The sequence below is a fragment of the Methylibium rhizosphaerae genome (assembly GCF_006386545.1).
Classification (GTDB): Bacteria; Pseudomonadota; Gammaproteobacteria; order Burkholderiales; family Burkholderiaceae_C; genus Pseudorivibacter; species Pseudorivibacter rhizosphaerae.
Window position 1 is genome coordinate 1 of sequence record NZ_SWAR01000045.1, and the last position, 41,345, is coordinate 41,345.

Here is a 41,345-nt window from a genome sequence, read left to right on the forward strand (position 1 = left end):
CCCGAACAGGACAGTGAAACGCCTCAGCGCCGATGATAGTGCGGATTCCCGTGTGAAAGTAGGACATCGTCAGGCTATTAACTCGCAAAACGCCCGACCAGCTGGTCGGGCGTTTTTGCTTTGCGCGGCACATTTTATTGCGCGCCGCTCCAAAAGGCAGCCGCCCGGCTGCCTCGCCGCCAGCCTTATCGAGTTCAAACTGCCAGCCCGCAACTGGGCTCCAAGAACAGCGGCTCTCAGCGCTGCCCGGGAGGGCGGACGGGCGCGATCCATCGTGCCAATGTGGAGAACATCTCGGCCACATTCAACGGCTTGCCGATGTAGTCGTTCATGCCGGCAGCCAGGGCCTTGTCACGGTCACCGACCATCGCATTGGCTGTCATCGCGATGATCGGTAGCTCGCGCAGCCTGGGTTCGCGTCGCAGGATGGCCGTTGCGGCATAGCCGTCCAGCACGGGCATCTGGCAGTCCATCAGGACGACGTCGAAGGTCTCCCGGCCCAGGATGTCGATCGCCTGCCGGCCGTCATCGGCCACCGCGACCTCGATGCCGGCCTCGGCCAACAGGGTGCAGGCCAGTTCCTGGTTGATGGGGTTGTCCTCGACCAGCAGGATGCGAGCGCCGCGCAGGGCTGCCTGCGAGGTTTGCAGCCCCTCGTCGCGCACCTGTGCACGGACCTTGGATGGTTCGGGACGAGCGAGCGCTGCGCAACAGGCGTTCAGCAGGCTCGCGGGCGTGACCGGCTTGCACAGCAGCGTGGAAACGTCGAGGCGGGTTTCGTCCAGTCGCCGCCGCAGGTCGTCCAGACCGAAGGCGCTGACCATCAGCACCGCGGGTGCGGCTCGCCGCCACGGTGCGTGCTGGATCGCGCGCGCGCAATCCACCCCGTCCATTCCGGGCATCTTCCAGTCCAGCAGCGCCAGCGTGTAGGGGTCCCCGTGCGCGTCCTGTTCGGTCAGCTCCTTCAGGGCCTGCGCGCCGCTGGCGGCACCGTCGGCGCGCAGGCCCAATGCGCGCGCCATCGCGACGAGGATGTCGCGTGCCGTCGGGTTGTCGTCGACGATGAGCAGCCGGGTGCCCGGCAGGCTGTCGTGGGCGGACTCGGCCGTGCCCGCCCCTTCGGCCTGCAACCCCAGCCGGACGCTGAAACTGAAGCTGCTGCCCCGCCCGGGTTGGCTGTCGACACGGATGTCCCCGCCCATCATGGCCACCAAGCGGCGGCAGATCGCCAGGCCGAGCCCGGTTCCGCCATAACGGCGGCTGGTCGACATGTCTGCCTGGGTGAAGGGCTGGAAGAGTTGCCGCTGCTGCTCGGGGCTCATGCCGATGCCCGAATCGCGCACCTCGAAATGGAGCCGTGCCGTCGTCTCGTCCCGCTCGAGCAGGCCGACGCCGATGACGATCTCCCCACGCTCGGTGAATTTGACGGCGTTGTTGCCGAGATTGAGCAGGATCTGTCCCAGTCGTGACGGGTCACCCACCAGCCGGGTCGGCACGCTCGGCGACGGATCGAAGATCAGCTCCAGGCCCTTCTCCTCCGCCTTCATGCCGATCAGGCTGGAGACGTTGTCCATGACGTCCGCGAGATCGAAGTCGATGTTCTCCATGTCGAGCTTGCCGGCTTCGATCTTGGAGAAGTCCAGGATGTCGTTGATGATCGCCAGCAGCGATTCGGCGGAGCGGTGCACCGTCTGGATATAGCGCTCTTGCCGCGCGTCCAGCGGGCCCTGCAGCGCGAGGTAGGACATGCCGATGATCGCGTTCATCGGCGTGCGGATCTCGTGGCTCATGCTGGCCAGGAACTCACCCTTTGCCCGCGAGGCCGCCTCGGCCGCCTCGCGGGCCTGGCGCTCCAGGCCCGCGCGCTTGCGCTCCGTCAGGTCGCGGCCGACCATCAGCACGCTGGTCAACTCGCCCCCGGCGCCGAACTCCGGCGTCAGGCTGACCAGGCTGCACACGGGCTGGCCGCGGGCATCGGTCCATTCCAGTTCGAAGTCGAGCGCCTTGCCCTCATGCACGACGCTGGCCAGGCGCTCGCGCAGCGCGCTGCCCGCCGCTTCGCCGAGCATGCCCACCGGGTCGAGCGCGACCCGGTTCGCCGCCTCCCCGGTGGCGTGCGCAGCCAGCGCCGGATTGGCGTACAGGCACTGCATTGCAGGGTCGAATCGGGCGATCACGTCCGGCGAGTTCTCCACCAGGGTGCGGAACTGCCGTTCCTTCTGCTCCAGCGCGGCCTGCAGCTCCAGGCGCGCCGTCACGTCTCGCGAGACGGAAATCAGGTGCGCGGGCTGTCCTTCCCCCATGGACATCTTCGAGACCGACAGCTCGAACCAGCGGCGCCCCACCGGCGTGTCGATCGAGATGATGTTGCCGAGCGACAGTCCGGTCTCGTCGGCCTCGCGCAAGCCGGCCTTGCCGATGGCGGCACTCTCCGGGGACATCACCTCGTCCACCGTGCGCCCGATCAGGTTCTCCCGAGACGCCGCGAGGAGTTCAGGGTTCTTGGTCCAGGCGTTCAGGTAGCGGCCGTCGACGGTGGTCTCGAACAGCAGGTCCGGAAACGCGTCGATGATGCCCTGGGCGAATGCCAGGGTTCGCTTGAGCTCCTGTTCGACCGCCTTGCGCGACGTGATGTCACGCGCATAGTGGATCGTGATGCCTTCCCGGTCCTGCGCCTGCAGCGGTGCGCTCCAGGTCTCGAGCCAGCGTGTTTCACCGCGGCTGTCGATGTAGGCAACCTCGTTCAGCGCGCCCGTGCCCGCGGTGAGCGTCGAGCCGTCGCGCGCGGCGGGAAGGGCACGCGGTGTTCCGTCAGGCGCGCGCGGTGCATCGTCGCGCAGCCATCGACTGAAGGGTTCGTTGCCGATCAGCAGCCGGCCTTGTTCGTCCTCGAGCCAGACCGGAAACGGCAGGGCGTCGAGCAGCGCTCGCTGTATCGACGGGGACTGCGCGCCAGGCTCGTCAGGTGTTGTCTGGTTCGGCATGTCGTTGAATTCGGCGCCAGAGCCGTCGCGATCAGGAGGGCAATTGTCCCTCGACACCCTTGACGTAGAAAGACATGCGGCGCAGGAAGGCGTCGTCGGCCAGCTGTCGCGGGTCCAGGACCTGTCGGCCCCGGTTGTCCGTCAGCGGCCCCCGCCAGATGTCGAAGCTGCCCGTGCGCAGGCCATGGCGCACCTCGTCGACGCGCATGCGCAAGGCCGCCGGAACACTTGCGGGCACGCCGACCAGATCGACCGCGCCTTCCCTCATGCCCCACCAGGACTGGCCCGTGCTCCAGCGTTGCTCGAGCACATCGCGCACGGCCTTTGTGCAGTAGGGCGCCCAGTGGTAGACGATCGAGCCCAGATGCGCCTTGCGTGCGAAGTTGCCCATGTCGCTGGCCAGGCCGAAGCCCAGCTTGCCGCTGCGCTCGGCCACTTCCAGCGCTGCGGGCGAGTCCGTGGTCTGCATCAGGATGTCGGCCCCCAGGTTGATCAGGCTCTGCGCGGCTTCGGTTTCGCGCGGCGGGTTGAACCATTCGTTGACCCAGACGACGCGGGTGCGCGCCGCCGGGTTGACCGACAGGGCGCCCAGCGTGAAGGCATTGATGCTGAGCAAGACCGCCGGCAACGGCAGCGCGCCGACCACGCCGAGCACGCCGCTGCGCGTGAGGCCGCCGGCCACCATGCCGGCCAGATAGGCCGGCTCGTAGGCGCGCGCGTCGTAGGTGCGCAGGTTGGGCGCGGTCTTGTAGCCTGTAGCGTGTTCGAAGCGCACCTGGGGGTGCTCGGCAGCGACGCGAAGCAGCGCATCCATGTAGCCGAACGAGGTCGCAAAGACCAGCTGGTTGCCTTGCTCCACCAGGTCGCGCAGTACGCGCTCGGCGTCGCCGCCTTCGCGCACCGACGCCACCGTCGTGACGCGGATTCGATTGCCGAAGCTGGCTTCGAGTGTCTGGCGCGCGCTGTCGTGCGCGAAGGTCCAGCCCGCCTCACCAACAGGGCCGACATAGACGAAGGCGACCTGCAAGGGCTTTTGAGCTGCAGATGGCAGGGGCCAGGCCGCGCAGCAGAAGGCGGCCAGCAGCCGGCGGCGGTGGATCAGCAGGTCAGCGTCCATGGGTTCCGCTCCGATGCGGCCGCTGTCGGCGCTGGCACCGTACGGCGCAAGCGCCGCACGGTCCGCGAGCCAGGTCGTTGTGTAGCGGCCAGGTTGCAAGATGTCAGGCATGCGGCCGGCCCCCACTCAGCCCGGACTCCGCCCCCGTCTGAACTCTACCTCCTGCGCATGCCCGGCAGCCCTTGCGCGCCGGCCGCGTCGCTGCCTGGTGGCAGGATTCCACAAGGCGCGCCGGCACGATCGTATCGGCCTGCCGAAAACCACCGCCAGCTCCAGCGCCTGTGCCCCGTGCAATGGTGGTAGCCGCGAGTCGCCAGGGACGGCCCTTGGCCGCGTCCCCAGGCCGCTGCGGGCCATGACTGCTTTCGCCAATGCCCTCGGCGTTTCAGCCATCGGCAAGTGCGTGCCGCGTTCCTACACTGTGGCGTGTCCAAGCCAACCCTGTCGCCCTCCGCCGCGCCGCTTGCCGGTATCAAAGTGCTCGACTTCACCCGCCTGGTGCCGGGGCCGGTGTGCACGCTTCACCTGGCCGACCTCGGCGCCGACGTCGTCAAGATCGAGGACACCGGCGCCGGCGACCATGCTCCGCCTGCGTTGCGTGCCATCCTCAACCGCAACAAGCGCGGGCTGCGGCTGGACCTGAAGCAGCCCGAAGGCGTAGAGGCGCTGCTGGCGCTGGCGCGCCGTGCCGACGTGCTGGTCGAGGGCTTCCGCCCGGGCGTGATGGAACGCCTGGGGGTTGGCTATGACGCGGTGGCGCGCGTGAACCCGCGCATCGTCTACTGCAGCCTGACCGGCTACGGGCAGACCGGCCCGTACCGCGACCGCCCGGGCCACGACCTGAACTACTGCGCCGACGCCGGCGTCGCCCACCAGCTCGGCAGCGATGCCGGCACACCCGCGCTGTCGAACCTGCCCATCGCCGACCTGATGGGCGGCGCGCTGACTGCTGCGATGGGCATCCTCGCCGCGCTGTTCGACGCCGCCCGCAGCGGCCGCGGCCGCCATGTCGACATCGCGATGGCCGACGGCGCGCTGGCGCATGCGGTCATGCCGTTCGCAACGCTGTCGACGCGGGGTGCGGTGTGTCCTCCGGGAGGCGACACGCTGACCGGCGGCCTTGCCTGCTACGCGGTCTACCGCACGGCGGATGCGCGCTTCGTCGCGCTGGGTGCGCTCGAGCGCAAGTTCTGGAACGCCCTGTGCGACCTGCTCGGGCGGCCCGATCTGAAGCCGCTGCATCGCACCGGCGATGCGAGCGTCGAACAGCGCCTGCGCGCCGAACTCGGCGCCATCTTCGCCTCGCGCCCGCTTGCTCACTGGGAATCGCTCGACGGCGCTGCCGCGGCCTGCCTGACGCCCGTTCGTACGCTGGACGAGGCCGTGGCCGATCCGCACTACGCCGCGCGCCGCATGGTGCACGAGAGCGTGCATCCGGCCTATGGCCGCGTCGTGCAGCCGGCCTGCCCGGTCAAGCTGAGTGGATTCGAGTTCAGCCTGCGCCGACCGGCGCCGCTGCCCGGCCAGCACAGCGCCGAGGTGCTGGCCGAGGCGGGCATCGATCCGGAGACGATCGAGCGCTGGCTTGGGAAGCGGGTGGTCAGCTCGTCGTAGCATCGGCGGCGTGACACAGACGCACCACACGATCGCGGTCCATCACGTGCGCCAGGCGCTGCTCGGCGCCGTGCGCCTGGGGCTGGCCGACGAGCCGCTGCTGGAGCGTGCCGGCATCGCGCCCGCGCTGCTCGCGTCGCCGCAGGCGCGCGTGTCGCAGATGCAGTTCGCCAGCCTGCTGCGCATCGTGCGCCACGCCACGCGCGACGAGTTGTGGGGCCTGCTGTCGCGGCCTGTGCCGCTGGGCACGTTCACCGAGAACTGCCGCCGGCTGATCCACTGCCTGACGCTGGACGAAGCCATGCGGGCCGGCTTTCGCCACTGGCACGGCGTGCTGCCCGACTTCGTGCCGCGGCTGCGCGTGCACGACGGCGCGGCGCACGTCACACTGCCCGCGCGCGTGGCGCCGAATCCGCGCCTCGTCTTCGCGCAACGCACGTTCCTGTTCTTCAGCATCGGGCTGGCGTCGTGGCTGGTCGGGCGGATGATCCCGCTGCAAGGGGTCACCTACCGCGGCCCCCCGCCGCCGCCGGCCGGCGCCGAGATCGGACGTGCGTTCCGCGCCAGCGTGGCGTACGAAGCGCCGCACTTCGGCTACTCGTTCGAAGCCCGCTGGCTCGCGCTGCCGGTGGTGCAGAACGCGCAGAGCCTGGCCGAGTTCCTGCAACGCGCGCCGGCTGACCTGCTGGTGCGCTACCGCGACCAGTCGAACCTGACCGACCGCATCCGCCGCCTGCTGCGCGCCCACCTCAAGGGCGAGCTGCCTTCGCTCGAAGACGTGGGCCGCACGCTGGCGATGACGCCGCAGACCTTGCGCCGCCGCCTGCGCGAGGAAGGCCAGGGCTTCCAGGCGCTGAAGGACGACCTGCGGCGCGACGCGGCGATCGAGTACCTGGCGCGCCCCGACCTCACGCTGGTGGACATCGCCGAGCAGCTCGGCTTCTCGGAGGCGAGCACGTTCCACCGCGCGTTCAAGAAGTGGACCGGCGTCGCGCCGGGCGAATACAGGCACCGCCAGCGCTGATCGACAGTCAGCGCCGGCGCTGAGCGAATCGGCCAAGCCGATTGGCAGCCGCCGCCATTGGGGACACGCGCACCGCGGCGCATCCTCATGGCCATGATGAAGCGAAACATCCACGTCGTCGGGGTCGGCATGATCCCGTTCACCAAGCCCGGCGCGAGCGATCCCTATCCGGTGATGGGCGCCCGCGCCGCCCGCGCCGCGCTCGACGATGCCGGCATCGACTACGCGCGCGTGCAGCAGGCCTACGTCGGCTACGTCTACGGCGACTCCACCGCCGGCCAGGCGGCCGTGTACGGCCTGGGTCTCTCCGGCATTCCGGTGTTCAACATCAACAACAACTGCGCCACCGGATCGAGCGCGCTCTTCCTTGCCCGCCAGGCGGTCGAGAGCGGCGCCGTCGAGTGCGCACTGGCGCTCGGCTTCGAGCAGATGACCCCGGGTGCGCTGAAGAGCGCCTTCGACGACCGGCCGTCGCCGCTGGCGCGCTTCGCCGAGACGATGGGCACGCTGCAGGACTGGCAGGACGGCGCGCCGCGCGCAGCGCAGTTCTTCGGCGGCGCGGGGCGCGCCTACATGGCCGAGCACGGCATCCGGCGCGACACCTTCGCGCGCATCTCGGTGAAGGCGCGCCAGCACGCGGCGCGCAACCCGTTCGCGGTGTTCCGCAACACCGTCACGCTCGACGAGGTGCTTGCCGCGCCGGCGGTGTTCGACCCGCTGACCCGCCTGCAGTGCTGCCCGCCGACCTGCGGCGCCGCGGCGGCGGTGCTGTGCTCGGAGGCCTTCGCCAAGAAGCACGGCCTGGACCTGAGCGTGCGCATCGCCGCGCAGGCGATGACCACCGACACCGCCAGCACCTTCGACGGTGGCGACATGCGCCGCGTGGTCGGCTACGACATGGCGCGTGCCGCCGCCGACGCCATCTACGAGGCGGCCGGCATCGGCCCCGAGAGCATCGACGTCGTCGAACTGCACGACTGCTTCACCGCCAACGAACTCATCAGCTACGAAGCGCTGCGGCTCACGCCCGAAGGCACGGCCGAGAAGTTCATCGTCGACGGCGACAACACCTACGGTGGACGCGTCGTCACCAACCCTTCCGGCGGCCTGCTCTCCAAGGGCCACCCGCTCGGCGCCACCGGGCTAGCACAGTGCACGGAGCTGGTGTGGCAGCTGCGTGGCCAGGCCGAGCAGCGGCAGGTGGAAGGCGCTCGGCTCGCGCTGCAGCACAACCTGGGGCTGGGCGGCGCCTGCGTCGTCACCCTGTACGAGCGGGTGCAGTGATGGCGGCGCGCATCGATCGCCGCCACATCGGCCACGTGCTGCCGCGCTTCACGGCGGCGGTGGAGGCCGGGCGCCTGCGTTTCTTCGCCAAGGCGACCGGGCAGCGCGACCCGGTCTACGTCGACGAGGCGGCAGCGCGCGACGCCGGCCATCCCGGGCTGCCGGTGCCGCCGACCTTCCTCTTCTGCCTGGAGATGGAGCAGCCGAACCCGGCCGCGATGCGCGAGCTGCTGGGCATCGACTACCGCAGCATCCTGCACGGCGAGCAGCACTTCGAGTACCACACGATGGCCTATGCCGGCGACCGCCTGAGCTTCGAGCCGCGCATCGCCGACATCTACGACAAGAAGGGCGGCGCGCTCGAGTTCGTGTTGCGCGAAACCGCCGTGTCGAACCAGCGCGGTGAGGCCGTGGCGGCGCTGCGCACGCTGACGGTGGTGCGCCATGGCTGATCCGCGTTACGACACCGTGCAGGTCGGCGACACGCTGCCGGCGTTCGAATCCGAGCCGATCTCGCGCCTGGCGCTGGCGCTGTACTGCGGCGCCTCCGGCGACCACAACCCGATCCACGTCGACCTCGACTTCGCGCGCAGCGCCGGCCAGGAAGACGTGTTTGCCCACGGCATGCTGGGCATGGCCTACCTCGGGCACGTGCTGACCGGCTGGGTGCCGCAGCGTGCCATCCGTTCGTTCGGCACCCGCTTCGTCGCCATCACCCACGTCGGCGACCGCATCGCCTGTCGCGGCACGGTGGCGGAGAAGCTTGACGGCCGGCGCGTGCGCATCGAGCTGACGGCCGTCGACCAGAGCGGCATCGTCAAGCTCTCGGGCGAAGCGATCGTCGAGCTCGCATGAACGCCGATCCGCGCTGGATGACCCCGGAGGTCGCGCTCATGCGCGACAGTGTGCGCAAGGTGTTCGAGCGCGAGTTCGTGCCGAACGAGGCGCGCTGGCGGCGCGAGCACGTGGCCGACCGTGCGGTCTGGCGCCGGGCCGGCGAGACGGGCCTGCTGCTGGCCTCGATCCCCGAGGAATACGGCGGCGCCGGTGGCAGCTTCGCGCACGAGGCGGTCGTCGCCCACGAGCAGGCACGCGCGCTCGTCAACAGCTTCAGCATCAACGTGCACAGCGGCATCGTGGCGCACTACCTGCTGGCCTACGGCAGCGAAGAGCAGAAGCGGCGCTGGCTGCCGCCAATGGCGCGCGGCGAGCTGGTGGCCGCGATCGCGATGAGCGAACCCGGCGCCGGCACCGACCTGCAGGCCATCCGCACCAGCGCGCTGCGCGACGGCGACGACTACGTCATCAACGGCGCGAAGACCTTCATCACCAACGGCCATCACGCCGACCTCGTGGTCGTTGCCGTCAAGACCGACCCGCAGCAGCGCGCGCGCGGCGTGTCGCTTGTCGTCGCAGAGACGGCGAGCCTGCGCGGCTTCAGGCGCGGCCCGCTGCTGGAGAAGGTCGGCATGACGGGGCAGGACACCTGCGAGCTGTTCTTCGACGACGTGCGCGTGCCGGCGGCCAACCTGCTCGGCAGCGAGGAGGGGCAGGGCTTTCGGCAGCTCATGCAGCAGCTGCCGCGCGAACGGCTGCTGATCGCCATCGCCGCCGCGGCGACGATGCAGCGCGCAGTCGACGAGACGCTGGCGTACGCGGCGCAGCGCCGCATCTTCGGCGAGCCGCTGCTGGCGCTGCAGAACACGCGCTTCACGCTCGCCGAGTGCCAGACCGAGGCGGCGCTGGCGCGCGCCTTCGTCGACCAGTGCATCGAGCGCCAGCTCGAGGGCACGCTCGACGTGCCGACCGCGGCGATGGCCAAGTGGTCGATCACCGACCGGCTGTGCAAGGTGCTCGACGCCTGCCTGCAGCTGCACGGCGGCTACGGCTACATGACCGAGTACCCGATCGCCCGCATGTGGGCCGATGCGCGCGTGATGCGCATCTTCGGCGGCGCCAACGAGGTGATGAAGGAGCTGATCGCGCGCTCGATGGAGCAGCGCGCGTGACGCCCGATGTGCCCGCGCGCAGCCTCTGGCAGACGCTCGTCGCCGCGGCCGAGCGCAGGCCGGCCAAGGCGGCGGTGTTGTCCGGCGACGAGGTGCTGCGTTACGGCGACCTGCTGCGCCAGGCCGAGGCCCTGGCCGGCTGGCTGCAGACCATTCAGCGCGTGGCGCACGGTGACCGCGTGTTGCTGATGAGCCAGAACTCGCCGCAGTTCGTCGTCGCGACGTATGCGATCCTGCGCGCCGACGCAGCGGTTGTGCCGGTGAACGCGATGTGGACGCGCGACGAGATCGCCCACGTCGTTCGCGACAGCGGCGCCAAGGTCGGTTTCGCCGCCGCCGAGTTCGCCGAGCGCGTGCAAGGCCTCGTCGACATCGTGCCGTGGCGCGAGGCGCTCGCCGCCGGCCGTCGCCCGCTGCCGCACGCCGCCGGCGTGCACGACCTGGCGGTGCTGCCGTACACCTCCGGCACCACCGGCCGGCCCAAGGGCTGCATGCACACCCACGCCACCGTTCAGGCGTCGAACCTCGCTTCGGTGGCGTGGCGCGGCTTCACCGGCGAGGACGTGTTCTTCGCCGTCGCGCCGCTGTTCCACGCCATGGGCATGCAGAACGGAATGCACCTGCCGCTCATGCTCGGCGGCACCGTCGCGATGCTCCCGCGCTGGGACCGCGATGCGGCGCTCGACCTCATCGAACGCCGACGCGTCACCACCTGGGCCGCAGCGCCGTCGATGCTGATCGACTTCTTCGCCCATCCGGCGCTGACGGCCGGGAAGGTGAAGAGCCTGCGGCTCGTCACGGGCGGCAGCGCGCCGATGCCGCCGACGGTGGCCGAGGCGATGTGGGCGCGCTGCGGCATCCGCTACAACGAAGGCTACGGCATGACCGAGACGGCGTCGTTCCTGCAGGCCAACCCGGTCGATCGGCCCAAGGCCGGCACGCTCGGCGTTGCCGGGCCGGGCACCGACACGCGCATCGTCGACCCCGACACGCTGCATGAGCTGCCCCGCGGTGAAGTCGGCGAGATCGTGACCTGTGCCCCGCAGGTGATGCTCGGCTACTGGAACGACGAGGCTGCCACGCGTGAGGCCTTCTTCCATCTGGACGGCAGGCGCTTCCTGCGCACCGGCGATCTCGCGTTCATCGACCACGACGGCTACTTCGTGATGAAGGACCGCCTCAAGCGGATGATCAATGCCGCCGGCTACAAGGTGTGGCCCGCCGAGGTGGAAGCCAGGCTCTACGAGCACCCGGCGGTGCACGAGGCCTGCGTCATCGGCGCTCCTGATGCCCGGCGCGGCGAGACCGTGAAGGCCGTGGTCGTGCGCAAGCCCGGAGCGGTGCTCGACGCGGATGACTTCATCGCCTGGTGCCGCTGCGCGATGGCGGTCTACAAGGCGCCGCGCAGCGTCGAGTTCGTCGAGTCGCTGCCCAAGTCGAACACCGGAAAGATCCTGTGGCGCGAGCTGCAGCAGAAGGAGGCAGATCGGTGAACTGCATGACCTATGAAGTGAGCGGCGGCGTGGCCACGCTCACGTTGAACCGCCAGGCGCAGAAGAACGCCATCGACCTCGCGCTGCGCGACGAGCTGGCGCAGTGCGTGCAGGCCGTGGCGCGTGACCGCGACGTGCGCGCGCTGGTGCTCACCGGTGCCGGGGGCGCGTTCTGCGCCGGCGGCGACCTGCGGGCGATCCTCGGCGCCCAGCTCGATGCCGAGCGCGGCCGCGAACGCATGCGCGACACCCACGCCTGGCTGCAGACGCTGCTGACGCTCGACCGCCCGGTGGTTGCCGCCGTCGACGGCCCGGCCTTCGGCGCCGGCTTCGGGCTGGCGCTGGCGGCCGATTTCGTCGTCGCCTCGCCGCGGGCGCGCTTCTGCCTGTCGTTCCTGCGTGTCGGCCTGGTGCCCGACTACGGCATCTTCCACACGCTGCCCCGCGTGGTCGGCGTGCAGCGGGCGAAGGAGCTGATGCTGTCGGCGCGCGAGCTGCCTGCCGACGAGGCGAAGGCGCTGGGCGTCGTGGCCGAGATCGTGCCGGCCGACCAGGTGCTGGCGCGCGCGCAGGCCATCGCAGCCAGCTTCGCGAATGCCTCGCCCACCGCCGTGAGCCTGATCAAGCGCGCAATGGCGGCGGCGCCGGGTGCCGACCTGGCGACGATGCTCGATTTCGAGGCTGGCGCGCAGGGGCTGTGCTTCGCCTCTGCCGCGCACCGCGAGGCCGCGCAGCGTTTCATCGACAAGCAACCGCCGCTGTTCCAGTGGCCGAAAGGAGATTGTTCATGAGCAGCATGGTCCGCGACAAGGTCGTCATCGTCACCGGCGCCGGTGGCGGCATCGGGCGCGACATCGCGCTGGCGATGGCGCGCGAAGGGGCGAAGGTCGTTGTCAACGACATCGGCGCCTCGGTCAGCGGCGAGGGCGAGGACGCCGGCCCGGCACAGCAGGTGGTGGACGAGATCCGCGCGGCCGACGGCCAGGCCGTGGCCAGCACCGACAGCGTGTCCGACGCCAATGCCGCTGCGCGCATCGTCGGCACGGCGCTCGAAGCGTTCGGCCGCGTCGACTGCGTCGTCAACAACGCCGGCATCCTGCGCGACCGCTTCTTCCACAAGATGAGCGTGGAGGAGTTCGATGCCGTCATCAAGGTGCACCTGTACGGCAGCTACTTCGTGAGCCGCGCGGCGGCCAACCACTTCAAGGAGCAGGGCTCGGGCTCGTTCGTGCACATGACGTCGACCTCGGGCCTCATCGGCAACTTCGGCCAGGCCAACTATGCGGCGGCCAAGCTGGGGATCATGGCGCTGTCGAAGTCCATCGCGCTGGACATGCAGAAGTTCAACGTGCGCTCGAACTGCATCGCACCGTTCGCGTGGAGCCGCATGATCGGCTCGATCCCGACCGAGACCGACGCCGAAAAGGCACGCGTCGAGCGCATGAAGCAGATGACGCCGGCCAAGATCGCGCCGCTGGCGGTGGCCTTGGCCAGTGATACCTGCGCCGATGTCACGGGCCAGGTGTTCGCGGTGCGCAACAACGAGATCTTCCTGATGAGCCAGCCACGGCCGGTGCGCTCGGTGCACCGCGGCGAAGGCTGGACGCCCCAGACGGTGGCGCAACACGCGCTGCCGGCGCTGAAGGGGTCGTTCCATGCGCTGGACCGCTCGTCGGATGTCTTCACCTGGGAGCCGATCTGATGGCCGGAGTGCAAGCCACGCATCAGCAAGCGCTGGACGAAGGCCGCTTCACCATCCAGCGCTGCGGCGCCTGCGGCCGGCACGTGTATTTCCCGCGCGAGGCCTGCCCGCACTGCGGCGCCGGCGCATTGGCGTGGGTCGAGCCTTCGGGGCTGGGTACCGTGCATGCGGTGACGACGGTGCGGCGCAAGCCGGCCGACGGCGGTGACATCGACGTCTCCCTGATCGACCTCGACGAAGGCGTGCGGCTGATGAGCCGCGTCGAAGGCGTTGCCCCTGCCGACGTGAAGATCGGCCAGCGCGTGCGCGCCCGCGTCGCCGTTACCGCGGGCCGCGGCCTCGTCGTCTTCGATCTCGAAGGAGGCGCGCGATGAATGCCGCCATGAAGGCCCTGCGCGGCAGCGCCGCCATCGCCGGCATCGCCACCTTCGGCTGCGGCGAGTCGCCGGGCTACACCGACATGGAGCTGCTCGCCAACGCCGCGCGCGCCGCCGTCGCCGATGCAGGCCTCACGCTGGCCGACATCGACGGCCTGTGCACCGCCAGCGCTTCGGCGCCGATGTGGCCGATGCCGGTGGCCGAGTACCTCGGCCTGCGCCCCTCGTTCATCGAAGGCACGATGCTCGGCGGCTCGAGCTTCATCGCCCACCTGCTGCCGGCGATGCTGGCGCTGCAGGCCGGCCAGTGCAACGCGGTGCTCGTGTGCTACGGCAGCGCGCAGCGCAGCGCCGCCTTCGGCCGGCGCGAGATCGTCGCCGCACGCCGCTTCCTCGACCCTCAGCCGTACGAGATGCCGTACGAGCCGTTCCTGCCGGCGTCGGCGTACGCGCTCGCCGCGTCGCGCCACATGCACGCCTTCGGCACCACGCGGCGCCAGCTCGCCGAGGTGGCGGTGGCCGCGCGTGCCTGGGCGCAGAAGAACCCCGAGGCGTTCACGCGCGATCCGCTGTCCATCGACGACGTGCTCGGTGCGCGCATGGTCTCGGACCCGCTCACCGTGCGCGACTGCTGCCTCGTCACCGACGGTGCGGGTGCCTTCGTGCTGGTGCGCTCAGAACGCGCGCGCGACCTGCCGCGCCAGCCGGTCTACGTGCTCGGCAACGCCACCGCGGTGTGGAACCGCCAGGTCTCGTCGATGCCCGAGCTCACGGTCACGGCGGCGAAGGAATCCGGCGAGCGCGCGTTCGCGATGGCGGGGCTGAAGCCGGCCGACATCGACGTGGTGCAGCTGTACGACGCCTTCACCATCAACACCATCCTCTTCCTCGAAGACCTCGGCTTCTGCGCCAAGGGCGAGGGCGGGGCCTTCGTCGAAGGCGGCGCCATCGCGCCCGGCGGCCGGCTGCCGGTCAACACCAACGGGGGCGGACTCTCGTGCGTGCATCCCGGCATGTACGGCATCTTTGCCCTCATCGAGGCGGTCAGGCAGCTGCGTGGCGAATGCGGCGCACGCCAGGTGGCCGGGGCGCGCACGGCGCTCGCCCACGGCAACGGCGGCACGCTGTCGAGCCAGGCCACGGCGCTGCTCGGCACGGCGGAGGCGCTGGCGGCTTGAGCGGCGTCCAGGAGACAACCATGAACCAGACCATCCGTCGCCTCGTCACCGCCGTCGCGGCGCTGTTCGCCACCTTCGCGCACGCGCAGACCGCGCCGACCGTGCACCTGCTGGTCGGCTACACCGCAGGTGGCCCCGTCGACACCGCCGCGCGCGTCTTCGCACCCGTGCTCGCCCGCGAGCTCGGCGCGCAGGTCATCGTCGAGAACAAGCCGGGCGCGAGCGGTGCGCTGGCTGGCGCGGCGGTCGCCAAGGCGCCGGCCGACGGCCTGACGCTCTTCTTTGCCGCCAGCCCGACGATCACCATCGCACCGCACGTGCTGAAGAAGATGAGCTTCGACCCGGCGAAGGAGCTGACGCCGGTGGCACCGGTGCTCACCTACTCGAACGTGCTCGTCGTCAACAGGGACCTGCCGTTCCGAAGCGTGAAGGAGCTCATCGCCTACGCGAGCGCCCACCCAGGCAAGGTGTTCTACGGCTCGGCCGGCGTCGGAGCGTCGAACCACCTGAGCGGCGAGCTGTTCGCCGCGCAGACGAAGACGCAGCTCGTGCACGTGCCTTACAAGGGCAACCTGCCGGCGATGACCGACGTCATCGGCGGCCAGCTGGCGATGATGTTCGACATCACCAGCACCGCGCGCAACTTCGTCAGCGGCGGCCGCGTGCGCGCGCTGGCCGTCACCTCGCGCGAGCGCAACCCATCGCTGCCCGACGTGCCGACGATGCGGGAGGCGGGGCTGCCGGACTACGAGGTGATCGGCTGGTACGGCATCTACGGCCCGGCCGGCCTGCCGGCTGCGCAGGTGGCGAAGCTCAACGACGCCGTGCGCCGCACGCTGGCCAGCGACGAACTGCGAGCGCTGTGGAACGAACAGGGTTACGACAAGTGGACCGGCGGCCCGGACGTGCTCGCCGCGCAGGCGGCCAAGGACGTTGCGATGTGGGCCGGCGTGACGAAGGGCATCACGGTCGAATGATCCGCCTGCACCACGCCTTCGACGCCTGGCTGGCGCGCGACCCGCAGCGTCCCTTCATCCACGAGCCGCAGCGGACGTGGAGCTTCGCTGCCCTCGGCGCATGGGTCGACGCCGCCGAGCGCGAGCTGCGCGCCGACGGCGTGCGGCCCGGCGACCGCGTGCTCATCGTGGCCGAGAACTGCGTCGGCCACGTGGCGCTCATCCTCGCCTGCAGCCGCGTCGGCGCCTGGTCTTGCGGCGTCAACGCGCGCATGGCCCAAGGCGAGGTTGCCGCATTCGACCGCCAGGCCGATGCCCGCGTCGTCTACTTCACGCACGGCGTGTCCGATGCGGCGGCGCACCATTCGGCGCGCTTCCAAGGCGTGCGGCCTTCGGCATTGGAAGGGCTCTCGCGCAGCGCGGTGCGCCCCGAAGCCATCGCCGAAACCGGGCCCGAGGCGCAAGGCATCGTCGCCATCATCTTCACCTCCGGCACCACGGGTACGCCCAAGGGCGTGATGGTCACGCACGCCGGGCTGCTGCACTTCGCGGGCGTCTCGGCGCGTTCACGCGACCTCGGGCCCGACGACCGCTCCTACGCCTACCTGCCGATGACCCACGTCTTCGGCCTGGCCACCGTGCTGGCCGCATCGCTGCACGCCGGTGCCCAACTGCTGCTGCGCCACGCGTTCTCGCCCGACGACCTGCTGGACGCGCTCGCCCACCACCGGCTCACCACGCTGCAGGGGCCGCCGACCTTGTTCTCGCGCCTGCTCGCTCACCTGGACGCCAAGGGCATCGCCCGGCCAGCCTGCCCGCAGCTGCGCTACCTCTACACCGGCGCCGGCCCGCTCGACCTGACGCTGAAGCAAGGCGTCGAAGCGCGTTTCGGCCAGCCGCTGCACCACGGCTACGGCCTGTCGGAATACGCCGGCTCGGTGGCGCTGACGCGGCTGGGCGAGCGGCGCGACGACACCGCGGCCGGCCACGTCGTCGAAGGCGCCGAGCTGCGCATCGTCGATGCCGAAGGCAACGACCTGCCGGCCGGCCAGCGCGGCGAGATCTGGCTGCGCGGCACCGGCCTGACGCCAGGGTACTTCCGTGACCCCGAGGCCACGCGGGCGGTGATGAAGCCCGGAGGCTGGTACGCCAGCGGCGACCTGGGCGAGCTCGGTGCCGACGGCGCGCTCTTCGTCGTCGGCCGGCTGAAGGAGATGATCGTGCGCTCGGGCTTCAACGTGTACCCGGCCGAGGTCGAGGCCGCGCTCAACGCGTGGCCGCAGATCCAGCGCTCGGCCGTCGGCGGCCGGCGCGAAGCCGACGGCAACGAGCAGGTGATCGCCTACGTCGAGCTGCGGTCCGGCATGACGCTCGACGAGGCCGGGCTGCAGGCGCACCTGCGCGAACACCTCGCCCCCTACAAGCGGCCGGCCCTCGTGCTGCCGGTGGAGCAGTTGCCGATGACGGCGAGCGGCAAGGTCCTGAAGCGCCAGCTGCTCGAACGGTTCCCCGTGGGCCAGCCTGAGGAGACGATCCGATGATCCGCGACCCCGAGGTGATGACCGGGCTGCTCGACAGCGTGCGCCGGTTCGTGCGCGAGAAGCTCGTGCCGGCTGAAGACGTGGTCGCCGAGAGCGACGAGATCCCCGCCGCCATCGTGCAGGGCCTGCGCGAGATGGGGCTGTTCGGCCTCACCATCCCGGAAGGCTTTGGCGGCCTCGGCCTCACGATGGAGGAAGAGGCCCTGGTGATGTTCGAGCTGTGCCAGACCTCGCCCGCGTTCCGCTCGCTGATCGGCACCACGGTGGGCATCGGCTCGCAGGGCATCGTGATGGACGGCACGCCGGCGCAGAAGGAGCGCTGGCTGCCGCGGCTGGCCAGCGGCGAGCTGATCGCCAGCTTCGCCCTTACCGAGCCCGAGTCCGGGTCGGACGCGGCCTCGCTGCGCACCAGCGCGCGCCGCGAAGGCGACCACTACGTCGTCAACGGCAGCAAGCGTTTCATCACCAATGCGCCGCAGGCCGGCGTGTTCACGCTGATGGCGCGCACCGACCCGGAAGACAAGCGCGCCGGCGGCATCAGCGCCTTCATCGTCGATGCGCACTCGCCCGGCATCACGCTCGGCAAGCGCGACCGCAAGATGGGGCAGAAGGGCGCGCACACCTGCGACGTGACGTTCGACGACGTGCGGGTGCCGGCCGAGAACCTCATCGGCGGCATCGAGGGGCGCGGCTTCAAGACCGCGATGAAGGTGCTGGACAAGGGCCGCATCCACATCGCGGCGGTGTGCGTCGGCGTGGCCGAGCGGCTGCTGCGCGACACGCTGCGCTACGCGATGGAGCGCCGGCAGTTCGGCCAGGCCATCGCCGAGTTCCAGCTCGTGCAGGCGATGCTTGCCGACAGCCGCACCGAGCTCTACGCGGCGCGTTCGATGGTGCTCGACGCCGCGCGCCGGCGCGACGCCGGCGACGACGTCAGCATCGAAGCCGCCTGCTGCAAGTACTACGCCTCCGAGATGGTCGGCCGCGTCGCCGACCGAGCGGTCCAGGTCCACGGCGGCGCCGGCTACGTGGCCGACCACGGCATCGAGCGCTTCTACCGCGACGTGCGGCTGTTCCGCATCTACGAAGGCACGAGCCAGATCCAACAGGTGGTGATCGCCCGCGGCATGGTGAAGGAGGCCAGTTGATGGACGCCCCGGTGAACGGCGGCTTCCAGTGGCACGTGCCCTTCAATGCCCACCTGGGCCTCGTGCGCGAACGCGCCGAGGATGGAGAGGCGGTCGTCTCGGTGGTGCTGTCGCCCGAGCTGCTGAACCACCACGGCGGCGCGCACGGCGGCGTCGTGATGACCCTGCTCGACAGCGCGATGGCCAGTGCCGCGGTGTCGCGCGTGGGCTTCGAGCGCCACGTGCTGACGGTCGACATGCACGTGTCGTTCATGCGGCTGGGCGAAGGCCGCCTCGTGGCCACCGCGCAGGCCACCGGCGGCGGGCGTTCCCTCTGCTTCTGCGAGGCCAGCGTGCACGACGAGAACGGCCACCTGGTCGCCCGTGCGATGGGGACGTTCCGTTACCGCGATCCGCGTTGACGGGCTCGGCAGGAAGGTGCGTTTTCGCCAATCGAACTTCACCGTTCTCGCCATTCGCAGCCAGGCAGGTGCTGCCTAGACTGGACCGCATACAAGCCGGCGAACAGAACCGGCCACCACAGAAGGAGACTCGATGACGTTCGGTGGACCGAGCGGGCTTGTGGCGCCGGCGGCGCTGCTCGAAGTGCGCGGCCTCACGCTGCGTTTCGGCGGCGTGGTCGCGCTCGACGACGTGTCGTTCGACGTCGCGCCCGGGCAGATCTGCGGCCTGATCGGGCCCAATGGTGCCGGCAAGACCTCGCTGTTCAACTGCCTGTCGCGCCTGGTGGCCTGCAGCGCCGGCGAGATCCGCTTCGCCAGCCAGCCGCTGCACACGCTGCCGCGCCACCGCATGGCAGCGCTCGGCATCGGCCGCACGTTCCAGAACCTGGCGCTCTTCCGATCCCTCACGGTGCGGCAGAACGTTCTGGTGGGCACGCACAGCCGGCGCCGCGCGGGCTTCGTCGCCCACGCGCTGCGCCTGCGCACGGCGCTGCGCGAAGAGGCCGACCACGCCCGGCGCGCCGACGAGCTGCTCGAGCTGCTGGCCATCGCGGATGTCGCGCAGGTGCCGGTGGCCGAGCTGCCCTTCGGCACCCAGAAGCGCGTGGAGCTGGCGCGCGCGCTCGCCGCCGAGCCGCGGCTGCTGTTGCTCGACGAGCCGGCGTGCGGTCTCAACCACGAGGAGATCGGGCGCCTGGCCGCGCTGATTCGCGAGCTGCGAGCACGCTTCTCGCTCACCGTGCTGCTGGTCGAGCACCACATGGGCCTGGTAATGGCCCTGTCGGAGAAGATCGTCGCGCTGAACTTCGGCCGCAAAATCGCCGAAGGTACGCCCGCCGAAGTACGGCGCGAGCCCGAGCTCGTGAAGGCATACCTGGGGGCGGCAGCATGAGCACCTTCCCCTCACCCCTGGCCCTCTCCCGCAAGCGGGAGAGGGTGACGATCGCATCGGCTTGCTCCCTCTCCCGCTTGCGGGAGAGGGTTGGGGTGAGGGTAGTGCAATGAGCGCTGCGCTGCTCGACGTGCGCGGCCTGCAAGCCGGCTACGGCGCGACGCGCGTGCTGCACGGCATCGACCTCCAGGTGGCCGAAGGCTCGATCACCGCGCTGCTCGGCGCCAACGGCGCCGGCAAGACGACCACGCTGCGCGCGCTGTGCGGCCTGATCCGGCGCGAGGGCGCCGTCACGCTCGCCGGCCGGCGCATCGACGCGCTCGCCACCGAGGAGATCGTTCGCCTGGGCGTCGCCCACGTTCCCGACGGACGCGGCACGTTCACCGGCCTGACGGTCGAGGAGAACCTGCGCATGGGAGCCGCCACGCGGCGCGACCGCGCGGGAGTGCGCGAGGACATCGAGCGCTGGTACGAGTACTTCCCGCGGCTGAAGGAGCGGCGCGCCCAGCAGGCAGGCACGCTGTCCGGCGGCGAGCAGCAGATGCTCGCGATCGCACGCGCGCTGATGCTGCGCCCGCGGCTGCTGCTGATGGACGAGCCGTCGTTCGGCCTCGCGCCGCTCGTCGTGCAGGACATGTTCCGCATCATGCGGCGCGTGCGCGAAGCGCAGAACGTGGCGATCCTGCTCGTCGAGCAGAACGCCGAACTCGCGCTCGAGCTGGCCGACACCGCCTACCTGCTGGAGACCGGCCGCATCGTCCTCGCCGGCCCGGCCGCGGTGGTGCGGCGCGACGAGGCGGTGCAAGATGCCTACCTCGGGGCTGCGGCATGAACGGGCTGTTGTCGCAAGTGCTGGCGGGGCTGGCCACGGGAGGCATCTACGCGAGCCTGGCCCTGTCGCTGGTGATGATCTACCGCAGCACGCACCACGTGAACTTCGCGCAGGGCGAGATGGCGATGTTCTCCACCTTCGTCGCCGCGCTGCTCGTCGAGGCCGGCTGGCCGTACTGGGCCGCCTTCTTCGCCACCGTGGCATTCGCCTTCGTGATGGGGGCGCTGATCGAGGCGACGCTGATCCGGCGCCTGCGCAACGCACCGGTGCTCTCCATCGTCGTCGTCTTCGTGGCGCTGCTGGTGACCCTGCACAGCCTGGCGGGCTGGCTCTTCGGTTATGCGATCCGGCCGTTCCCCACGCCCTTCGGCGATGCCGGCGTCGCCGGCGGCTTGCTGTCGGCGCACCAGCTCGGCGTGATCGGCGTCACGCTCCTGATGCTGGCGCTGATCTACGCGTTCTTCCGCTGGTCGCCGCTGGGCCTGCAGATGCGCGCGACGGCCGAGAACCCGACGTCCAGCCGACTCGTGGGCGTGCGCGTGAACCGGATGCTCGCGCTCGGCTGGGGCCTGGCCGGTGCCGTCGGGGCGGTCGCCGGCATGATGGTCGCGCCGGTCGTCTTCCTCGACGTGCACATGATGTCCGGCGTGCTGGTGTACGCGTTCGCGGCCGCGGTGCTCGGCGGCGTCGGCAGCGCGCCCGGGGCGGTGGCCGGCGGCTTCATCGTCGGCGTGCTCGAGAACCTGCTCGGCACCTACGTCGTCGGCTCGGAGCTCAAGCTCACGATGGCGCTGGTGCTCATCGTCGTCGTGCTCGTCGCACGGCCGGCCGGGCTGTTCGGCAAAGCCGTGGTGGTGAGGGTGTGAAGATGAAGCAGGTCGCTCTTCCGATCGCCGCGCTGGCCGCGGCGTGCGCGCTGCCTTTCGTGCTGCCGAACTACCTGGTGTTCCAGGCCACGCTGATCATCGCCAGCGCGCTGGCGCTGCTCGGCCTGAACCTGCTCACCGGCTTCAACGGCCAGATCTCGCTCGGCCACGGCGCGTTCTACGCACTCGGCGCCTACGCCGCGGCCATGCTGATGGAGCACGCGGGCTGGCCTTACTGGGCCACCTTGCCGGCGGCGGCGCTGGCCGGCGGCGTGATCGGCGTGCTGTTCGGGCTGCCGGCGCTCAAGCTCGACGGCGTGTACCTCGCGCTGGCCACGTTCGCGCTCGGCGTCGCGACCCCGCAGCTGTTGAAGTACAAAGGCCTGGAGGCGTGGACCGGCGGCTCCCAGGGGCTGGTGCTGATGAAGCCTTCGGCCCCTTTCGGCCTGCCGCTGAACGACGACCAGTGGCTGTATTTCTTCAGCCTCGTGGTCGCCTTGACGCTGTTCGCCCTTGCCCGCAACCTGCTGCGCGGCGCCGTCGGCCTGTCCCTGGTGGCGGTGCGCGACCACCCGATCGCCGCGCAGGCGATGGGTGTCGACAACGCACGCGTCAAGACCGTGACCTTCGGCATTTCCGCGGCGTACACCTCGGTGGCCGGGGCCCTGTCGGCGATCGTGGTGCAGTTCGTCGCGCCCGACGGCTTCACCGTCTTCCTGTCGATCACGCTGCTGGTCGGTGCCGTGGTTGGCGGGCTGTCGTCGCTGTCGGGCGCCCTGTACGGCGCCGTGTTCATCCAGTTCGTGCCGCAAGTGGCCGCGCAGGTGTCCAAGGCCGCTCCCTGGGCGGTGTACGGCGCCATCCTGCTCGTGCTCATGCTGGCCTGGCCCACCGGCGTCGCCGGCGCCGTCGCACGCCTGCAGCGGCGTGCCTTTTCAAGGAGCAGCTCATGAGACGTCTCGTTCTCGGTCTTGCGGCCGCGCTGGCCGTCGCTTTGTCCGTTGGCGCGGGCCCGGCCGCAGCGCAGAAGAAGTACGACCCCGGCGCCTCGGACACCGAGATCCGCATCGGCCAGACCATGCCGTACAGCGGCCCCGGCTCGATCTACGGGCAGGTGGGCAAGACCGAGGCCGCGTACTTCCAGATGATCAACGAGCAGGGCGGCATCAACGGCCGCAAGATCAGGTTCATCAGCCTGGATGATGGCTACTCGCCGCCCAAGACGGTCGAGGGCGTGCGCCAGCTCGTCGAGCGCGACGAGGTGCTGTTCCTCTACGGCCTGTTCGGCACCGCGCCCAACACCGCCATCCACCGCTACGTCAACGCGAAGAAGATCCCGCACCTGCTGCTGCTGACCGGCGCGTCGAAGTGGAACGACCCGAAGAACCACCCCTGGACGGTGAGCTTCTACCCGCACGCCCCGTCGGAAGCGAAGATCTACGCGCGCCACCTGCTCGAGACGCGGCCGAACGCGAAGGTCGCCATCCTCTACCAGAACGACGACTACGGCCGCGACTACCTCAACGGCTTCAAGGAAGGCCTGGGCGCGAAGGCGAAGCAGATGGTCGTCGCCGAAGCCTCGTACGAGCTGACCGACCCCACCGTCGATTCGCAGATCGTTCAGCTGCGCGCCTCGGGCGCCGACGTGCTGATGAGCTTCAGCACCGCCAAGGCCGCGATCCAGACCCTGCGCAAGGTGCACGACAGCGGCTGGAAGCCGGTGCACTACATGGCGCAGGGCGCCGCGCTGATCGGCGCCGTGTTCAAGCCGGCGGGGCTGGAGAAGGCCACCGGCGTGATCTCCACCGCCTACCTGAAGGACCCGACCGACCCGCAGTGGCAGAACGACCCGGCCTATCTGGAGTGGCTGGCCTTCATGAAGCGTTACCGCCCCGACGCCGACCTCACGCTCGGCTCGCACGTGTACGCGACGATGAGCGCGAAGCTGCTGGTCGAAATCCTGCGCGCCTGCGGCGACGACCTCACGCGCGCCAACGTGCTGAAGCAGGCGACGTCGATCAAGGCGACGCAGCTGCCGATGTTCCTGCCGGGCGTCATTGTGAGCAGCGCCCCGGGCGACTACCGGCTCATCAAGTCGTTGCAGCGGGTGCAGTTCGACGGCACACGCTGGAACAAGCTCGGCTCCTTCGTTGCCATCGACTAACGCCACCACCGAGCGCCATGCATCCATCGTTCACCCGCCTGCGGCTGCCGGTCATCGCCGCGCCCCTGTTCATCATCAGCACGCCGCGCCTCGTGATCGCGCAGTGCACGGCCGGCATCGTCGGTTCCATGCCGGCGCTCAACGCACGTCCGGCCGAGCTGCTCGACGACTGGCTGGCCGAGATCACCGAGGCGCTGGCCGCGCACGACCGCCGCCATCCCGAGGCCCCGGCCGCGCCCTTCGCCATCAACCAGATCGTCCACCGCAGCAACGATCGCCTCGACCGCGACATGGCGCTGTGCGAGAAGTACAAGGTGCCGATCGTCATCACCTCGCTCGGCGCGCGGTCGGAGATCAACGCCGCCGTGCACGCCTGGGGCGGCGTGGTGCTGCACGACGTGATCGACGACCGCTTCGCGCGCAAGGCGGTCGAGAAGGGCGCCGACGGCCTGGTGGCGGTGGCCGCGGGCGCCGGCGGCCACGCCGGCACGACGAGCCCGTTCGCGCTGGTGCAGGAGATCCGGCGCTGGTTCCGCGGCCCGCTCGCGCTGAGCGGCGCGATCGCCAGCGGCGAAGCGGTGCTCGCCGCGCTGGCGGCGGGAGCGGACTTCGGCTACATCGGCTCCGCCTTCATCGCCACCGACGAGGCGCGCGCCGACGAGGCCTACAAGCGCATGATCGTCGACAGCTCCAGCCGCGACATCGTCTACTCGAACCTCTTCACCGGCGTGCACGGCAACTACCTGCGCGGCAGCATCGTCGCCGCCGGGCTGGACCCCGATGCGCTGCCAGCCAGCGATGCCAGCCAGATGAACTTCGGCAGCGACCGCAAGAAGCCATGGAAGGACATCTGGGGTTGCGGCCAGGGCATCGGCGCGGTCGACGCGGTGCTGCCCGCGGGCGAGTTGGTGGCGCGGCTGGCGCGCGAGTACCGCGCCGCGCGGGAGCGGCTGCTCAACCTGGAGACCCTCGCATGCACCTGACGCAAGGACTGCACCGCGCGCTGCAGCAGCGGCGCGACGTCGTGGCCACGGTGTTCGGCACGCGCCGCACCAGCTTCGAGGCCCTTGCCGGTCGCGTGGCACGGCTGGCCGGCGCCTTCGCGCAACTGGGGCTGGTGCCCGGCTGTCGTGTGGCCATCCTCGCCCACAACAGCGACCGCTATGTCGAGGCGCTGCTCGCCGCCTGGTGGCTGGGCGCCGTGGCGTGCCCGCTGAACACGCGCTGGAGCGTGCCCGAGATCGCCTATGCGCTGAACGACTGCGGCACCCGCGCGCTCGTGGTCGACGACACGTTCGCGCCGCTGGCCGCCGACCTGAAGGCGCTGGCGCCCGAACTCGGCGCCGTGCTGCATGCCGGCGATCAACCGGCGCTGGCGGGCCTGCATGCGTGGGAGACGCTGATCGCCGGCGCCGCGCCGGTGGACGACGTGCGCGCCGACGGCGACGCGCTGGCAACCATCCTCTACACCGGCGGCACCACCGGCTCGCCCAAGGGCGTGATGCTGTCGCACATGAACTTCTGGGTCTCGTCGGTGGCGCGCATGGCCGAAGTGCCGAACGCTGCCGACGCCATCTCTTTGGTGGTGGCGCCGCTGTTCCACGTCGCCGGGCTGGGTCGCGTGGTGTCGCAGATGATCACCGCGTCGACCAGCGTGCTGCTGCCGGCCTTCCGGCCCGAGACCGTGCTGGCGACGATGCAGGCCGAGCAGGTGACCGACGTCGTGCTGGTGCCCAGCATGCTGCAGATGCTCATCGACCACCCGGCGTTTGCGCACACCGATCTCGGCCGGCTCGACCGCATCATCCACGGCGCCTCGCCGATCTCGCCGGGCCTGCTCGAGCGCGCGATGAAGCTGCTGCCGCACGTCGGATTCCAGAGCGCCTACGGCATGACCGAGACCGCCGCCACCGCCTGCACCAACGGCCCTTTCCGCTGGCGTGAAGGCGTGGCGCTGGGTCCGCGCGAACTGGCCGCCGGGCGTGCGTGTTACGGCAACGAAGTGCGCATCGTCGATGGCGACGGTCGCGCTGCGCCGCCGAACGTGGTGGGCGAGATCACGCTGCGCGGCGCCAACGTGATGCAGGGCTACTGGAACAAGCCGGCCGAGACGCGCAGCGCGCTGCGCGACGGCTGGCTCTTCACCGGCGACGGCGGTTTCATCGACGACGCGGGCTGCGTGCACGTGGTGGACCGCGTGAAGGACATGATCATCAGCGGTGGCGAGAACGTGTACTCGGCCGAGGTCGAAGCCGTGTTGTCGCGCCACCCGGGCGTGGCCGCGTGCGCGGTGATCGGCGTGCCGAGCGAGGCCTGGGGCGAGGCGGTGCATGCCGTGGTGGTGCTGCGCCCGGGCGCGGCAGCCAGCGAGGATGCGCTGCGCCAGCACTGCCGCGCGCATCTGGCGGGCTACAAGTGCCCGAAGACGGTGGAGTTCCGCGAGGCGCTGCCGCTTTCGCCCGCGGGCAAGGTGCTCAAGACGGTGCTGCGCGAGCCCTTCTGGAGCGGACGGGCGCGCCAGGTCGCCTGAGAGCTCAACATCGATCATGGACGCGAACCTGTTCGATTTCACCGGCAAGACCGTGTTCGTGGCCGGCGGCAGCAGCGGCATCAACCTCGGCATCGCCGACGCCTTTGCCGCGCACGGTGCACGCGTGGCGATCCTGGCGCGCGATCCGGCGAAGATCGACGCCGCGCTGGACCGGCTGCGCCGCCACGGCGGCGAGGTCGCTGGCTACAGTGCCGATGTGCGCGACCCCGCGGCGGTGGCGCGCGCACTGGAGCAGGCGCACGCCGTATTCGGCCCTATCGACGTGCTCGTCTCGGGCGCAGCCGGCAACTTCCTTGCGCCTGTGTTGGGCATGTCGCCCAATGGTTTCAAGGCCGTGGTCGACATCGACCTGCTGGGCAGCTTCAACGTGCTGCGCAACGCGCACCCGTACCTGCGCAAGCCGGGTGCGAGCGTGATCAGCATCTCCGCCTCACAGGCCTTCACGCCCACGCGCTACCAGGCTCATGTCTGCGCCGCCAAGGCGGGCGTGGACATGCTGACGCGCGTGCTGGCGCAGGAGTGGGGGCCTGATGGCATCCGCGTCAACTCGATCGTGCCGGGGCCGATCGAAGGCACCGAAGGCATGAAGCGGCTCGCGCCCACCGAAGCGGCGCGCCAGGACATGATCCGCCGCGTGCCGTTGGGCCGCTACGGCGAGGTGCGTGAAATCGCCGGCATCGCCCTGATGCTGAGCTCGCCGCTGGCGGCGTACGTCACCGGCGTCGTGCTGCCGGTGGATGGCGGCGTGTCGCTGACCGGGCCGCGGGACTTTGCGGCCGCGTACGAGGCGGCGTCGCGGTAAGCCGTGCCCCGCATCGGCGAAAGCGCTCACCTTAAGCTGTGCGCAAGCCCTGGTTGTCGAGATCCGAATTGCCATCGGGCGCCGCCTCGCGCAACCTTCGCGTCATGCAGGACCTGAAGGACTGGCTCGGCCGAACCGAGACCCTGAACGACCACATCGCCGTCGCGCCGGTGCAGGCGCTGGCGGCCACGCTCGATGTCGACGCTCCCGGTGCGGCGCTGCCGCCGTTGTGGCACTGGCTCTTCTTCACACCCAAGGCGCGCGCCGCGGAGATCGGCCCCGACGGCCACCCTCGGCGCGGCGGCTTCCTGCCGCCGGTGGCACTGCCGCGGCGCATGTGGGCCGGCGGCCGGCTCGAATGGCACGCGCCGCTGTACGTGGGCGATGCGGCCACGCGCACGTCGCGCATCGTGGCGGTGGACGAGAAGCAGGGCAGGAGCGGAGACCTCGTGTTCGTGACCGTGCGCCATGAGATCTCGGGCCCACACGGGCTGGCGCTCACGGAGGAGCACGACATCGTCTACCGTGGTGCGGCGCCCGGGCCCCAACCCGGCGCCGCTGCGCCTGCCAATGCGGCCTTCACGCGCGAGATCGTGCCAGACCCGGTGCTGCTCTTTCGATATTCGGCGCTCACCTTCAACGGTCACCGCATCCACTACGACCGCAGCTACGCGACCGAGGTCGAGGGCTACCCCGGCCTGGTCGTGCACGGACCGCTGATCGCCACGCTGCTGATGGATCTGGCGCGCCGCGAGCGGCCGGCGCTGTTGCCGCGGCGCTTCTCGTTCAAGGCCGTGCACCCGGTCTTCGACATCCACCCCTTCGCCGTCTGCGGGCGCGAGGAGGCGCCGGGCCGCCTTGCGCTGTGGGCGCGCGACCATGAAGGACGCCTGGCGATGCAGGCCACGCTGGAGACCCGATGACCGCCTACCAGGACATCCGCGACGCGGTGCGCGACCTCACGCGCCAGTTCTCCGACGAGTACTTCCGCCAGATCGACGCCCAACGCGCCTACCCGGAGGCCTTCGTCGACGCGCTCACCCGGGCCGGCTGGCTGGCGGCGCTGATCCCGCAGGAGTACGGCGGCTCGGGCCTCGGGCTGGCCGAGGCCTCGGTGATCATGGAAGAGATCAACCGCGCGGGCGGCAACGCCGGCGCCTGCCACGGCCAGATGTACAACATGGGCACGCTGCTGCGTCACGGCTCGGCGGCGCAGAAGCGCCAGCACCTGCCGAAGATCGCCTCGGGCGAGCTTCGCCTGCAGTCGATGGGCGTGACCGAGCCCACCACCGGCACCGACACCACGAAGATCAGGACCACCGCGGTGAAACGGGGCGACCGCTACATCGTCAACGGCCAGAAGGTGTGGATCTCGCGCGTGCAGCACTCCGACCTCATGATCCTGCTGGCGCGCACGACGCCGCTGGCCGAGGTGAAGAAGAAGAGCGAGGGTTTGTCGATCTTCATCGTCGACCTGCGCGAAGCCGTCGGGAAGGGGCTCGCCGTCCGGCCGATCCCGAACATGGTGAACCACGAGACCAACGAGCTCTTCTTCGAGAACCTGGAGATCCCGGCCGAGAACCTGATCGGCGAGGAAGGGCAGGGCTTCAAGTACATCCTCGACGGCCTGAACGCCGAGCGCACGCTGATCGCCGCCGAATGCATCGGCGACGGGCGCTGGTTCATCGACCGTGTCACCGCCTATACGAAGGACCGCATCGTCTTCGGCCGCCCGATCGCGCAGAACCAGGGCGTGCAGTTCCCGATCGCCGAGGCGCACATCGAGGTGGAGGCGGCCGACCTGATGCGCTGGAAGGCGTGCGAGCTGTTCGACGCCCGCCAGCCCTGCGGCGCAGAGGCCAACATGGCGAAGTACCTGGCAGCCAAGGCGTCGTGGGAGGCGGCCAACGCCTGCCTGCAGTTCCACGGCGGCTTCGGCTTCGCCTGCGAATACGACGTCGAGCGAAAGTTCCGCGAGACGCGGCTGTACCAGGTGGCGCCGATCTCCACCAACCTGATCCTGTCGTACGTGGCCGAGCACGTGCTCGGCATGCCGCGGTCGTTCTGATCATGCTTCCCCTCGAAGGCATCACCGTCCTCACGCTCGAGCACGCGATCGCAGCGCCGCTGGCCACGCGCCAGCTCGCCGACCTGGGCGCGCGCGTGATCAAGGTCGAGCGGCCCGGTGTCGGCGACTTCGCGCGCGGCTACGACGAGCGCGTGCGCGGCCTGTCGTCGCACTTCGTGTGGACCAACCGCGGCAAGGAAAGCCTCACGCTCGACGTCAAGCAGCCGGCGGCCGCAGCCGTGCTCGCCCGGCTGGTGGCGCGCGCCGACGTGCTGGTGCAGAACCTCGCGCCCGGCGCGGCGGCCCGGCTGGGCCTGTCGTACGAGCAGCTCGCGCCCGACCACCCGCGCCTCGTGGTGTGCGACATCTCGGGCTACGGCAGCGACGGCCCGTATCGCGACAAGAAGGCCTACGATCTCCTGATCCAGGGCGAGTCGGGGTTTCTCGCCGTCACCGGATCGGCGGGCGAGCCGGCGAAGGCCGGCTGCTCGATCGCCGACATCGCCGCCGGCATGCAGGCGCACGTGAACATCCTCGCCGCGCTGATCGAGCGCGGTCGCACCGGGCGCGGCCGGCGCATCGAGGTATCGATGCTGGAGAGCATGGTCGAGTGGATGGGCTTCCCGCTGTACTACGCCTTCGAAGGCGCGAGCCCGCCGCCGCGCGCCGGCGCGAGCCATGCCACGATCCAGCCCTACGGCCCGTTCCGGGCCGGCGACGGCAAGACCGTGATGCTCGGCGTGCAGAACGAGCGCGAATGGGCGGCGTTCTGCGAACAGGTGCTGCGCCGGCCCGAGCTCGCGCGCGACGAGCGCTTCGCCTCCAACAGCCGGCGCGTCGCCCGGCGCGAGGCGCTGCACGCCATCGTCGCCGAAGCGTTCGCCACGCTGAGCGCCGAGCAGGTGATCGCGCGGCTGGACGCAGCGCAGATCGCCAACGCACGCGTCAACGACCTGGCGGAGGTGTGGGCGCATCCGCAGCTCGCCGCGCGCGGCTGCTGGCGCGAGATCGACACACCCGCCGGACGCGTGCCGGCGCTGGTGCCGCCGGGTCGCGACGACGCGCCGATGGGCGAGGTGCCGGCACTGGGCCAGCACACCGAAGCGATCCTCGGCGAGCTGGGTTACCGCACGGACGACATTGCGGCGCTGCGCGTCGCGGGGGCGATATGAGCCCGCACGGCCGCCCGAAGGGCGAATTCCCCCTCGGGGGGACGGCGCGCAGCGCCCAGGGGGCGATATGAGCGACATGAACGAGACCCGAACCCTTGCCGTCTTCGCGGCCAACGTGCGCTTCGAGAACATCCCGGCCGAGGTCATCGCGCGCGCCGAAGACCTCTTCGCCGACTGGCTCGGCTCGGCACTGGCCGGCAAGGGGGCGCGCCCGGTCGAGACGATCGAAGCCTTCGCGCGCACGATGGGGCCACCCGACGGCGGCGCCGAGGTGCTGATCTCCCGCCGGCGCACGAGCCCGCTGTTCGCCGCCATGGTCAACGCTGCCGCGTCGCACTTCGCCGAGCAGGACGACGTGCACAACGGCTCGGTGTTCCACCCGGCGGCTGTCGTGTTCCCGCCCGCGCTGGCCGTGGCCCAGGCGCTCGGACGCTCGGGCAGCGAGCTGCTCGCCGCCGTGGTCGCGGGCTACGAGGTCGGCATCCGCGTCGGCGAGTTCCTCGGCCGATCGCACTACAAGGTCTTTCACACCACCGGCACCGCGGGCACGCTGGCGGCCGCGGCAGCGGTCGGCCACCTGCTGCGGCTCGACGCCGATCGCATGCAGCACGCCTTCGGCTCGGCCGGCACGCAGGCGGCGGGGCTGTGGGAGTTCCTGCGCGATGCCGCCGACTCCAAGCAGCTGCACACGGCGCATGCCGCCACGGCGGGGCTCGCGGCCGCCTACCTCGCGCAAGACGGCTTCACCGGCGCGCGCCGCATCCTCGAAGGGCCGCAGGGGCTGGCAGCCGGCATGTCGAGCGACGCCGACGCGGCCAAGCTCGTCGACCGCCTCGGCACGCGCTGGGCGCTGGCCGAGACGTCCTTCAAGTTCCACGCCTCGTGCCGCCACACCCATCCGGCGGCCGACGCGCTGCAGCGCGTGCTGGCCGATCACGCGCTGGCCGCGGGCGATGTCGAGCGCGTCACCGCGCACGTGCACCAGGGCGCCATCGACGTGCTGGGGCCGGTGGTCGATCCGCAGACCGTGCACCAGGCCAAGTTCTCGATGGGCACCGTGCTCGCCCTGATCGCGCTGCGAGGCGCCGCCGGCATCGGCGAGTTCGAGGCGCACTGGCGCGACCGCGACGTGCTTGCCTGGCGCAACAAGGTCGCGATGTCGCTCGACGACGAGGTCGATGCCGCCTACCCGGCGCGCTGGATCGGCAAGGTCAGCGTGCTCACGCGCGATGGCCGCACGCTGCATGCGCGTGTCGACGAGCCGAAGGGCGACCCGGGCAACACGCTGAGCCGCGACGAGCTGCGCGCCAAGGCGCTGCGCCTGGCGGCGTTCGGCGGCGGTGCCAGCGCGGAAGCGGCGAACCGCGCGCTCGATGCCGTGTGGTCGATCGCTGGCGCACCGCGCGTGCCGATGCTGCTGGCGTCATGAACGCCGCCCTGGGCGCACGCTCGCTGCTGTTCGTTCCCGGCCACCGGCCCGAACGCTTCGGCAAGGCGCTGGCCAGCGGTGCCGACGCCGTGGTCGTCGATCTCGAGGATTCGGTGCCGCCCGACGCGAAGGCGCGGGCCGCGCAGGCGCTGGGCGGCGCCTGGCCGACGCTCGACCCATCGCGTGTGCTGGTGCGCGTGAACGCACGCGGCACGCCGTGGCACGAAGACGACCTCGCGCTGTGCGCGCGATTGCGCCCCGTGGCCGTCATGGTGCCGAAGGCCGAACATGCCGACGACCTGCAGGATGCCGCCCTTCAGGCGCGTGCCGGCGAACGCGGCGTGCTGGCCCTGGTCGAGAGCGCTGTCGGCGTCGCGAACGCGCGCGCCATCGCCGCCTGTCCGGCGGTGGGCCGGCTCGTGCTCGGCCACATCGACCTGATGGCCGATCTCGGGCTGCAATGCGATGCCGACGAACGCGAGCTCGACGCGGTGCGCTTCGAGCTCGTGCTGGCGTCACGGCTGGCGGCGCGGCCGGCGCCGGTCGACGGCGTCACCACGGCAATCGACGACGAGCCGCGGTTGATCGAGGACGCGAGGCGCGGGCAGCGCTTCGGCTTCGGCGGCAAGCTCTGCATCCACCCGCGCCAGATCGCGCCGCTGCATGCGGCGCTCGTCCCCGCGCCGCCGCAGCTGGCGTGGGCGCGCCGGGTGGTGGAGGCTGTCGCGGCGGCCGGGGCCGGCGCGGTACGCGTCGATGGTCAGATGGTCGACCGGCCGGTCCTGCTGCGGGCGCAGCAGCTGCTGGCCCGCGCCCACGCTCACGAAGCGGCCGCGTCCTCGGCCAGCAGATCCACCAGCTCGCGCGCGAACACCGGCAGACTGTCGTAGCTGCGCATGCAGACCGTCAGGCGGCGCAGCGCCCACTCGTCGCCGAGCGTGACCACGCGGATGTCCATCGTGCGCCGGTGACGGCCGGCGGCCGATGCCGGCAGCATGCCGACACCGACGCCGGCCTCGACCATGCGGCACAGCGCCTCGAAGTTGCCGACTTGGATGCGCAGCTTCACGCGCCGGTTGAGGCGCTCGGCCTGCGCATGCATGAAGGCGTGGATGGCGCTCGCCTCCTGCAGGCCGACGTGATCGAAGGCCAGCGTGTCCTCGAACGGCACGTGCTCGAGCGTGGCCAGCGGGTGGGCGGCGGGCACCGCCACCACCAGGCGGTCGGTGCGGTAGGGCATGACCTCGAGCCCCTCGGTGCGTACCGTGCCGGCGACGATGCCCAGGTCGGTCTGGCCGTCGACGACGGCGCGCACGATCTCGTCGGACACGCGCTCGCGCAGGTCGATGTTGACGTCCGGACGCCTGGCCAGGTAGGTGCGCAGCACGTCGGGCAGGAACTCGGTGATCGCGGTGGTGCTGGCGAAGATGCGCAGGTGGCCCTTCACCCCTTGCGCGTACTCCTGCAGGTCGCCGCGCAGGTGTTCGAGCTGGTGCAGCACCTGGCGCGCGTGGTGTGCCAGCGCCTGGCCTGGCGGCGTCAGCGTGACGCCCTGGCTGCCGCGGTACAGCAGCCTGGCGCCGATGCCCTCTTCGAGGTTCTTGATGCGCACGCTGGCCGCGGGCAGCGACAGGTGGCTGCGCTCGGCGCCGCGGGTCATGCTGTTGCTGTCGGCGATGTTGACGAACAGGCGCAGGTCCACCAAGTCGAAATGCATCGCCATGCCTGGATTATCGCGTCCAACCGTTGCGCCGACGAAGCCCGTGAGCCACCGAACCCGCGTGGAACCCACTCGCCACCGCCTTGTGTCTGCTGATGGCCGGTCCCGCCGCTGCTCAGCAATCAACAACCTCGCCGATGCGGCAAGGGCCAGCTTCTGAAGAAGTGCACCAGTGATGCGGTGGCGGCGTCGAAGGTGTCGTGCAACGCGCAGGTCACCTATCGAAAGGCAGGCCCGAGCCCGTTCCTGCGGGAAGTGGTCATCTCCTTCGGGCGCACGGGCTATGTTGCGCTGTTCGAGATCGAGGACGCTTCCAACGTCGTGGTCGTGGCGGTGCGGCACCAACTGGAGGACGACTATCACTGAGTGACAGGCCGCCCATGCATCGGGCTGCCACAAATTGGGGCGACCGAACGGGATGCCATGGCCGGCGGGGCCTCCCGAACGACATGCACGGGCGCTTCACAGGTTTGTCCACAGCTTGTGTGGATAGGGCTTGTCGTATCGGCCGGTGGCCTTCCGTAGCGGGCAGGCCCTTCGTGTCCCTTGCGCTGGTCGGCACGTCGGCCGCGGGGCCGCCGCTGCTCGTGAACGTTCGGTCGGCTGCGCTGCAACCGCTGCGCCAGGCAAGCTGGCATATCGGCCGCGACGCTGCGCCGCCCGGTGGGAGGTGGCAGCCCGTGCGCCAGGCGTCGACGATCGGAACGAACCGCGCCTTCATTCTCAAGGCCGGACTCGAGCTGACGATACGACGTACTGTTGCTGCAGGGTGGCAGCTTCGCGATACATCAACCAAAGGCAAATGATGGAAGAGTTCGCAACAGGCATCGTGGAGGACTACCACGCCGCGAGGTGCCCAGCAGTGCACCACCCGAGGCTCAGCCGTGGCACTGCGCGAGTTGTGTCCTCCCTCGTAGAGGAACGCTTTGCCCACTGGTTGCTCGCCCGCTATCCGGCCATCGACCGCATCTGCGTTGATCAAGGGCTGTCGTTTCCCGGGCGTGCGTTGTGCAAGCCGGACGTCGTGGTGATACGAGATAGCAAGATTGTCTTGCTGGTGGACCTCAAGATGGACTTGGGATGGCTGCGCGACCTCAATGGCCTGCCCTCCCTCGCTACCAAGGCGGCGGAACTGCTCACCCAATGCTCAGAATCGAGGTGTACAGCCAGCGTTCGTACCGAAAACAGTGCAGTGCAACGTGATCGTCCTGCTCTGCAATTGTCGCCAATTTGTGAGTATGTGCTGCTGGTCTTGTCGGGCAAGAACATCAACCCCATGTTACGGGATCAAGTGCTGGAGGCCGCAAGAAAAGTGCACACCAGGGTGCACTCACTCGTCCTGTGGCCCGGAGTCCATCCCAACGACCCGAAGTACCAGACTGTTGACGCAGCGGTAGAGGCATTGAGGCACGGAATCAGCGAGCAGGCGGTTGAGGAACTCGACCTCGTTGCCCAACGTGTTCTTTCGTAATCTTGTACCGTGTTCTTGTCGTGCTGGACCGTCAAAGTCCGTCGGCCGCACGGGAGTGGACTGTTGCAGCCAGCGGGGGAACGCTTCGCAAGCTCCGCAACGAAAACACCCCCGCCTGCTGATCTCGTCTGTTCGGCCACCAAGTGCCGCCCACTGGCATACCGCTGCAACGTTCTCACTCAATGCGGATCTTGGCCGAGGTGATCGAGTCAATGCGTCGACGCAATCGGGCCGCTGCAGGTAGCCGTTGACGGTTGGCTGCGACTACTCGAATAATCGTGACTTTATTCACTTATTTGCGGCATGGTGGCCAACCTACCATGCCGGTCTTCGTAATCACGTGAGGTCGATCCATCGCTCCTTACCCGTGCGACAACACGTCACTGAAGGGATGAGATGGAAGGCCCCTTCACCGGGAGTGAGCGGCAGAGACCAATTCGATGCTCGGGCACTGGATCCGTCGGCACCAGGCCTGGGGGTACAAATCGGCGACCTGGTGGCGTTCACCGACGACGGTCGCACACCATTGGTGTGCGACCCGGCTCACCCCGGCAGCGCCATCCTTCAGGCTCGAACAGTGGTCGACCTGCATGCAGAGCACATCGGGCAGCAGGTCTTGCTGGCCTTCGAGTCGGGCGATGCGGCGCGAGGACCTGTCATCCTGGGTGTTCTGCGTGGCAGCAATCATCCGATCTCCGACCAGGGTCCGGGGCAGCTTCATGTCGATGCGGACGGACAGCGCCTTGTCGTCGACGCCAAACAGCAACTGGTGCTGCGTTGCGGCAAGGCCAGCATCACTCTCACCAAGGCCGGCAAGGTGCTGATCGCGGGAGCCTACGTGCTCAGCCGGTCCACCGGCGTGAACCGCCTCAAGGGCGGTTCAGTGCAGATCAACTGAACGCACCATGGAGTTGATCAATGCCACCCGCATGGTGGCGGGTTACACCATGAGCCTGGAGCCCAGCGGCCGCGAGTCGCTGGTCGTCGTCATCAAGGGCACCTTCGTGCTGCCCAAGACCGGCGAGGCAGTGCGATTGCACGACGAGCAACTGCCGCTGGTCATGGCCGACACCTTCACCGGCGAGCCCGGCTTCAGCGCGCCGGTGTACGAGGTGGACTTCGCACCGCGCAAGCGAGCCTGCGACGTGTTGCTGCTGGGCAGTGCCCATGCATTGGGCGCAAGGCCCGTGACTTGCGTCGAGGTCGGGCTGCGTGTGGGGCCGATGGTGAAGCACTTCAATGTCGTCGGCGATCGCGTGTGGCATGCCGGCCTGACGGGCATCCGCGCCACGCCGCCCAAGCCCTTCGTGCAGATGCCGATCTCTTACGACGTGGCATTCGGTGGCGCGGATCAGGAATCCGAAGACCCCTCGGAACACGACGCCTACCTGGCCAACCCCGTGGGCCGCGGCTTCCGCAAGCACCTGAAGAACGCCTGGGTGGACGGCAAGCCGCTGCCCAACACCGAGCAGGCCGGCGAGGCGGTGACCTGGCCGACCGGCCGCTACCAGCCCATGGCCTTCGGTCCCGTCGGCCGCGGCTGGGCGGGCCGGAGCGAGTACGCCGGCACCTACGACCAGGCTTGGCTGGACGACCTGTTCCCGTTCCTGCCCCAGGACTTCGACGAGCGCTACTTCCAGGCTGCGCCAGCCGATCAGCAGGTGCCGATCGCCACGGCGCCGATGGAAGTGGCGTTGACCAACCTGACGACCGACGGGCTGCGCCACTTCGTGCTGCCGCACTTCGATGCGCCGGTGCATGTATTTCCGAAGCGGGGCCAACGCGAGAATCTGACGGCCATGCTCGACACCATTGTCTTCGAGCCCGACCACGAGCGCTTCACCATGAGCTGGCGGGTGACTCGGCCGTTGATGAAGAACATGTTGGAGATCGCGCAGGTGCTGGTCGGCAGGAAGGGGCGCGAGTGGTGGCAGCAGCGAGGGAAGGTGAAGTTTCCCATTCCAGTGGTGACGGCGCCGATGCAGCGCGAAGCGCAGGAGGCGGCGAAATCGTGAACGTTCCTCTGGCCATTTTGAACACGGGCCTCGTTACTTCGGTGGGGCTGAGTGCGCCGGCCTCGTGCGCCGCGATGCGGGCCAAGCTGGCGAACCCCAGCGAGACCCGCTTCATCGATTCCGGGGGCGAAACGCTCATGGCGCATCAGGCGCCACTGGAGCAGCTGTTGCATGGCCGCGCGAAGCTGGCACGCATGGCCGCCATGGCAGCCGAGGAAGCCTTGATCGCAGTTCCCAAGAGCGAATGGACCGGCATCCCTATGCTGCTGTGTGTTGCCGAACGTGAACGGCCTGGCCGCATCGATGGACTCGCTGACCGGCTCTTCGCTGAAATCGAGCAAGCGCTGGAGGTGCGTTTTGCCGCACAGTCGGCTGTCGTGCCGTACGGCCGGGTCGCGGCGGCAATGGCGCTGGCGAAGGCGCGAGAACTCGTGCTGCAGCATGGCTTCCCTCATGTGTTGATCGTTGCAGCCGATAGCTTGCTCGGTTGGCCCACGCTCAGTCACTACGAACGGCAGGATCGTTTGCTGACGGGACAAAACTCCGACGGCTTCGTGCCGGGTGAAGGGGCCGGCGCGCTGCTGGTTGGCAAGCCGGCTGGAGGCTCCCATCTCGAGTGTTCCGGCATCGGATTTGGCGTAGAGAGGGCTCATGTCGACTCAAAGGAACCGTTGCGCGCCGAAGGGTTGACGCAGGCCATCAAGTTGGCGCTGGCCGACGCAGGCCGCGAAATGCACGAGATCGATCTGCGGATCACTGACCTCTCGGGTGAGCAGTACTACTTCAAGGAAGCCGCACTCGCGCTGTCCCGCACGCTGCGCCGTCGAAAGCAAGAGTTCGGCATCTGGCATCCGGCGGAATCCACGGGCGAGATGGGGGCGGTGGCCGGGATCTCGGTACTTGCCATGGCCGATGCGGCTTGCCGCAAGGGGTACACAGAAGGTCCCGCCATCTTGGCGCACATGGCAAATGACGGCGGGCAGCGCGCGGCCATCGTGTCACATTGGATTGAAAGGCGCTGAGATGGCAGACCTGGTCTTTGCAAACAGCAGAGAGATCTCCAGCAAATCGATGGGAGGCAAATCGATCTGCGCGTTCCCGGATGTGTGCTTTACGCCTCCGATGACCCCTGCTACGCCGACGGGTTTGCCCATTCCATATCCCAATACCGGCATGGCGAAGGACTGTACCGATGGATCCCGCACCGTCAAGATTTCGGCGCGGGAAGTCATGCTCAAGAACAAGTCGTGCTTCAAGACGAGCGTGGGTGACGAAGGTGGTTGCGCTCCGAAGAAAGGAGTCATCTCGGCTCGATTCAAGGGCAAGGTCTATTTCAACTCGTGGTCGATGGACGTCAAGATCGAAGGCGAGAACGTGGTGCGTCACCTGGACCTCACCACGCACAACCATGCTTCGCAACCGCCTCAGACCCCGGTGACGCCGCATGCCGCAAACAGCTCGCCAGCCGCGTCGAAGCCGAGTCCGACATATGGCCTGCGCCGCGACACCACACAGCCTTGCGCCAGCAATGGCCAGCATCAGTTCGTGTGTGACAAGGACGTCTGCGCAGACTGCTGGGATCCCAAGTGTGATGACAACGAGCGCATCCTCGAGTCGGAATACAGGCAGACGCAAGGGGCCTCCGGCGATGATGAGCAGGCTATCGCGGCGAAGGGCATTGCCGCCGTGCAAGCAAAAATCGACAAAGGCGCAGGGGATGTGGCCGGCCTTGAGTTCGAGAAGGCCTTTATCGCCAAGGTGGCCGCGAGCGGGAAACACAAACTCCACAAGATCGGATACAAGGTGCACTGCATGGCGTGCCATTTGCGGGTCGACATCGACATCGTCACCGACAAATATGTGGTCGAAGTGAAGCGCAACGGCAAGTCCTTCAAGAAGGCACAACTTGAGGACAACATCATTCCTGCGGCGCGTGCTTGCTTCCCGAATCACAAAGTTGCCTGTGCAACAGAGGAGTCCCAAATGGACCGGTTCGAAAACGACAAGTTGATCAAGTGGGATATCGGCGTGGAGGGCTTCAGGCCATGAAGTTTTCCAGCTTTTCTCTCACAACACTCCGATGGAACAACTGTCATGAAGCGGCCTGAAATCGTGGCCCTGTTCGGACCAACCGATGTGCCCGCTGGAGGCGTTGCGGCTTCCATCAATCGACTTCTCGTGGAGAAGTATCAAGGCCTGATGCGTTCATACTTCGCCGAAGTTGACTACGACCAGGTTGATGGCTGCTATGCCTTCCAGAATGAAACCAACGACCTCTCCGGGGTTGACGATCTCGATCGCAGGCTTTCCGGTCGCAAGGCGGGTATGTGGTGTCTACAGGTCAATGCACCCTTTCTAGCCTCCGACGTGTACGTCTCAGTTTACGAGGATGACAAATTCGAAGGCGGAACCAGCGTCGTAATCTCGATGGACGCGTTTGTCACCGAGTATCTCGAGAGCGAAGTCATCGCCCGCACGCCTTACCTGCTGTTTGTTGAAGAGTTGGCTAAGCTGATCGGTTCCCGCTGGTTTGTGAGCGGCCTGTATTTCGATGACTGGCGACCTCTGCGCCTCGAAGACTGCCGCTCTCCCGCGGCGGTCAGTCAACGACTCTCATCAGTCGCACTGCCTTATTTCTGCGGATGGTTCGACGAACTGCTTGACGAGCACGAAATGATCGCCCAGTGGGGCGTTGTAGAGGCGTCCGTCAAAGTGAGCCTCGACGGCTTCAAGTTCATCTCCAAAATGGCAGCTTAGCAGGCTGTTGAAGAACCTCCGCGCCTGCTCGACACTTGCGGCCGAGGCGTAGACAGGAGAAACGATGCGCGGACGCGATGGCTACAACGAGAGCCTGTTTTCGACCGTGCGACTCGAGGACTTCATTGCTGAAGATCATCCGTTGCGGCCGATCCGGGCGTGGATCAACGAAGCGCTGACCAAGCTCGATGAACGCTTCTCGGCCATGTACGAGACCGACATCAAGGGCGGTCGCCCGAGCATCGCACCCGAGAAGCTCGTGCGGGCGATGCTGCTGCAGGTGCTGTACAGCGTGCGCAGCGAGCGACAGCTGGTCGAGCAGATCAACTACAACCTGCTGTTCCGCTGGTTCGTCGGCCTGGCCATCGAAGACGCGGTGTGGAACCACTCCGTCTTCAGCAAGAACCGCGACCGCCTGATCGAGCACGACGTTGTGATCGCGCTGTTCAACACCACGGTGGACATGGCGCAGGCCAAGGGGCTGCTGTCGGGCGAGCACTTCAGCGTCGACGGCACGCTGATCAAGGCATGGGCCAGGCATTACATAGGTGGTTGCTGGAGTTCCGGCCGAAGGTACCCAATGGTTCGGCGACCGCCAAGGCCATGGACTACAGCCTAAATCGATGGGTGGCTCTCACGCGCTACTTGAACGACCCCGCCCTGCCCATCGACAACAACCATGACGAGCAGCAAATCCGTCCATGGGCCACAGGCCGCAAGAACTGGCTCTTTGCCGGGACGTTGCTCGCCGGACAACGCGCAGCGGTCATCATGAGCCTCATCCAGACGGCGAAGCTGAATGCTCATGACCCGTTCGGGTATTTGCGCGATGTGATGAGCCGATTCCCCACACAACGTGCACGGGATGTTGCGGACCTGTTGCCGCACCGCTGGCGAGCCTGCGGGCTCGCAATGACGGATTAGCGGTCGCTCCGGGATGGCCGTCTTAGGCGTGCGAACATCGCGTCGCCATCATCCATGTCGTCCCCCCCTCAATGCCCATCAAGTTTCCAAAGCCATTACTCCCTGGCGACCAGATCGCTGTAGTCGCGCCGTCGTCCGGCGTGCGAGCCGAGATGCATGTGCGTCTGGACGCCGCTATCGACTTCCTGCAGTCCAAGGGCCTGCGGGTGATCGAGGGCACGAGCGTACGGACTCAGAATAAGGGCGCGAGTGCAAGTGCGGCTGATCGCGCGCAAGAGCTAGAACGCTTATTGATAGATCCCAAGGTGGCCGGTGTGATGCCACCGTGGGGCGGCGAACGAGCGATAGAGATTTTGAGCCTCATAGATTTCGAGCGCATCGCGAGTTCAACTCCGAAGTGGTTGATCGGCTTCTCAGACATATCAACTATTCAGCTGCCGCTTCTGCTGCGCTCCAGTTGGGCATCCCTACACGGCCCCAACCTTATGCAGTTGCCCGTGCCGAATCTGGATGCGACGTCCGCGCGCGTCATTGACGCTTGGCGCCTTGGTGCTGGAGACAATATTTCCCAGACCCCATCCGCTACTTCGGAATCTTGGCGACTTGACGGAAGCAGTTTTTCAACACGTTTTTCGGGGCGCCTGGTGGGTGGTTGCCTCGACTCGATCTCCAGACTTGCCGGATCACCTTTAGGGAGACGCTGATCAATTGACCGCTCCGGCACGATGCATGCATGCCGCGCGGAACCCGGACACAGCCACGCCAACATGAGCCAACGCAGCTTTGCCAGCGCCGAGTACGCGATGAAGAAG

Annotated in this window: 40 protein-coding genes and 2 pseudogenes; 39 read left to right on the forward strand and 3 right to left on the reverse strand. The window is 68.9% G+C overall.

Annotated features, from left to right (window positions below; translation table 11 throughout):
- Positions 1 to 236: 236 nt before the first annotated feature.
- Complete coding sequence (locus E8D38_RS23515) at positions 237 to 2,984, reverse strand: PAS domain-containing hybrid sensor histidine kinase/response regulator (RefSeq protein WP_140636237.1); 2,748 nt, start codon at positions 2,982 to 2,984, stop codon at positions 237 to 239.
- A gap of 31 nt (positions 2,985 to 3,015) precedes the next feature.
- Positions 3,016 to 4,101 carry a BMP family ABC transporter substrate-binding protein gene (locus tag E8D38_RS23520; protein WP_246099628.1) on the reverse strand — a complete coding sequence of 362 codons (1,086 nt, stop codon included), beginning with the start codon at positions 4,099 to 4,101 and terminating at the stop codon, positions 3,016 to 3,018.
- A gap of 426 nt (positions 4,102 to 4,527) precedes the next feature.
- On the opposite strand from E8D38_RS23520, the gene E8D38_RS23525 reads away from it, so the two are divergent.
- The 28 genes from E8D38_RS23525 (at position 4,528) to E8D38_RS23660 (ending at position 32,536) form a co-directional block, all read left to right on the forward strand.
- Positions 4,528 to 5,715 (forward strand): CaiB/BaiF CoA transferase family protein, encoded by a 1,188-nt coding sequence (locus E8D38_RS23525; protein WP_140636241.1) that lies wholly within the window; start codon positions 4,528 to 4,530, stop codon positions 5,713 to 5,715.
- A 10-nt stretch (positions 5,716 to 5,725) separates the two neighbouring features.
- Positions 5,726 to 6,739 (forward strand): helix-turn-helix transcriptional regulator, encoded by a 1,014-nt coding sequence (locus tag E8D38_RS23530; RefSeq protein WP_140636243.1) that lies wholly within the window; start codon positions 5,726 to 5,728, stop codon positions 6,737 to 6,739.
- Positions 6,740 to 6,835: 96 nt separating this feature from the next.
- Positions 6,836 to 8,023, forward strand: a complete 1,188-nt coding sequence (locus E8D38_RS23535; RefSeq protein ID WP_181179389.1) for a lipid-transfer protein — start codon at positions 6,836 to 6,838, stop codon at positions 8,021 to 8,023.
- The gene (locus tag E8D38_RS23540; RefSeq protein WP_140636248.1) at positions 8,023 to 8,475 is read left to right on the forward strand and encodes a MaoC family dehydratase N-terminal domain-containing protein; all 453 of its coding nucleotides are present in this window, start codon (positions 8,023 to 8,025) and stop codon (positions 8,473 to 8,475) included. Before E8D38_RS23535 ends, E8D38_RS23540 begins: the two co-directional genes overlap by 1 nt.
- Positions 8,468 to 8,878 (forward strand): MaoC family dehydratase, encoded by a 411-nt coding sequence (locus E8D38_RS23545; RefSeq protein WP_140636250.1) that lies wholly within the window; start codon positions 8,468 to 8,470, stop codon positions 8,876 to 8,878. The genes E8D38_RS23540 and E8D38_RS23545 overlap by 8 nt, the downstream gene beginning before the upstream one ends.
- Positions 8,875 to 10,032: an acyl-CoA dehydrogenase family protein gene (locus tag E8D38_RS23550; protein ID WP_140636252.1), complete on the forward strand. Its 1,158-nt coding sequence runs from the start codon at positions 8,875 to 8,877 to the stop codon at positions 10,030 to 10,032. The genes E8D38_RS23545 and E8D38_RS23550 overlap by 4 nt, the downstream gene beginning before the upstream one ends.
- Complete coding sequence (locus E8D38_RS23555; protein WP_140636254.1) at positions 10,029 to 11,525, forward strand: AMP-binding protein; 1,497 nt, start codon at positions 10,029 to 10,031, stop codon at positions 11,523 to 11,525. The genes E8D38_RS23550 and E8D38_RS23555 overlap by 4 nt, the downstream gene beginning before the upstream one ends.
- 5 nt (positions 11,526 to 11,530) lie before the next feature.
- Positions 11,531 to 12,316 (forward strand): enoyl-CoA hydratase/isomerase family protein, encoded by a 786-nt coding sequence (locus E8D38_RS23560; protein ID WP_140636316.1) that lies wholly within the window; start codon positions 11,531 to 11,533, stop codon positions 12,314 to 12,316.
- A gap of 5 nt (positions 12,317 to 12,321) precedes the next feature.
- Entirely contained in the window at positions 12,322 to 13,227 is a 906-nt protein-coding gene (locus E8D38_RS23565; RefSeq protein WP_140636314.1) for an SDR family NAD(P)-dependent oxidoreductase, read from the forward strand.
- Complete coding sequence (locus tag E8D38_RS23570; RefSeq protein ID WP_140636256.1) at positions 13,227 to 13,601, forward strand: Zn-ribbon domain-containing OB-fold protein; 375 nt, start codon at positions 13,227 to 13,229, stop codon at positions 13,599 to 13,601. Before E8D38_RS23565 ends, E8D38_RS23570 begins: the two co-directional genes overlap by 1 nt.
- Complete coding sequence (locus E8D38_RS23575; RefSeq protein WP_140636258.1) at positions 13,598 to 14,782, forward strand: thiolase; 1,185 nt, start codon at positions 13,598 to 13,600, stop codon at positions 14,780 to 14,782. The genes E8D38_RS23570 and E8D38_RS23575 overlap by 4 nt, the downstream gene beginning before the upstream one ends.
- 20 nt (positions 14,783 to 14,802) lie before the next feature.
- Positions 14,803 to 15,759, forward strand: coding sequence for a Bug family tripartite tricarboxylate transporter substrate binding protein (locus E8D38_RS23580; RefSeq protein ID WP_140636260.1), 957 nt, complete (start codon positions 14,803 to 14,805; stop codon positions 15,757 to 15,759).
- Positions 15,756 to 17,279: a class I adenylate-forming enzyme family protein gene (locus tag E8D38_RS23585; protein ID WP_140636262.1), complete on the forward strand. Its 1,524-nt coding sequence runs from the start codon at positions 15,756 to 15,758 to the stop codon at positions 17,277 to 17,279. Before E8D38_RS23580 ends, E8D38_RS23585 begins: the two co-directional genes overlap by 4 nt.
- The gene (locus E8D38_RS23590) at positions 17,276 to 18,427 is read left to right on the forward strand and encodes an acyl-CoA dehydrogenase family protein (RefSeq protein WP_140636264.1); all 1,152 of its coding nucleotides are present in this window, start codon (positions 17,276 to 17,278) and stop codon (positions 18,425 to 18,427) included. The genes E8D38_RS23585 and E8D38_RS23590 overlap by 4 nt, the downstream gene beginning before the upstream one ends.
- On the forward strand, positions 18,427 to 18,828 hold the full coding sequence (locus tag E8D38_RS23595) for a PaaI family thioesterase (protein WP_140636266.1): 402 nt from the start codon (positions 18,427 to 18,429) through the stop codon (positions 18,826 to 18,828). The genes E8D38_RS23590 and E8D38_RS23595 overlap by 1 nt, the downstream gene beginning before the upstream one ends.
- A gap of 133 nt (positions 18,829 to 18,961) precedes the next feature.
- On the forward strand, positions 18,962 to 19,762 hold the full coding sequence (locus E8D38_RS23600) for an ABC transporter ATP-binding protein (RefSeq protein WP_140636268.1): 801 nt from the start codon (positions 18,962 to 18,964) through the stop codon (positions 19,760 to 19,762).
- A 109-nt stretch (positions 19,763 to 19,871) separates the two neighbouring features.
- Positions 19,872 to 20,594 carry an ABC transporter ATP-binding protein gene (locus E8D38_RS23605; protein ID WP_140636270.1) on the forward strand — a complete coding sequence of 241 codons (723 nt, stop codon included), beginning with the start codon at positions 19,872 to 19,874 and terminating at the stop codon, positions 20,592 to 20,594.
- The gene (locus E8D38_RS23610) at positions 20,591 to 21,460 is read left to right on the forward strand and encodes a branched-chain amino acid ABC transporter permease (protein WP_140636272.1); all 870 of its coding nucleotides are present in this window, start codon (positions 20,591 to 20,593) and stop codon (positions 21,458 to 21,460) included. The genes E8D38_RS23605 and E8D38_RS23610 overlap by 4 nt, the downstream gene beginning before the upstream one ends.
- Positions 21,461 to 21,462: 2 nt before the next feature.
- A complete protein-coding gene (locus E8D38_RS23615; RefSeq protein ID WP_140636274.1) occupies positions 21,463 to 22,413 on the forward strand; it encodes a branched-chain amino acid ABC transporter permease in 951 nt (316 codons plus the stop codon).
- A complete protein-coding gene (locus E8D38_RS23620; protein WP_140636276.1) occupies positions 22,410 to 23,624 on the forward strand; it encodes an ABC transporter substrate-binding protein in 1,215 nt (404 codons plus the stop codon). The genes E8D38_RS23615 and E8D38_RS23620 overlap by 4 nt, the downstream gene beginning before the upstream one ends.
- A gap of 17 nt (positions 23,625 to 23,641) precedes the next feature.
- Positions 23,642 to 24,607, forward strand: coding sequence for an NAD(P)H-dependent flavin oxidoreductase (locus E8D38_RS23625; RefSeq protein WP_140636278.1), 966 nt, complete (start codon positions 23,642 to 23,644; stop codon positions 24,605 to 24,607).
- A complete protein-coding gene (locus E8D38_RS23630) occupies positions 24,598 to 26,154 on the forward strand; it encodes a long-chain-fatty-acid--CoA ligase (protein WP_140636280.1) in 1,557 nt (518 codons plus the stop codon). The genes E8D38_RS23625 and E8D38_RS23630 overlap by 10 nt, the downstream gene beginning before the upstream one ends.
- Before the next feature lie 16 nt (positions 26,155 to 26,170).
- A complete protein-coding gene (locus E8D38_RS23635; protein WP_140636283.1) occupies positions 26,171 to 26,977 on the forward strand; it encodes an SDR family oxidoreductase in 807 nt (268 codons plus the stop codon).
- Positions 26,978 to 27,081: 104 nt separating this feature from the next.
- Complete coding sequence (locus E8D38_RS23640; RefSeq protein WP_140636285.1) at positions 27,082 to 27,900, forward strand: HTD2 family dehydratase; 819 nt, start codon at positions 27,082 to 27,084, stop codon at positions 27,898 to 27,900.
- Positions 27,897 to 29,045: an acyl-CoA dehydrogenase family protein gene (locus tag E8D38_RS23645; protein ID WP_140636287.1), complete on the forward strand. Its 1,149-nt coding sequence runs from the start codon at positions 27,897 to 27,899 to the stop codon at positions 29,043 to 29,045. Before E8D38_RS23640 ends, E8D38_RS23645 begins: the two co-directional genes overlap by 4 nt.
- Before the next feature lie 2 nt (positions 29,046 to 29,047).
- A complete protein-coding gene (locus E8D38_RS23650) occupies positions 29,048 to 30,217 on the forward strand; it encodes a CaiB/BaiF CoA transferase family protein (protein WP_140636289.1) in 1,170 nt (389 codons plus the stop codon).
- A gap of 67 nt (positions 30,218 to 30,284) precedes the next feature.
- Complete coding sequence (locus tag E8D38_RS23655) at positions 30,285 to 31,646, forward strand: MmgE/PrpD family protein (protein ID WP_140636291.1); 1,362 nt, start codon at positions 30,285 to 30,287, stop codon at positions 31,644 to 31,646.
- Positions 31,643 to 32,536 carry an HpcH/HpaI aldolase/citrate lyase family protein gene (locus E8D38_RS23660; RefSeq protein WP_140636294.1) on the forward strand — a complete coding sequence of 298 codons (894 nt, stop codon included), beginning with the start codon at positions 31,643 to 31,645 and terminating at the stop codon, positions 32,534 to 32,536. The genes E8D38_RS23655 and E8D38_RS23660 overlap by 4 nt, the downstream gene beginning before the upstream one ends.
- On the opposite strand, the gene E8D38_RS23665 is transcribed toward E8D38_RS23660, so the two are convergent.
- Positions 32,467 to 33,369 (reverse strand): LysR family transcriptional regulator, encoded by a 903-nt coding sequence (locus tag E8D38_RS23665; protein WP_140636296.1) that lies wholly within the window; start codon positions 33,367 to 33,369, stop codon positions 32,467 to 32,469. The two genes, E8D38_RS23660 and E8D38_RS23665, sit on opposite strands and share 70 nt — an antisense overlap.
- Positions 33,370 to 33,546: 177 nt before the next feature.
- Between E8D38_RS23665 and E8D38_RS29130 the strand changes: the two genes are divergently transcribed.
- The 11 genes and pseudogenes from E8D38_RS29130 (at position 33,547) to E8D38_RS23720 (ending at position 41,237) form a co-directional block, all read left to right on the forward strand.
- On the forward strand, positions 33,547 to 33,732 hold the full coding sequence (locus E8D38_RS29130) for a type II toxin-antitoxin system RelE/ParE family toxin (RefSeq protein WP_425462815.1): 186 nt from the start codon (positions 33,547 to 33,549) through the stop codon (positions 33,730 to 33,732).
- 173 nt (positions 33,733 to 33,905) lie between these two features.
- Entirely contained in the window at positions 33,906 to 34,172 is a 267-nt protein-coding gene (locus E8D38_RS23675) for a hypothetical protein (protein WP_140636300.1), read from the forward strand.
- On the forward strand, positions 34,169 to 34,837 hold the full coding sequence (locus E8D38_RS23680; RefSeq protein ID WP_140636302.1) for a hypothetical protein: 669 nt from the start codon (positions 34,169 to 34,171) through the stop codon (positions 34,835 to 34,837). The genes E8D38_RS23675 and E8D38_RS23680 overlap by 4 nt, the downstream gene beginning before the upstream one ends.
- A gap of 496 nt (positions 34,838 to 35,333) precedes the next feature.
- The gene (locus E8D38_RS23685) at positions 35,334 to 35,735 is read left to right on the forward strand and encodes a DUF6484 domain-containing protein (RefSeq protein ID WP_246099629.1); all 402 of its coding nucleotides are present in this window, start codon (positions 35,334 to 35,336) and stop codon (positions 35,733 to 35,735) included.
- A gap of 7 nt (positions 35,736 to 35,742) precedes the next feature.
- On the forward strand, positions 35,743 to 36,852 hold the full coding sequence (locus E8D38_RS23690) for a DUF2169 family type VI secretion system accessory protein (RefSeq protein WP_140636304.1): 1,110 nt from the start codon (positions 35,743 to 35,745) through the stop codon (positions 36,850 to 36,852).
- Positions 36,849 to 37,874 (forward strand): hypothetical protein, encoded by a 1,026-nt coding sequence (locus E8D38_RS23695; RefSeq protein WP_246099630.1) that lies wholly within the window; start codon positions 36,849 to 36,851, stop codon positions 37,872 to 37,874. The genes E8D38_RS23690 and E8D38_RS23695 overlap by 4 nt, the downstream gene beginning before the upstream one ends.
- A gap of 1 nt (position 37,875) precedes the next feature.
- Positions 37,876 to 38,901: a DUF4150 domain-containing protein gene (locus tag E8D38_RS29395; protein ID WP_140636306.1), complete on the forward strand. Its 1,026-nt coding sequence runs from the start codon at positions 37,876 to 37,878 to the stop codon at positions 38,899 to 38,901.
- A 45-nt stretch (positions 38,902 to 38,946) separates the two neighbouring features.
- Positions 38,947 to 39,609 carry a hypothetical protein gene (locus E8D38_RS23705; protein ID WP_140636308.1) on the forward strand — a complete coding sequence of 221 codons (663 nt, stop codon included), beginning with the start codon at positions 38,947 to 38,949 and terminating at the stop codon, positions 39,607 to 39,609.
- A gap of 64 nt (positions 39,610 to 39,673) precedes the next feature.
- Positions 39,674 to 40,150: pseudogene (locus E8D38_RS23710) on the forward strand (IS5 family transposase); the annotation flags it as partial.
- Positions 40,150 to 40,533: pseudogene (locus E8D38_RS23715) on the forward strand (IS66 family transposase); the annotation flags it as partial. The pseudogenes E8D38_RS23710 and E8D38_RS23715, both read left to right, overlap by 1 nt.
- Before the next feature lie 71 nt (positions 40,534 to 40,604).
- Complete coding sequence (locus E8D38_RS23720) at positions 40,605 to 41,237, forward strand: LD-carboxypeptidase (RefSeq protein WP_140636312.1); 633 nt, start codon at positions 40,605 to 40,607, stop codon at positions 41,235 to 41,237.
- Positions 41,238 to 41,345: the final 108 nt, after the last annotated feature.

Excerpts from the sequence above, each read along its gene's own strand:
- E8D38_RS23690 (WP_140636304.1), top strand. The coding sequence starts at position 35,743 with ATGGAGTTGATCAATGCCACCCGCATGGTGGCGGGTTACACCATGAGC.
- E8D38_RS23590 (WP_140636264.1), top strand. The coding sequence starts at position 17,276 with ATGATCCGCGACCCCGAGGTGATGACCGGGCTGCTCGACAGCGTGCGC.
- E8D38_RS23540 (WP_140636248.1), top strand. The coding sequence starts at position 8,023 with ATGGCGGCGCGCATCGATCGCCGCCACATCGGCCACGTGCTGCCGCGC.
- E8D38_RS23605 (WP_140636270.1), top strand. The coding sequence starts at position 19,872 with ATGAGCGCTGCGCTGCTCGACGTGCGCGGCCTGCAAGCCGGCTACGGC.
- E8D38_RS23520 (WP_246099628.1), bottom strand. The coding sequence starts at position 4,101 with ATGGACGCTGACCTGCTGATCCACCGCCGCCGGCTGCTGGCCGCCTTC.
- E8D38_RS23660 (WP_140636294.1), top strand. The coding sequence starts at position 31,643 with ATGAACGCCGCCCTGGGCGCACGCTCGCTGCTGTTCGTTCCCGGCCAC.
- E8D38_RS23610 (WP_140636272.1), top strand. The coding sequence starts at position 20,591 with ATGAACGGGCTGTTGTCGCAAGTGCTGGCGGGGCTGGCCACGGGAGGC.
- E8D38_RS23650 (WP_140636289.1), top strand. The coding sequence starts at position 29,048 with ATGCTTCCCCTCGAAGGCATCACCGTCCTCACGCTCGAGCACGCGATC.
- E8D38_RS23575 (WP_140636258.1), top strand. The coding sequence starts at position 13,598 with ATGAATGCCGCCATGAAGGCCCTGCGCGGCAGCGCCGCCATCGCCGGC.
- E8D38_RS23565 (WP_140636314.1), top strand. The coding sequence starts at position 12,322 with ATGGTCCGCGACAAGGTCGTCATCGTCACCGGCGCCGGTGGCGGCATC.
- E8D38_RS23570 (WP_140636256.1), top strand. The coding sequence starts at position 13,227 with ATGGCCGGAGTGCAAGCCACGCATCAGCAAGCGCTGGACGAAGGCCGC.
- E8D38_RS23645 (WP_140636287.1), top strand. The coding sequence starts at position 27,897 with ATGACCGCCTACCAGGACATCCGCGACGCGGTGCGCGACCTCACGCGC.
- E8D38_RS23665 (WP_140636296.1), bottom strand. The coding sequence starts at position 33,369 with ATGGCGATGCATTTCGACTTGGTGGACCTGCGCCTGTTCGTCAACATC.
- E8D38_RS23620 (WP_140636276.1), top strand. The coding sequence starts at position 22,410 with ATGAGACGTCTCGTTCTCGGTCTTGCGGCCGCGCTGGCCGTCGCTTTG.
- E8D38_RS23630 (WP_140636280.1), top strand. The coding sequence starts at position 24,598 with ATGCACCTGACGCAAGGACTGCACCGCGCGCTGCAGCAGCGGCGCGAC.
- E8D38_RS23595 (WP_140636266.1), top strand. The coding sequence starts at position 18,427 with ATGGACGCCCCGGTGAACGGCGGCTTCCAGTGGCACGTGCCCTTCAAT.
- E8D38_RS29395 (WP_140636306.1), top strand. The coding sequence starts at position 37,876 with ATGGCAGACCTGGTCTTTGCAAACAGCAGAGAGATCTCCAGCAAATCG.
- E8D38_RS23600 (WP_140636268.1), top strand. The coding sequence starts at position 18,962 with ATGACGTTCGGTGGACCGAGCGGGCTTGTGGCGCCGGCGGCGCTGCTC.
- E8D38_RS23635 (WP_140636283.1), top strand. The coding sequence starts at position 26,171 with ATGGACGCGAACCTGTTCGATTTCACCGGCAAGACCGTGTTCGTGGCC.
- E8D38_RS23560 (WP_140636316.1), top strand. The coding sequence starts at position 11,531 with ATGACCTATGAAGTGAGCGGCGGCGTGGCCACGCTCACGTTGAACCGC.
- E8D38_RS23515 (WP_140636237.1), bottom strand. The coding sequence starts at position 2,984 with ATGCCGAACCAGACAACACCTGACGAGCCTGGCGCGCAGTCCCCGTCG.
- E8D38_RS23640 (WP_140636285.1), top strand. The coding sequence starts at position 27,082 with ATGCAGGACCTGAAGGACTGGCTCGGCCGAACCGAGACCCTGAACGAC.
- E8D38_RS23545 (WP_140636250.1), top strand. The coding sequence starts at position 8,468 with ATGGCTGATCCGCGTTACGACACCGTGCAGGTCGGCGACACGCTGCCG.
- E8D38_RS23580 (WP_140636260.1), top strand. The coding sequence starts at position 14,803 with ATGAACCAGACCATCCGTCGCCTCGTCACCGCCGTCGCGGCGCTGTTC.
- E8D38_RS23535 (WP_181179389.1), top strand. The coding sequence starts at position 6,836 with ATGAAGCGAAACATCCACGTCGTCGGGGTCGGCATGATCCCGTTCACC.
- E8D38_RS23720 (WP_140636312.1), top strand. The coding sequence starts at position 40,605 with ATGCCCATCAAGTTTCCAAAGCCATTACTCCCTGGCGACCAGATCGCT.
- E8D38_RS23655 (WP_140636291.1), top strand. The coding sequence starts at position 30,285 with ATGAGCGACATGAACGAGACCCGAACCCTTGCCGTCTTCGCGGCCAAC.
- E8D38_RS23550 (WP_140636252.1), top strand. The coding sequence starts at position 8,875 with ATGAACGCCGATCCGCGCTGGATGACCCCGGAGGTCGCGCTCATGCGC.
- E8D38_RS23625 (WP_140636278.1), top strand. The coding sequence starts at position 23,642 with ATGCATCCATCGTTCACCCGCCTGCGGCTGCCGGTCATCGCCGCGCCC.
- E8D38_RS23585 (WP_140636262.1), top strand. The coding sequence starts at position 15,756 with ATGATCCGCCTGCACCACGCCTTCGACGCCTGGCTGGCGCGCGACCCG.
- E8D38_RS23615 (WP_140636274.1), top strand. The coding sequence starts at position 21,463 with ATGAAGCAGGTCGCTCTTCCGATCGCCGCGCTGGCCGCGGCGTGCGCG.
- E8D38_RS23680 (WP_140636302.1), top strand. The coding sequence starts at position 34,169 with ATGATGGAAGAGTTCGCAACAGGCATCGTGGAGGACTACCACGCCGCG.
- E8D38_RS23705 (WP_140636308.1), top strand. The coding sequence starts at position 38,947 with ATGAAGCGGCCTGAAATCGTGGCCCTGTTCGGACCAACCGATGTGCCC.